We start from the raw sequence: 47,274 nt of genomic DNA, 5'->3' as shown, positions 1-47,274 counted from the left end.
TATTTATTTCCAGTCATGCGGTGGTTTCATGACCGGCGTGGTGGCTTGGTTTTGCCGCAGAAACAACCGAAAGCTTGTTTTTCGGGTTGCCCACGATCGGGATTGTATCCCCGGCCGGCATATTCTGAGTAGAGTGTATTGGCGTGATTCCATGATGTATCATTACGGGCTCCGCCGCGCGCATGTCATCGCTGCGCAAACTGAGACGCAAAAACGCCTTTTGAAGCGGCACTTCGGGTTAGCGAGCGAGGTCATCGACATGGCGGTGGAGCAGCCTGGCCGGCATCCGGCAGCGGAAAGAGATATCGATGTCCTATGGGTCAATAACATCCGTGCCTTCAAGCGGCCCGATGTAGCCTTGGAAGTTGCGCGACATTTGCAGCAATACAGGTTTGCGATGATCGGCGGGCCTGTGCCAGGTTCGGAGGACCTGTATGCGCACGTGCAGGAGCTGTGTGACAAGACCGAGAACGTCGTTTCATTGGGTCAAGTTCCCTATTCGAGAGTGAATAGCTACTTCTCCCGGGCAAAGATACTGATCAATACATCTGAATCCGAGGGGTTCCCGAATTCGTTTCTACAAGCCTGGATCCGTGGGGTTCCTGTGGTCTCGTTCTTCGATCCAAATGGCTTTATCGCCAAGCACGCGCTTGGCGTCGTGCCGGATGGTGTCGAATCGATGGTTCAGTCTCTCCGCACGCTGTTAGGGGATTCGGCACAACGGGAAACCCTTTCGGTCAATGCGACGGCCTACGCCCAGAAGAATTATTCAAGTCATCAGGTGGCTCAGCGGTATATTGAGTTGTTTGAGCGGATCTGACGTGGCGGGCGCGTTTATGGAAGCGCTGAGCCATTCAGCGCCCCCCGCCGGGCAGGACGGTCGGCGATTGCGGGTCGCTATCAGCGACTGAAAATGAAGGCAAGCGGACACGCCGTCCTCGCTTGTCGCGCTGACTATTGACATCCCGGGCGATCATCAGCGTCTTGGACTGTGGAGCGCCATGACGCGCGGCGCCATTGTTCGTCAGCACTTTCGGTCGATCAAGTTCGTGGTGTTGATTGGCTCGTATCGGTTCACGTCATAGACGCGGACATCGAAGCGGTCCAACATGCAAGCGATATCAGCAACTCTATCTTCACCAAGCTTTGAGCGGACGTCGATCAAGCCGATCCTGCCTTTGGTGAAGAGGCGCTCCCGGGTAGCCGCAGATGCCTGTTGAGAGGGGCGCGTCAAAGATGCGCGCGAAGGCACGCGTTCGAGCCCGAGACAACTGATGACACGGACCCATTCCGCCGCGGCCTCCTCTGAGGCCAAACACTCGTAGAATGTCGTGACCAGTCCGAGGTTCGGCGCCTGCCGCAGTGGTATGAGATTCTCAATACACCAAATGGCGGCGTGGGCTGCTGCGGCAGAGGATGCCGCGGCGCTGCGCACAGCGTCCCAATCCGCATCGAGGTCTGCCGTCAGACGTGGGTCCGAGAGATACGATTGGAGTGGCCCATTTGGGTCCCAATCCTGCTCCCATAGGCGCATTTTTGACTCGATGACAGCTAGAGGATGACGCAGTACGTGAAGGATCCGGCAGGGGAAGTTTGCCTTGATCCATCCCAGCATGAGGTTAGCCCGGATGAACTTCACGATCAGCGGCCGCCCACGCATCATCCGGAACCGACGGTGATGCTGAAGTACATACTGCCAACGCTTCACCCAGTGCTTTGCGGCTGAGACCGAAGAGACGACCTCGAGGGAGGGGTAGAGCCGTCTCGGGCGTTCGCGGTAGCGGGTCCAGAACCCGGGGTGCTGCCCGCGGAGAATCGAGCCGATGAAGCGGGCTAACTCGGGCTCGGAATCCGTCGCGACCAAATACCGGTTGCTGAAACGTTGGGCCGCTCCGCCGAGTATCGGGTGCAAAGGCTCGAATATGCAGTTCATTCCGTTCGCTTCGGCGATGGTATCGAGAACCCAGGTCGTGCCGCTTCGACCCGAACCGACGAGGACAACGGGAACCTGACCGAACGCGTCGTCGTTGGAGGGCATGGGCATCTTGGCCTTTGCTTGCGAACCCTGCTTGCCCGGGCGGGTCCGTAGGGGTCGCGTTGCGGAACATGTGCCGGCCGGCGAGTCCGCTTTCCCGGGGTGGCGAGACAAGGTGATGAGCGTCGAATCTCAGCCGGCGTCAAACGGCTGCCAGCCATGGCCCTGGATTCCGGCAATCCCTGCCGGAATGACGGCGTGACAGACCAGACTGCCTCGTCGCCCCGGCTGGGACTGCCGGGGCCCGGTGCCAGGGAGGGCACGCCGGGGACCAGCTGAGCTATGGTGCTACTCATCCGAGATCATCGGTCTCGTCCAATGTCATCGGCCGCCGGCCGTCCATGCTAGAGCAACATGTGCGCACAGAGCCATAGCATGCGTGATGGCCTTCGTGATCGGGTGGTGGGATGTGAAGGACTAATCGGGTGTGGACGATGTCCCGGCAGTCCGGTTTGCAAGCGCGCGCCGATGTGGAGCGAGCGTTCTGCGTCCGGCTGGGGCGGGTGAGGCCACGCCGGATGATCCTCGGCCACGACCGCCGCCGTCTGGGGAGTTGCCGGCTCCCGTCGCGGCATCAGTGGGCGCGGCGTAGAATAAGCGGCTCCTGCGCTTGCCGGAGCCTTCAACGCCATGCCGACTCGGATTCCTGCCGCACGCATGCTGCCCCAACGGGGCCGCGGGACCGCCCTGATCTCCTCGCTGTGTCTGCTCGTGCTCAGTGGCTGTGGGGAGAAGGCGGAGACGGGAGCGGGCGCCTCAGCGCCTCCCCCCACCGTGGTCGCGGCACCCGCCCTGGCCGAGTCTGTGGCGGACCAAGCCGAGTTTGTCGGGCGCGTGGTCGCGGTGGAGCGCGTCGACCTGCGGGCGCGGGTGGAGGGGTTTCTCAAGGAGCGCACGTTCGCGGAGGGTCAGCAGGTCGAGGTCGGCGATGTCCTGTTCCTGATCGAGCCGGAGCAGTACCAGGCGGTGGTGACTCAGCGGGAGGCGGATCTGGCCAAGGCTCTGGCCGATCAGGAGAATGCGTCCGCTCAGCTCAGGCGCGGCGAAGAGCTGCTCAAGGACAAGAACATCGCGCCGTCGAAGGTGGACGAGCTCAGGGCCGCCGAATCCATCGCGAAGGCCAGTGTAGCGCAGGCGCAGGCCGCCTTGGAGGCGGCCAAGCTCGACCTGGGCTACACACGGATCACTGCCCCGGTGGCCGGGCGCATCGGCCTTGCACGCTACAGCGTGGGCAACCTGGTCGGACCCGCCAGCGACAGCCTAGCCACCATCGTGAGTGCTGACCCGATCCAAGTCCAGTTCCCGGTCACGCAGCGGGAGCGGCTGCAGGCGCGCCGGGACATCGCGGCCCAGGGAGAGACCGCCCAGAGTATCGCAGCGCTGGCCCGGCTGCCGGATGGCTCCACCTATGCGCACAAGGGTCGGTTGGACTTCATCGACGTGACCACAGATTCCGGGACCGACAGCGTGACCGTGCGCGCGGTCTTCCCCAACCCGGACGGGGTCCTCGTGGACGGGCAGTACCTGGGTGTGCTGCTTGAGCAGGACACCCCGGCGCTGTCGATCACGGTGCCCCAATCGGCCCTGCAGATCGATCAGCAGGGGGTCTACGTGCTCGTGGTGGATGACGCGGGCAGGGCCCAGGTCCGCCGCATCCAGACCGGGGTCGCCAAAGGGGGCAAGATCGCGGTAACGCAGGGCCTCCAGGAGGGTCAGTTGGTGATCGTGGAGGGCTCACAGAAGGTGCGTCCGGGGCAGCCGGTGAGCGCCACGCCGCCTCAGCAGCCCAAGGGAGATGCGGCCCCGTGATCTCCGACATCTTCATCGACCGTCCGCGGCTCTCGATCGTCATCTCGGTCGTCATCACGCTCGCCGGCCTGATCGCCATCACCCAGATCCCGGTCGCCCAGTTCCCCGACATCGTCCCGCCCCAGGTCTCGGTGACCTCGGCCTATCCGGGGGCATCGGCTGCTGTGGTCGAGTCCACGGTGGCCCAGCCGCTCGAGTCCAAGGTCAACGGCGTCGACCGCATGCTGTACATGAAGTCCAGCAGCGCCAACGACGGCAGCTATGCACTCACTGTCACCTTCGATCTTGGAACGGATCCGGACATCAACACCGTCAACGTCCAGAACCGGGTCAACCAGGCCGCGGCCCAGCTCCCCGAGGAGGTGAAACGCCAGGGGCTAACGGTCAAGAAGAAGTCGACCGCCATGCTCCAGGTGGTGACCCTCTATTCCCCAAAGGGGTCCTATGACGCCCTGTTCCTGAGCAACTACGCCACGATCAATGTCCTGGATACCCTGGCGCGGGTGCCCGGCGTCGGTGAGGTCTTTCAGTTCGGCCCACTCGATTACAGCATGCGCATCTGGCTGAGCTCCGAGCGGCTCACAGCGCTCGGGCTTACCCCTTCGGACGTGATCGCGGCCGTCCAGGGCCAGAACACCCAGGCGGCGGTGGGCCGCATCGGCGCGCAGCCGATGACGCCGGACCAGCAGTTTCAGATTACCCTCCAGACCCAGGGCCGACTTACCGACACCGCGGAGTTCGCGTCCATCGTCGTCCGTGCCAACCCCGACGGATCGACCGTCCGGGTACGGGACCTGGGTCGGGTCGAGCTCGGCTCCAAGCAGCGCGACTCGCTGAGCCGCCTGAACGGAGGTGACACTGCCGCCCTGGCCATCTATCTGGCCCCCGGGGCGAACGCGGTAGCGGTGGCGGACGGGATCAAGGCCGCCATGGAGCGGCTCGCCGAGCGCTTTCCGGACGATCTCAGCTACGCGGTGATCTACGACACCACGGACTTCGTCAAGGCGAGCCTGGAGAAGGTGGTCCACACCCTGTTCGAGGCCTTCGCCCTGGTTATCCTGGTGGTTTTCCTGTTCCTCGGCAGTTGGCGGGCGACCCTGATCCCATTGATCGCGGTGCCGGTCGCCTTGATTGGCACCTTCGCCTTCCTGCTCCTGATCGGGTTCTCCGCCAATACCATCTCGCTGCTCGCGGTGGTGCTCGCCATCGGCATCGTGGTGGACGACGCCATCGTGGTGGTCGAGAACGTGGAACGTATTATGGAGGAGGAGAACCTGCCGCCGCGGGAGGCGGCCAAGAAGGCCATGGGCCAGATCACCGGTCCCATCCTTGCCATCACGCTGGTGCTGCTCTCGGTCTTTCTGCCAGTGGCCTTCATCCCCGGCATCACCGGCCAGCTCTTCCAGCAATTCGCGGCCGTGGTGGCCTTCTCGATGCTCATCTCCGCGATCAACGCACTGACCCTCTCCCCCGCGCTCTGCGCCATCCTGCTCAAACCCGGCAGTCACCGACGGGGACTCATGGGTCAGGTGATGCGCGGCATCGATGGGGTGCGGGACGGCTATGCCTATCTGGTTGCCCGGCTGGTGCGGGTCTCGGCGCTGGTGTTGGTCCTGGTGGTGGGGGTGGGGGTCGCCACCGGCTGGCTCTTCAAGGTCACCCCGACGGGCTTCCTGCCCCAGGAAGATCAGGGGGCTTTCATGGCGGAGATCCAGTTGCCGCAGGGGGCTTCGCTGAACCGCACGCTGGAGGTGGTGGAAGAGGTCGAACGCATCGCCCGGGGCGAGCCGGCCATGGAGTGGGTGCTCACCGTGCCCGGCTACAGCATCCTGGACGGCGCGGTGCAGTCCAACAGCGCCTTTCTGCTCGGGCGGCTCAAGCCGTTCGCCGAGCGCCCTACGCCCGACCTGAACGTCGAGGCGGTGATCGGGCGTTTCGCCGCCGCGACCGCCGCTATTCCCGCAGCCCGCGTCATGCCCTTCAACCTGCCCCCGATCATCGGACTCGGCACCGGCGGCGGCTTTGAGTATCAGCTCCAGGACCTGCAGGGGCGCCCGCCGGAAGAGCTGGCGGCGGTCATGCGCGCACTGGTCCTGGCTGCCAACCAGGATCCGGCGCTGTTCCGCGTGTTCTCGACTTGGGGCACCAACAACCCCCAGGTCTTTCTCGATATCGATCGGGAGAAGGCACAGACACTGGGTATCGCGGTCGACGATATCTTCACCACGCTACAAGCGACCTTGGGCGGTTATTACGTCAACGACTTCAACAAGTTCGGCCGGGTCTGGCAGGTCCAGGTCCAAGGCGAGGAGGGCGACCGCACTGCCTTCGACGACGTCTACCGCATCCACGTGGCCAACGCGCGGGGCGAGATGATCCCGCTGCGGGCCCTCATGGAGCCCCAGCTGATCCTGGGGCCGCAGTTGATCCAGCGCTACAACAACTACCGCAGCGTCACCATTCAAGGCAACCCCGCGCCCGGGCGCAGCTCCGGCGACGCGCTGACCGCCATGGAGGACCTTTCCGCGTCGACCCTGCCGGCGGGCTACGGCTACGAGTGGACCGGCACTGCCTTCCAGGAGCGGGAGGCCGGCGGCAAGACGCCTATCGTGCTTGGACTTGCCGTGCTATTCGCCTATCTGTTCCTGGTCGGACTCTACGAGAGCTGGTCCATGCCCGCGGCGGTGCTTCTCTCGGTCACGGTCGGCGTGCTAGGGGCCCTGGTGGCGCTCTGGGCCACCGGGCTGCCGAATGATCTCTATGCCCAAGTGGGGCTGGTGGTGCTGATCGGGCTGGCGAGCAAGAACGCCATCCTAATCGTTGAGTTTGCCATGGAGGAGCGACGGGCGGGCCGCCCGATCCGGGAGGCCGCGACCCGTGCCGCGCGGATGCGGATCCGCGCCGTCCTCATGACCAGCTTCGCCTTCATCCTCGGCCTGGTCCCACTGGTCATCGCCAGCGGGGCGGGGGAGGCCAGCCAGCGCGCGGTCGGCACCGCTGTCTTCGGCGGCATGCTCGCCGCCTCGCTGATCGGCATCTTCCTCGTCCCGATGCTCTATGTCGTCTTCCAGAGGTTGCGCGAGAGGCTGCGCGGTGGTGGCGTCCCGCGTGGAGCCGAGACCGAGGCGTCGCGGGGTCTGGAGGCGAGCTGATCGCCTCGCTCGCGCATGCGCGAGTCCGCGGCACGGGTGCCTCCGGAGTGCCTCGTCGAGATCAACAACCGATACGTGTGGCGTGGCGACTGGCGGCGCTTCTACGGGCCGTGTCGCGCGCGCTTCCGCTTCGTCATCAGCTCGGATGCCCACCAGCCGCAGTGGCTGAGCCAGACTGTGGCACGGTACGTGGCGGCGGATTTGGGCCTGCAATAAGCCCTGTCGTTCCCGATGGGATCCTTGGGTCGTCAACGAGCCCGGCCTTGGCTCGGCTGTGGGATCCATCTTGTGGAGTTGCTGCGGCCTTCTGCCAGTCCGTGCCATCTATTCACAGAGGCCGCTCCCTGTTCTGGATTCGATCGCGCTTGTCAAGAAGGCATCGACTGGATGTCGTGAAAATCTCCTAACAACCTGTTTGCTCTCGCCCGCCATGAGCTGGCAACAAACTGATCGTGCCAACAAAACCGTCATTGTCCTAGTCAGTTAGCGATTCGATCGTGATGTTTTCCACAGACTTATCCAGAAAATCTGTGGGTCATTCGCGCTTTTCAATTTATATCAGAAAGGTGCCAAGATCTTATGACAAGAAATACGGAAATACGCTCTAAGTCAACATATGAAATCACACCGTGGACCGGCTGGTCGCGACTTTCTTGACACAAATGATTCGAGCAAAAAAGAACCCGCTGGTGGTGTGAGACCAAGCGGGTCGTGCATGCCACGCAAAGGTGGATGGAGGACGGCGTCGATGGGCGGGGTGCGCCACCGCGGCAGTGCGTGCTGCCAGCAATCGTCAATCGACGTCGACAGCATTGAACCAGATGTTGCCCTTGCGGCGCGTTAACAATCATCAATGTCCTTTGCCGCTCCCGGGTATGTCGGCATCGGCCGTTGTCCGCCGGTCCCTTGTCTTTGCGTTGGCGCCCGTGGAGTGCCGAGGCTGCCATCGGAGCTGGTGTAGGCGTGATTGTCGACACAATTCGGAACGCCGCATTTTTTGGCCTCTGCGTCGGCCCCAACTCCATGGCATGGACCGAGAGCGCCTGAGCGAGCATAAGCTCAACAATTCCCTTCAATCCCTGCTCCTGGTCGCCACACTGGCCGGCTTGCTCGGCCTGCTGGCCTGGGTCATCGGCGGGACCGCTTTCGTCGTCTTCGCGTTGGCGACGGTGCTGCTGCTGTACTTTACCAACCCGGCGGCCTCGCCGCGGCTGGTCGCGATGCTCTATCCGGGGCGGGTGCTGCATCCGTCCGAGGCGCCGCGCCATTATGCGGTGCTCGCCGAGCTGGCGCGCCGCGCCGGTCTGCCGCGGACGCCGCGGCTCTACTATATCCCGTCGCGACTCATGAATGCCTTCGCGACCGGCAGGCCTGACGACGCCTTGGTCGCAGTCTCGGACGGCCTGCTGCGCCGGCTCGACCTGCGCGAGCTGGCGGGCGTGCTCGCCCACGAGATCAGCCACGTCGCCAACGGAGACCTGGCCGTGATGGCCTTTGCCGACCTGGTTAGCCGCATCGCGAGCCTGTTCAGCCTGGTCGGACAGCTGCTGCTGATCCTCAGCCTGCCCGCGCTCGCGCTCGCCGAGGTGGACGTCCCATGGCTCGCGATCCTGGTTCTGCTCTCGGCACCGACCCTGAGCGCCTTGACGCAGCTCGCCCTTTCACGCAATCGGGAGTACGAGGCAGACCGCGGCGCCGCCGAGCTGACCGGTGACCCGGCCGGTCTGGCCTCTGCGCTGGACAAGCTGGAGCGTTATCAAGGCCGCTTCTGGGAGCAGATCCTGATGCCCGGAGGTCATGTCCCAGACCCCTCGCTGCTGCGCACTCACCCGCAGACCGGCGAGCGGATCCAGCGTCTGTTGGACCTGGTGCCAAGGCGCCACGGCATGCCCTCGGTCCGCGATCCCCTGTCTGTGGACGGCGGCGCCCTGTTCGATGCGCTGCGCGACCCGAGCGCGTCGCGCTCAGTCCCTTCGCCGCGGCGGCACTTCACCGGGCTGTGGTACTGAGGTCGATGGCGAGGTGCCAATGCCGTCAGGCGGCTGCCAATCCAAGGTGGAGGGCGGCCCCTCGCCTGATACCCCCGGAGCGTGCCAGGGCGAGATCCCTCCCGGTGCGGTTGGTCACAGCCGACCCTCTCCCAGGCGCGGGTTGGCAATGGTTTCCGGCGCATTGTTTCGCACGGCTCACTGTGGCTGAATAGGACCGTGATGGGCGCTGTGACCAGCGTGCCATGGGTCCAATCGAGCCAAGCGCGTTTGCAGAAGATATTGTCCGTCATGTGTTTGTGAGGCATCTATGGTCGATCAATCCCCGAGACGTCAGCTCAGGATCAAGATCGGGGCGCCGACATCGCCACCGCAGCCGAAAACCGAGTACATCTACCATTGGGACCGCATCATCGGCGCACTCGCCGCCCTCGTTGTGGTGGTCGGACTGGCCGGTTACGCCGTCTATGCCTGGCTCGCCCCCTCCGTCCCCCCGACCAGCGTTGAGGCCGAAGAGGTCCTCCGGGGACAGGGCGAGACGCTCGAGGCAAGCGCGCAGCAATCGCCCGTTCAAGGCGAGGAACCGACGCCGCCAAGTGTCGCAGCAGCGGGCGACTCGCTCGCCTCCGAACGCATCGCTACTGAAACCGCATCGGATTCGATCGGCTCGCCGGTGCCATCCGAGCTGCCAGGCACAGCACCTCTGCCTGAGGCAGCAGGAGAAACACGGGGGACGGCGCCGCAGAGAGCCGACGAGGTCCCGACGCTGCCGCCGGCGGCCTTCGAGCGACCTGTTGCGCAGGCACCCGAGAGCGCGGCGATCGCTGCATCCCCCGAGTCCCGCTCAGCCGCCCGGGGCGACTCGGTCGTCGCATTCACCGAGGAGGTACCGACGCTGGAGGCGGACGATCTGGGACCGGGCGACACCGGACGTTTGTCGTCCAACGAGCCGGGCGCGGAGTCGAGTGCTGCGAGCGCCTCTGACGGGTTACCGACGGTGGGGGCTGAACCGGCGTCCGACGTCGAAACGGACGGGGCCGCCGCGGTTGCAGAACGCGACCAGCTGCATCGGCCGCCCGACGAGCCCTCGGCGGAATCGACCGCCGTGCCCGTCTCTGAGGCGTCCTCCGGCGGGGAGGCTGAACCGGCGCCGGATCGGCCGCCCGCGGCAGTGACCGAGACTGCAGTTGACGAGCAGAGCGACGGTCTGATTCGGTCCGCGAGCACCTCCATCTCTTCGCCTGCGGTGAAGCGGTTTGCGCTGGCGCAGGCGGTCATAGGCAACGAGCCGAGTGGCGATCTCAGGGACGTCAGGGTGAACGCCAGCGGCTTTGCCCCGGTCTCCTCGTTCAGCGAGGTGATCGGGCTGGAAGGGGAGGTCCTGCACTACCGCTGGCTTCACGAGGGCAAGGAGGTCCTCCAGATCCGCGTTCCTGTGCGCGCCAAACGATGGCGCAGCCACTCCACGAAAAGGATCTATCGAGGGATGAAAGGCTCTTGGCGAGCCGAGCTGCGTGATTCCGGTGGAACGCTTCTGGCGAGCATCGACTTCGTCTTCTAGCGCACCTCTGCGGTGCTGCCTTTGATCGGCCTCGCGGCCTCGGCCCGGCCACCGAGGTGCTTGGCAAGGAAGCGCTCGATCCGGGCGTTGGCATCGAGGCGGTTCTCAGGGCGCGCGAAGCCGTGGCCCTCGTCCGGGAAGACGATGTAGGTCACCGGCAGGTTCCGCTCACGCATCGCCGAGACCATCTGGTCGCTCTCGGCAATCTTCACCCGCGGGTCATTGGCGCCCTGCAGCACCATCAGCGGTGCCCGAACCTGCTCGGCGTGAAAGAAGGGCGAGATGCGCCGGTTCAGCTCGGCGTCGTTCTCGACGTCGCCGACGCGCAGCACCATCTCCTTCTTCGCCGGCGCCCAGTAGGGCGGAATCGACTCGAACAGTGTCTTGATATGCGACGGGCCGACGATGTCGACGCCGCAGGCATAGAGCTCGGGCGTGAAGGTGAGGCCCGCGAGCACCGCGTAGCCGCCATAGGAGCCACCGAGGATGCAGACCCGTTCCGGGTCGGCGATGCCCCGGTCCGCGGCCCATTTTATGGAGTCGGTGAGGTCGTGCTGCATGGCGCCGACGCCCCACTCGCCGTTGCCCGCATTCAGGAACGCCTTGCCGAACCCGGTCGAGCCGCGGAAGTTCACCTGCAGCACCGCATAACCGCGGTTCGCGAGCCACTGCGCCTGTGGGTCATAGCCCCAGTCGTCCCGAGCCCAGGGACCGCCGTGAACCAGCAGCACCATGGCGAGCGGCGACGCCGGCTTGTCCGCGTCAATGTGTGCGGGGAGGCTTAGATAGGCCGGCAGCGTCAGGCCGTCGCGGGCGGGTATCAGCACCGGGCGCATGGCCGCGAGCTCATACTCCTTCAGCTCGGGACGGGTCAAGAACAGGAGCTCCGCGCTTCGCGGCTCGCGCTGATAGAGGTAGTAGCTGGCGGGGCCGTCGTCCGGCTGGTAGGCGACGACCCAGCGGTCGTCGGCCAGCGTGCGGCTGGCGATGGACAGGGTGCCGTCGGCGGCGTCGCGCAGGTAGGCGAAGTCGTCGCGGATCGCCTCGTCGAGCACCGTCCACTCGGGCGTCAGATAGTTGAACTCGACCGCCTGGATGCGATGCTCGGTCGGATGCACCAGCGCGTCGTCGACGTCACTCTTCGGGCTCGCCGCGAGCTCCTCGAGCACCTGTCCGGTCCCGGCATCGACGGCGAGCAGCCGGGTCGTATCGCTACCGAGGGAGCTCGTGACGTGCAGGCGCCGGCCGCTGTCATCGAAGCCATAGGCGCTGCCGTTCTCGCCGAACGGGAAGCGCAGCAGCTCCCGCCAGGGCCGGTCTTCGGCGTCGCGTACACGGATGATGGTGTCGCCGTTGGCCGGATCCGCGGCCTCGGCGGCGCGGATGCGGAAGTCCGCGTCGGTGATCCAGCCGAGCACATCGCCGGGGTTCTCGGTATCGAGGGTCAGCTCGGCGCTCGCCAGATCGAGACGGAACATGTCGAACACGCTCGGATCGCGCTTGTTCAGGCCCACCAGCACCTCGTTTGGATGCTCGGGATCGGTAATCAGGTTTTCGGCACGGACGCCGTCGAACGGGGTCAGGTCCCGCGCCGCGCCGCCGTCGAGCCCAACCGCATACAGGTGCCAGTTCTCATCGCCGTCCCTGTCCTGGAGGTAGAACACCCGCTTGCCGTCCTGCGACCAACCGTGGAAGCGGATGCCGCGGACCTGGTCGTCGGTGATCTGCCGCGGCGGTGTCGAGCGGTCCGCAGGCTGTACCCAGACGTTCAGCACGTCATCGGCGGAGGGGGCCAGCCAGCTCAGGTGCTCGCCGTCCGGCGCAATTCGGGCCTGGGTGCGGCTCGGATTGCCGAACAGGACCTCCAACGGGATCAGCTCGGGTTCGTCGGGTATGGTGTCATCGGCGAGGATCGGTGAGACTGTCGTCATCAGTAAGATCGCTGTCAGTGTGTTGGCATACATGGAGTCGGATGTGCTCGCAATGGCTCTGGCGTGCGCTCCGGTCGGGGTCACACGCCGCGGCGTGTATCATCATTGCCGGCGCCGCACGGGAGGCGCTGAATTCTTCAGCGCTTTCATTCAGGCGGCTCGCGATCGGCTTTCGCTGCCGTTTCGCCTGTCCCCAGCCGGTGTGTGATCGAGCGCGCGCGCTCCCTCGCGGCGGTTCCAGGGAGCACCAACGGCCGGTGCAAGGGTAACACCGACCTCAATGTGTCCTCCCGCAGGGACGCCGGTTGGGCGGCGTAGCGCTCGGCCGGCATCAGATACTCGTGCGGATCGTTGGAATTGGCGGACACGGGCGCCGCCGTGGTGGCGATGCGCGTGCCGCTCTGGGTCCGGGACAGATCCCAGCGTCCAAACCGCGGCCGCACGCGCCCGCCGGTCAGCAGCCTGACAATCAGGAATACCGGCGACCAAAGGAGGTTGGCGATCGGCACCAGGGGATTGATGAAGTCGCGCGTGTTCGCCGCCGCGACGTGGAAGACGACATAGGATGCCAACAGCCGCTCGAACGACTCGAAACGCGACTCCTGCAGCTCGCGCGCCAGCGCCGACCAACGCCCGCGCAGCGCCCAGGGCAGCACCTCGGCTCGGCTGGGTGACGGACCCAACAGCGCGAAGCGATCCACCTTTTCGGCCGACGCGGGATTGTGGCCGGTGCCCAGCACGAAGGCGCCAGTGCCAAGGTTCTGCACGCCGCGCGCCTGGCTGGAGGTCATGCAGACCGCGGCCTCCGCACGTTCGCGGCCGGGCCAACGCCCATCCGGTAGGCCGAGATACAACACCAGACCGCGGGTCATGCGGTGACCATAGGTATGCAAGAGATCGCTGGAGCGGGTATCCGCCGCGTGGATGCCGACGAATCCTGTGAACTCGTAGGCCAGCGAAAACAGCTTACTGACGTATTGCGAGAGCAGACTCTTGACGTATGGCTCGTCACCCAGGACCAGCGTGCGGCCTACGAATACCCGGTCCCACAACGGCCGACCCTGTATCCAGCGCAGCAGCAGCGTGAAGGCGACGCCGGCGAACAGGAAATACGCGGTCTCGACGAGGACCTTCAGTAACTTGCCTTCGGCTGTGCCGGCATCGAAGAGCGTGAAATCGGTCGCGGCATTCAGCAGGTCCTGGGCGGCGACGACCGGGGTCCAGCCCAGCCAGAGCATCACGAACAGGTGGGTCGCGGTGACCAGGAACACCAGCGCCGGCTCGGTGATCAACCGGGCGAGATAGCGGCCGTGCCCGATCAGCCCGGCGCGCTCGTCGGTGACCACTGTCCACCCTTCGGCGGTGCAGCCCAACAGGGATTCGGCGCGGGATACGGACAGGCGGGCCAACGCCTCCACCTGGTCCAGATCGGCGCCGCGCGCCGTCAGTCCGAACGGCTGCTCGCCCCCCGTGTCGGCCGCTGCGCGCCCGTCGCGTGCCAGACGCAGCAAGAGCTGAGTCAGGCTCGCGTGCATCGCGGCTGTGCTGACGGTGGCCGGCTCCGCGGTGCGCCAGCCGGCGCAGGTGGCGAAGACACGCGCCTGCCAAGGGGCACGGACGTGCACGCCCTGCCCGACCGCCGCACCGATCAGGGTATCGACCTCGCCGGTCATCACAAACACGGGTCCCGCCTTGCCGAGCCCGTGCAAGCCCTGGAGGAACTTCACCGCGTCCAAGGTGTTGAACGTCTGCCCGGAATGGCTCAGCGCTAACGTGACGGTCTCCGCCCCAACCGCGAACCGTTGCGGGTCCTCGCAGTAGGAAACGGCGTCGACCGCCTCGACGTGCAAGTAGGGGAATACGCGGCTCAGGTCCTGTGTGAAGCGCTGGCCCGCATAGAGGCTGTTCTCGACGCCGAGCACCAGGAGGTCGAGCGTTGCATTGAGTGTTGGTCCCCGCTCGCTTCGCGCATGGGTTCTCCAGGCGCCTGAACTGTCCAAGAAGGCCGCTGAGAAGGCCTGCGCGGTGCGCCGATTGGGCGAATCCGGATCATCCCAGGCTGCCTGTACGCGCTCCAATACAGACGGGATCTCGGTCATCTCCGCCAGCACGCGGTCGCGTACACCCCTTCGCGAGGTGTCGGCCGAGCAAGGCTGCACGTAGCGGTTGTGATGGAGTGCGATCCAGCGCCTTGCCGAGGGTTCGGAGGCCAATGCGGTCGGCGCTGTGGCGCAGGCCGACGCGGCCAGCGCTTCGGGTGTGATTCGCTCCTCCACAGGCACCGTTTTCAGATACCGGTTCAGCACCGTCATGGTGTTGTCGGCGGTGTCTGCGTTCACCTGCAACCACACGACGTCGCCGTCACGCAGATCAAAACGATACGGGACCGGCGACGCGCTCCCGTCAGCCGACGGGGTGCCGGCCACCTTGAGCGCCGCCGCCTCGGAAGCGTAGACGAGAAGCCCGGCCTGCGGATCGGCACCGATGAACAGCGGCTGGCGATCCGCGGCCAGCGCGACGGCGCCGGGCTGCAGGCTTGTGGTCGTGACCAGCCCGAAGGTCCCCTCCGCCCGCTCCATGAACAACTGGGTCGCCTGGTAGAGGTCGTTGTGGAAAAAGGCGTGCACCGCGCGGTTGATGATCAGTCGGCCATGCTGCTGCCCGAGCTCGTCGAGCCACACCCGCGACAACGGCAGCGACGCTTGCCACAGCCCATCCACCAGTTCCTGCACCCGAGCCGCATTGGCCTCGAACACCTCCGCCAGAGACGCGCATCCGACGACGCACAACGTCGGTTTCCGCCGACCCTGCTCCTCTGCCCCGCTGTCTCGCTCCGCGCCGTCGATCTGGCCGGCCCAGCGCCGGAATACCTGCTCGGAGACTCGAGTCAGCTCCTTCAGATACCGCGCGGGCGGCGCGCTGCCGGTCTGCATGGCATAGGCAAGGCGGAGGGACGCCCCCCACTGCCCCTGGGTATTGAGCAGGTCCAACATCCCGGCAATCTTCGGGGAGTCACCCTGGGCGGGATTGTGCTCGTCAAGCACCTCGGCCAGCCAAGAACCCAGAGACGAGACGGGCTGGCGCGCCCAGGGTGCCCGCCAGGTATCGAAGTCCCCGTTGTGGGTGATCAGGTTCTCCACGATGCGCCGCCGCCGAACCAGCCGTCTTCCATCGACGGACCAGACGGGTCCCATTCGCGGTCGCTGCCATCGGTGCCAGTGCGTCTCCAGCACCGACGGACCGCTGGAGGTGCCATAGCGGTAATGCCCGACCAGGTGGAAGACATCACTTCTCGGCTTGCGGCCGCCGATCCGGCACAGTAGCGCTCGCCGGCGAAACGAGCCGATGAGGTCGCGCGTCAGATTGCCGCGTTTGTCGTTGACGATCTTTCGACCCACGAAGCGCCCGCTGGCGCTCATGACTGCGAGGCCACCCGCCTGTTGTCCGCGAATATCCGTCGTCTCCCCGAGGCGCTGCACGATGCTGCGGAAGCGTCTTGGCAAAAAGCCGTGCTCCTGGTGCATACGCTTGGCCAGGATGCCGAAGTTGCCGCAGTACAGGCGCGTCGCCTTTCCAGAGATCAGCGACGCGTAGTCGGTCCAGGAGGTTGCGATGACCCAGAGGTTGGACAGTGTCAGCAGCAACAGCAGGACCTGGGCCAGGCCAGCCATCCCGCTGGAAGGTTCAATCGCCGGAATCAACGCCGACACGAAGACGAGATTTGCCGCTGGCCCTGCGATTGCGGCCCAGCGCCGGCGCCGCTGTGACAGCACACCGACGCTGAGTTGCGGCGCGCGATCCGGATCACTGAAACCGGGGATGTAGATTGGCTGCATAGGCAGCAAGGCCCGCGGTGAGAACACCGCGGTGGGCGTGGGCAAGTGAGACAGCACAGCGGCCCCGCCAGCAAGGGCGTGCCCGAGCTCATGCACCGCCGCTGCGGCCTGCATTGCCGCGCGGATGAAGATCGGCAGCACAAGAGCCAGCCCAGGGTGGATATGGACGCCCGCGATGATCGCCGTCAGGGCGAGCGCCTCAGGCAGAAAACGCCCCCAGCGGTCCGAGCATCGCGGGGCGAGGCCGCGATTGGCCACTCTGGCCATCATGCGACGACTGTCTCGAGCCATTGTGAGGGCGCGACCATGCTTGGACGGTTCCATTGCCCACACCTCCCCTGACGCAGTCTGGGATTCGATTCGCGATTCGCGCCGTCAGCGTGAATCCGGCGCGATGTCTCAGCCGTCTCGCCGATGCGCAACCATGACTGATTTCCGACGATTTTGCTAGTGCATCTTCTTCACAGCCGTGTCCGAATGTCTGAAGCGGCGTCTCCTGGTGTCGGCCTACGCAGCATACGCCGCAGAGCGCTCAGGCGGATTTCCTCGGTGTCACTGAGGGCCTGGCTCACCTTCTGGAATAGGCTAGATTGACAATAGAGGCGCGCAGGATCCCTTCCGGGTCGATGACGAGGCGCCGTCCGCCACGCGGCCGCGCGCCGCTGTGACCGGCGGATTCCGGGGCTTCCCCGATGTCACCTTTGGCTGGGCGGACCTTGAGCCTGTCGTTCATTCGCATGACGGCATCGGCAACCGTCCCGCGTCGGCTTGCGGTCGCGCTCATCACCGCCCCAGCCGCAGATTCGCTATGCTGATGATGCATGAACGCCAATCGTGTCGAAGGGACCAATCACCGCATCGTCCGCTCGGGGAGGCTTTCGATAGTCCGGTGCTTTCCGCGTTGGGCGGGGTGCCTTGCCAGTTTCGGGCGCTTTAAGAACATCGAACTGAAGGAGCCGGGAGACCGCATCTTCCGGCGCCCTGCTGATCTTTGGCCAACATGACCAATAGGTCGGCATTTCCGGAGAGGCGCGACATGAGCAACCGGAAACCCGCCATCGAGCCGCAGCAGACGCCCCTTTGGTGGCGCTACCTGGTCTGGTTTCTCGTCTTTTTCACCTTCTCCTGGTACCTGTTCAACCTCGGCGGAGAGCAAGCAGAAGTCGCGCAGACACTCTCATACAGCACCTTCAAGGACAAGGTTCGCGGCGACGAAGTGGCCGAGATCACCTTTGAGGCTGACCGCGTTTCCGGACGGTTGCGCGTAGCCGATGCGCGGGCGGCCCCAGGCGAGGAACCTGCACCGCGGCGTTTCATCACCAGGCTGCCGCCGGTCGACGACCCCGACTTGATTGCGCTCCTGGAGCAGCACGAGGTCGAGGTGAACGCCGAATCGACGCAGGCCAGCTGGTGGATGCAGGCATTGATCGGCCTGCTCCCCTGGTTGTTGATCATCGGGCTGTTCTGGTACGCGAGCGGCAAGATGCAGGAACGCATCGCCGGGGCCGGCAAGGGGGGCATCTTCGGCTTTGCCCAGTCCAAGGCGAAGCGTTTCCAGAAAAGCGCGTCGGCCGTCACCTTCGAGGACGTCGCCGGCCTGGAGAACGCGAAGCGCGATCTGCGCGAAATTACCGGCTATCTTCGCGACCCCGGTCGCTTCCGCAAGCTTGGCGCCAAGATTCCCAACGGTATTCTCCTGATGGGCCCCCCGGGCACCGGCAAGACGCTGCTGGCCAAGGCGGTCGCGGGTGAGGCCGATGTCCCGTTCTTCAGTATCAGCGGCTCGGAGTTCATCGAGATGTTTGTCGGGGTGGGCGCCTCGCGGGTGCGGGATATGTTCGAGAGCGCCAAGCAGGAAGCCCCGGCGATCATCTTCATCGACGAGATCGACTCAGTCGGCCGAGCCCGCGGAACGGGGCTCGGCGGCGGTCATGACGAACGGGAGCAAACCCTGAATCAGATCCTCAGTGAGATGGATGGCTTTTCACCGCATGAGCCCGTCGTGGTGCTGGCCGCGACCAATCGGCCGGATGTCCTGGATCCGGCCCTCATGCGCCCCGGCCGCTTCGACCGCAAGGTCGTCCTCGACTTGCCCGACCGCAAGGCGCGTCGGGCCATTCTAGGCGTTCACTCCCGCGAGGTGCCGCTGGCAGACGACGTCGATCTGGACCGTCTGGCAGCGCTGACCGTGGGTTTCTCGGGAGCCGATCTGGAGAACCTCGTGAATGAGGCGGCGCTGCTCGCCGGCCGCGAAGGCAAGTCACAGGTCAACATGGACCTTCTGCTCGACGCGCACGACAAGATCGTGCTCGGCGGACAACGCGAGATGGTCCTCGGCGAGGAGGAAAAGAGACTGGTGGCCTATCACGAGGCGGGGCATGCCATTGCGGCAAGCATGCTGCCGCATGCCGATCCCCTGGACAAGGTGACCATCATTCCGCGTGGCCGCGCGCTGGGTGCCACGGAGCAGATACCCGTGGAGGACCGGCACAACCTGCGCGAAAGCTACCTGCGCGACCGCATCGGCGTCATGCTGGGTGGGCGCGCCTCGGAGCGGATGGTGTTCGGGGAAGTCAGCTCCGGCGCGGAGGAGGATCTCAAGCAGGCGACTCGCCTGGCACGTCACATGGTCACACACTGGGGCATGAGTGAGAAGCTCGGACCGGTGGCCTTCCGCAGGGGAGAGGAGCACATCTTCCTGGGTCGGGAAATGGCCCAGCAGCGTGATTTCAGCGAGCACACTGCGCAGATCATCGACGACGAGATCGGCCGTCTGGTCGGCGAGATCGAGAGCCGGGTGGTCGACCTTCTGAAGCAGCACCGTCCGCAGCTCGAGGCCGTGGCCGAGGCCCTCCTGGAAAGTGAAACGCTGGAGAGGGGCGAGATCGAGTCGCTCATCGAGCAAGCCGGAAAGGCCAACCCATGGAGGAGTCTGTGATGCGGCAACCACGCAACGTGCAACATCTGACCGGTTACGGCCTCCAGGCCCGGGACGGGTGAATCTCGGTCTGAAACAGCACTTCGTCGGACGAGCGCTTCGCCATCCTCGCCATGACCTGCCGGTTCATGAGCCAGGAGTTGATGCCGCCGCGGTGGCCGGATGCCAGTCGAACGAGCGCCTCCTCACTCAGATCGAGCGCATCCCGCCTGCGGGTATGCTCGTGGAGTCGAGGAAACATATTGGCGCTCCTGCCGGTCTCACTGGTACCTTATCGCGAGTCAGGCACAGGCATATGTCTCCCATCAACCGTTTCGTCTTCAGCATCTTGGTGATGTCCATGCCATTGCAGGCCGTGGCTGCTGCCGAGTCGATCGTGCTCGGCATGGGGTGCTTCTGGGGCGCCGAAAAGCGGATGTCCGAGATCCCGGGTGTCCTGGATGTCGAGTCCGGCTACGCGGGCGGCGATGCCGAGCAGGCGGGCTACCGGGACGTGCTGGCGCTGGAGAAGAGGATCCGGCGCGGCAAGACGGACCAACGCAACCACGCCGAAGTCATCAAGGTCAGCTTCGATCCCGAGCGGGTGAGCCTCGAGACGGTGTTGATCAAGTTCTGGGAGAACCACGATCCGACCCAGGGCGATCGCCAGGGCAACGATGTCGGCACCAACTACCGCAGCGCGATTTACACGGTCGACGACACGCAGCGGCAGACGGCGCTGAAGACGCGCGATACCTATCAGCGGGCGCTGAGCGCCGCGGGCTATGGCCCGATCACGACCGAGATTGCGCCGCTCCGCAACTACAATCGCGCCGAGGACTCTCATCAGGACTACCTGAAGAAGAATCCGAACGGCTACTGCGGGCTCGGTGGCACAAACGTGGCTTATCCGGGCGAGCCCCCGAAGGCGGCGGCGCCCCGACTGGCGGCCGACGCGCTCGATTTCGGGCGGCAGCTGATCGTCTTCGAGGCGGAAGACTGCCCTTACTGCAAGGCGTTCCGGGCCGAGGTGTTGGATGGCTGGGCATCGGAGGTGCCTGTCGTGACCACCTTCAATCGCGAGCCACCCGAGGGCTGGAAGCTGGAGAAGGCCTTGTTCGCCACGCCGACGATCGTCTTGTTCGAAAAGGGCAAGGAGGTCTCCCGCTACACCGGCTACAAGGGCGACGATGACCGCTTCTGGAAATGGCTCGGCTTCCAGATCCTGACGCCGGAGCAGCAGCAAATCGCCTTCAAGCAGGGCACCGAGCGGGCCTTCAGCGGATCGCACCTGGACGAGAAGCGCCCGGGCGTCTTCGTCGACCCCGTCACCGGCGCGCCCCTGTTCCGCAGCGACACCAAGTTCGACAGCGGGACCGGTTGGCCCAGCTTCTTCAACCCGATCGAGGGCGCGATCACCCTCCATGAGGACAACTCCCACGGCATGCGCCGAATCGAGGTCCGGAGTGCCAGCTCTGGCATCCACTTGGGACATGTCTTTGAGGACGGCCCGCCGCCGTCCGGCAGGCGCTACTGCATCAACGGCAACGTGCTGAGCTTCGTGCCGGACCCCGAGTGACGTCGGGTCGTTCCGGCCGTCCGTCGCGATCGAAGCGACGACGCGCCTCAAGACGTCATGCCGGCGTCTGGGTCAGCCAGGAGCCGGGCGGCCGCCGCCCCGACATCATTCTCGGTCGGTGGCACCTACCGACCACAGCCTTTGCACATCGGCACCCTCGCGGTAGCAGGCGACGAGGCAGTGGACGGGCATGCCCTGGTGTCGGGCATGGCGTGGGGGTGGGCAGCAGGCACCATCATTCAGGCGCAGATCATCCGGTGTGATCATGATGAGCGACGGCATTGAGTACATCGACCTTGGCACCGAAGATCCCGACGTCATCGGGCTCAAGGCGGTTGGGAGAACGACCGCACATGACATCGCCAGATTGGTGGCGGATCTAGAACGCATCCGGGCGTCGGGGCACAAGGCGCGTCTCTACCTGAACCTGCTGGGCTATGAAGGGTACGAATTGCCGGTTGTGAAAGAAAAGCTGGCCCACATGGCAACCCTTTGGAGCAGCATCGAGCGGTGCGCGTACGTGGTCGACAAGACCTGGATGTCGACACTGATCGGTTTGGTTGATGCCGTCACTCCGATGCATCTGCGTGCTTTCGGCAGCGATCAAGACGCGGAGGCACGAGCTTGGGTGATCTCGGGGGACGTGGCGGATCCTCGCTGATGCTGACCCCGCCGCGAAATGAAGGCGCGCCCTCAGAGCACCCTCAGTTGGTCCGGAGATTGATGATTCGCCTGTCCGGCACGCCGGCAGCGATGCTAGCGTCTGGCTGTCTTGCCCGACCGCTCCCTGAGAGCGGTGCTTCGAAAACCCGCGATCCTCTGGAGAAAGCCCCGTGAGCTACGCATTCGGCGTGGAGATTGACCTGCCCTTCGACGCGGCCCTGGAGCGCGTCATGTCCGCCCTGGCCTCAGAACATCTCGGCATTGTCAGCGACGTCAATGTCGCTGCCATCCTCAAAGCCAAGCTGAACGAGGACATCGGCGGCTATCGCATCCTGGGCGCCTGCGCTCCGGGGCTGGCCAAGCGCGTGATTGATGGCGAGCCGTCAGCCGGTGCCTTGCTGCCCTGCAATGTTGTGGTCCGCCACGTCTCCCCATCCCGGACCGCCGTGGATTTCATGGATCCGGTCACGGTGCTCGGTTTGGCTCACAACGAGGCTGCGGACCAGGTGGGCGCCGAGGCGCGAAGAATCCTTGAAAGGGTTGTCAACACTCTGAAGGGCTGAACCCTGCCGGGTCGGTGCTCGACTGGTTCGGATCAGGCAGCCCGGGTGACGCTGAAGATCCGACGCCTTGACGGCTCGGGCGATGCCGGCGGAAAGGCGGAATCCGGGGGAAGCGTCGCGAGCCTTATGCCAATCAGTATCTCAAGGATGTCAGAGCCTGCTCCACTCTGACCAGCCTTCCTTAGGCTGGCGGTTTGCGCTTCGAGCGCATTGCTGTCAGGCTTGGGATCGAGCAGCCGACAAGGCGAGACCTCGAAGCGAGGTCCTCACCAGGTCGGGCAAGTGGCGTTGAAGATGTCGAAACCTTCGCGAACATCATGAGCCAACGTGCGAACCCCTGTGATTGCGTTCACCGGATCGACAGCGACGGCCGGATCAGCTTCGTCAACGACGCCTGGTTGGTGTTCGCCGAACAGAACGGCTGGCCGGTGACGGCCGCACAGGTGATCGGCTCGCCCTTGATGCAGCAGATCGCTGATTTGGAAACCCGGCACATCTATCAGCTACTCATCGACAGCATCCGGGGAGGGGGGCGCCAGGCCCGTTTTCTCTACCGGTGTGATTCCCCGGATCGTCGACGTCTCATGGAGATGCGGGTCAGCGGCCGCGCGCCGGGGCAAGTGGAGTTCCGCAGCCGCGTGCTTCGCCTGGAGCCGCGCGAGCCCGTGGCGCTGCTCGACCCTCGTCACCAAAACCGCTCCAGCGACATCCTGACCGTCTGCAGCTGGTGCAAAGCGGTGCTGGCAGAACAGACCTGGGTCGAAGTGGAGCAGGCGGTGCGGCGACTCGCCATACTGACCGAACGCGCGCTGCCGCGGATCAGCCACGGGATCTGCCCTGGCTGCAGCGAGCGCATGAAGACGGCAGGTGAGCATCGATGAAGATCCTCGTTCTGGACGACAATCACGTCCTCGCGCAGGCACTGTCCGATCATTTGTCCGAGCATGGCCACCGTGTCGTCCCAGCGTACGAGGGACGACTCGGATCGATTCTCTGTGAACGGAAGGATTTCGATCTGATCGTGATCGACCTAATCTTGCCCGATGTAAACGGAATCGACGTGCTGGAGCAGCTGCAGAGGAAGGACCGGATGCCGAGGGCGATCGTGATGAGCGGCTTCGCGGAGCTGCTGAGCGAGGTGTCCCCCCGCATGGAGGCGTTGCATGTCGAAGGCGTGCTCCAGAAGCCATTCTCGTTCTCGGATCTCGATGACCTGCTCACACGAGTCCACTGACTCGAGCGATCCTCGATCAACCCGCCGGACCCTAGGAGCCTGTCTGACTAAGGATGAATCAACTACGGAAGCGGGACAGCGGTCCATGTCGCCCCGCTCTTTCGTTACATAGCCCCCACTATGCGCCTCAAAACCGGAACGCAATGGCCTCGCTCTCCCACTCCCTCGCTTCGATCTCCCTCAGTCCGACAGGTTCGTGCGCCGGCATGGTGATGGAAGCGAGATCGGTGGGCGAGGGCGCCGGCCGGCGGTTGACGGCAGGGCGCGGAGCCACGTGGGCGCAGATCGCAGCCGTTGGTGTAACCGCAGCGGACGTGGCCCGCGTGCGGGATTCTCCGGGCGAGCGGGTTGTCCCCGGTATAGGGACGGGAGTCGGCGCTTGTCTGTCCATGGTCCGCATCAGGACCATTTCATGAGGACGAATTGACTTGGCCCGATCCAGCATGCCCGGCGTCTCCACCTGGCGCACGGATCTGATCCTGTTTCAGAGGGGCAGGGGGATCCGGGCCGGGGCGCGGTCATTGCGAAGTCCCGTTTCCGGGGATGGGAGTGCACTGGCCAAGGCTGTGAGTCGACCATGCGATTCGAGTACGTGAGCTGGAGCCGCTTCGCGAGCCTGTGCGGGGTGCTGTACCGGCGGATTGATGCGGACGGGTACAAGCCTGATCTGATTGTAGCCGTCACGCGAGGCGGATACCCGGTCGCACGGGTGCTGGCCGATTATTTCGGGGTTCTGGATCTTGTGACCCTCAAGATCGAACACTATCGCGGCCCCGACAAGATGCGTTCCGCCGTGGTCCGTTACCCGCTGCCCCTCGACATCCCCGGGCGGCGGGTTCTTCTGGTCGACGATGTGTGCGATTCGGGCGACACCTTCGCCGTCGCCCTTCGGCATCTGGACGCAAAGGGCCCGCCCGCGGCGCTGCGAACCGCGGTTCTGCATCACAAGCAGACATCCGGCGTGACGCCCGACTACCATGCCCGGCGCGTGCTGAAATGGCGTTGGATCACATATCCCTGGGCCTTGGTGGAGGATCTGACCTCATTGGTCGCGCGGATGGAAGGTCGGCCCGAGACGGTCGAAGCGCTGGGCGAGCGGCTCGCCGCGGTGGAAGGTTTGGAGTTGCCTTCCGGGGTTCTCGAAGAGGTTGGTCCGATCGTGCTCGCACGGGCACGCGAGGCTGACATCAATCGCCTCTGATACGGCCGTCTTCGGCACTTGCGAACCATCACCCTGCTTGCTGTGCTGGGTCGGGCGGTCAGCCCTTGTCACCCCCAATCGGCGGTGACCCGACACAAACCTGGGCCGGGACTGAAGAGCAGCGCCGCGGCGGAGCGTCTGATGTGACGAGGTTTGCAGCGATCCTCAGGCACTGCGCAGTCGCGTGGCCTTAACCACGCCGATAGCGGCAAAGGGCAGCACGAGGCCGAGCGCCATGACGGTCAACAGCAGCCAGCCCAGCTCGGAGTAGTCTGCCGGGACCGTGACCATCGCATTGGCGCCGCCGCGGACCTCCCGCGTGACGGTGAAGACTTGATTGAGATACTTGGTGCCAAGCTGACCGGCCGAGAGGGCGAGGTTGGTGAACGAGGCCATGACCGCGAAGAAGGTGGCCTTGAGGTGGGCGGGGGCGGAATTCGCGATCCAGGCGAGCATCGGGATCATGGCGACCTGTCCCAACGGCGACTCCACGGCTGTGTCCACCAGGGCAATGAACCGGGCGTCCACCACGCCGGCGGTATGTGCGGCGGTCCAGTGATGGACACCGAAATACAGCCCGACGTTCGGCAGCGCGAGCAGGGTGGCCAGGATCGTGAGAACGCCGACGATGTAGGCAATGGAATAATCCGCCATGAAGCGGCGGAAGGCGAACATGGCCGCCAGCGCCATGCTGCTGCCGATCAGCGACAGTACGGAGAGGAAATGCTGATCGAATCCAAGGACGTCGATCATCCACCAGGTCTCTCCCGCCCCGGGGGTGGGGACGGCCCGGTAGACGAAGATGATGATCGCGGTGCCGAGCAGCAGGCGCCCGGCCTCGGGCGTGAGCTCCCGCAGCAGGCGCGTGATCAGGAAGATCACGATGGAGAGCGACCCGAGGAATACGATCTCCTCGTTGTAGGGGACATCGCCCAATCCCACCGCCAGCGTGAACACCACGAACACCAGGCTGCCGCCGAGGATCCAGGCGTTCGGTTTGGTCGGCTCGGCACGGCCACGGAGCAGGCGCTCGGCAGCGGGCCCATGGCCGAGCGCGCGCAGCCGGCGGACCTCGCGGCGCTTCGTCAGACCGCCCAGGATCACGCCTGAGACCGAGGCCGCCGGAATCAACAACGCGAGCGCATAAATGCGGACGTAGGTGGCGAGCTTGTCGGGCTCGTCCATGCCCTCCACGTCCCTGAACAACCAGACGTTCAGCAGCGCGACGACCACGCCGCCGCCGATGATGGCGACCCGTCCCAGGGTCTGCATCGTGGTGTGCATGAGGCGCCGGCGTTCGGGCGCAATGGGCCAGCCGTCCTCGTCCAACGTGGGGACCGCCTCGACGGTCATGGCGTCAGCCACCACGTCTTGAACCACATAGCCAAGCGGTGCGAGCAGGACGCTCAGGACGTACCATGTCTCCACCGGCATCAGCTCCGCCATCGACTGCGGTCGGGTCAGCAAGCCGAGCATGATCAGCAGACTCGTTGCGATGAGTCCGGCGCCGGCATAAACCAGCACGGCCTTGTAGCGCCAGATCAGGTCGACCAGATGACCCAGCGGCATCTTCAGGGCCCAGGGGATCATGGCCCAGAAGGCGAGGGCCGCGAGCAGCTCAGCGGAGAGCCCGAGGTAGTCCTTGACGAAGAAGGTCCCGACGATCGCCGTCAGGCCGGACACTCCGGCGGCGAGATACACCATCAGGGGTGGCAGGTAGGACAGCCGTACCTCCCGTCCCAGCTCCAGAACGGTGCGGTCGAGCCAGCGATATGCGCGCGTCCACATCGCCAGGCAGCATGCAGTCAGTCGATGGACGTTTCAACCTCGAGAAAGCCGCCCGGACGGAACAGTTTCGGCTGCGCGTAGAGGGGTCTGCGGGGGCGTCCACAGCGGGATGCTTGATCTCGACCTCCGTGTCGCCGGGGTTGGCCGCGAGGATCAATAGGGCGCCGTCGCCGAGCCGCGCATGGACTCGTATGCCCCGTCGCCCGATCAGCTCGAATTGGTCTTGGCCGCCTGTGGTTCCCGGCAGGGGGGGCGATCTCCCGCCGGCGAACGGTGAGCAGTTTCCGGCGGAACCGGTGCCAGTCCGCGTGCGGCTCGGTGCCGAGGCTGTCCCAGTCGATCGATGAACGCGTATGGCCATCGAAGGTGCTCCCGGCTGCCGCGGGACCCGCTCCGGAGCATCGGCGGCTCCAGGCGCAGCGGCTGGCCCCCAGGAGGATCGGCGCGTTCGCGCAGATCGTCAATCGGTGTCCTCCGCCTCGACGGGTCCACCTGTCCCGGGACGATCCTGTTCCTCGGCAGTCACAGGCGGGTCAGACTCACCGTCTGCCGGAAGCGGGCGAGGGCGATGGCGAAGGCCAACGCGCCCAGGCCCAGGGTCGCGGCCAGGTGGGGCCAGACCAGCTCGAGCCCGGCGCCGCGGAAGACCACCGATTGGACGAAAGCGACGAAGTGGGTAGTGGGTGAGATGAGCATCAGCCGCCGCAGCAGATCCGGCATGGCGTCGAGCGGGGTGTTGGCGCCCGAGAGCATGTACATGACCAGAAAGAGCGGGATGGAGAGCAGACCGAACTGGGGCATGGTGCGGGTGAGTGTGGCCAGCAGGATGCCGAAAGCGGTGAGCGCGAAGAGATAGACGCCTAGTCCGAGCACGAAGAGCCCGAGAGACCCCGCGTTGGGGACCCCGAGCAGCCCCTGGACGACCACCAACATGGCGAGGGTCGCGGCTACGACGATCACCAGGGCGTTGGCCCAGACCTTGGCGAGCATGATCTCCGCGGAGGTGAGCGGCATCACCAGCAGGTGCTCGATGGTTCCGTGCTCGCGCTCGCGGATCAGCGCCGCCCCGGTCAGGACGATGCCGAGCAGTGTAACCATGTTGACGATCTGCATCACCGCCAGGAACCATGTCGACTCGCCGTTCGGGTTGAAGGCGAGTCGGGTGACCGGCACCACCTGATCTGGCGCCTCCGCCTGGTCGCCGTGGAGGTAGCGCAGCGGCTCATCGGTGAGCACCCGCTCCAGATAGCGCGCGCCTGCGCCCGCCATCGCCATGGCGGTCGCGTCGACATTGACCTGCACCGCCGGGCTGCGGCCTTCCTCGGCATCGGCCTGGAACCGGGGCGGCAGGTCGATCACGAAGGTGTATTGGCCGGCATCCATCGTCGCGTCGATATCGGCCACCCCGATGTGGTCCGGCGACTGAAAGTACGGCAGGCGCAGGCTCTCGGCCATCCTGGCCGAGAGCGGGGAGCGGTCCTCGTCGACGATCGCGACCGAGGCGTTCTTGAGCTCGAGCTTGACGCCGCGCGCCGGGGCGATGATGGCAAAGGTGAAGGCGTAGAGTATGAGCAAGACGAGGACGGGATCGTAGCGCAGGCTGATGAGCTCCTTGAGCCCAAGGCGATAGACGTTGGTGAGCCGCATCTCAGCGCTCCTGGGTCCGCAGCAGGGCGAGCCCGAGCAGGAAGAAACCAAGTCCGAAAGCGGCGAGCACCAGGTCGTCCAGCCAAAGGCCACCCAGGGTCAGCCCCTTGGTGAAGGTCCCCACGCTCACATGGTTGAACCAGGCGCTTGGGAAGCCGTGGCCCATGAAACGCGCTGGACCCGTCAGCGCGGAGACCGGCACCAGCATGCCCGAGAACAGGATGGTCGGGATGGTGCTCGCGATGGCCGTGCCGAAGACCGCCGCGATCTGGGTTCGCATGAAGGTCGAGATCAGGAGCCCGAGCCCGGTGCTCGCGAAGACGAACAGGACCGCCCCCAAGGTGAGTGCGCCCAGACCCCCGGTCAGCGGCACCCGAAACAGGAAGAGCGCCATCATGAGCAGCATGACGTAGCTCAGGAGGGCCAGCCCCACGTAGGGGAGCTGCTTTCCGAGCAGGAACTCCACGCCGTTGCTCGGCGTCGCGTAGAGGTTGACGATTGAGCCCAGCTCCTTCTCTCGCACCACCCCGACCGCGGTCATCGTGGCCGGGATCATGATCAGCAGCAACATCAGGATCCCCGGCACCATTGCATAGACGCTTTTGAAATCCTGGTTGTAGCGAAAGCGGGTCTCGACGTCCACCAAGGCCGTGGACGGGGCGCCGCCGCGGGACTCCAGATAGTGTCGATGCACCCCTTCGACGTAGCCGCGGATGGTGTCGCTGCGGAACGGGATGGCCCCATCGATCAGGAAGCCGACCTCGGGCCGGGCGCCGCGCTTCAGGGCCCGCCCGAAGCCCGGCGGGATCTCGATCGCCAGGGTCAGCCGGCCGCTCGCGAGCCGCCGTTGCATGTCCGTGTCAGTGACGAGGGGGGGCTGCTCGGAGAACCAGGGCGAACCGGCGAAGTGCTCAAGGTACTCCCGGCTCGCCGGGCTGCGGTCGTGGTCGAGCCCGGCATAGGCGATCTCTTCGACGTCGAAGGAGATTCCGAATCCCATGGCGAACATCAGGAGCACCGGCCCGAGCAGGGCGAAGGCGAGACGGATCGGGTCGCGCCGCAGCTCGGTGGTCTCGCGCCTGACAAAGGCCCAGAGCCGGCGCAGGAAGAGTCGGCGCGGGCTGGGCGGCGGGCGCGGCCGGCCCGGGTGCGGGCGTGCCCCCCCCCACTCGGCGCGCGACTCCTCACCGCCCTGCGCGAGGCCCCGCTCCATGTAGGCGACGAAGGCGTCCTCCAGCGTCGCCGCGCCCCGCTCGGCCTTGAGTGCACCCGGGGTGCCCTCGGCGAGAACCCGTCCCGCGTGCATGAGCGAGATGCGGTCGCACCGCTCTGCCTCGTTCATGAAGTGGGTGGAGATGAAGAGGGTCACCCCCTGCTCACGGGAGAGGCCGAGCAGCTGCTCCCAGAAGCGGTCACGGGCGATCGGGTCGACCCCGGAGGTCGGCTCGTCCAGGATCAGGAGCTCCGGCTCGTGGATCACCGCGACCGCCAGCGAGAGGCGCTGGCGCACCCCAAGCGGCAGCTCCTCGGCCCGGGCGTCGAGATGCCGCGCGAGATCGAAGCGCTCGCTGACCTCCGCGATCCGCCGGGGTATGTGCTCGGGGGGCAGGTGATAGAGACGCGCGTGCAGGTCGAGGTTCTGCCGTACGGAGAGCTCCCCGTAGAGCGAGAAGGATTGGGACATGAACCCCAGGCGGCGGCGCAGGGCCGCGTCCTCCGCCTCCACCGGCTGACCGAACACGAAGGCCGAGCCCTCGGTGACCGGCAACAGGCCGGTGAGCATGCGCATGGTGGTGGTCTTGCCGCTGCCGTTGGAGCCGAGGAAGCCGAAGATCTCCCCCTTGCGGATCGATAGATCGACCCGATCGACGGCGGTGAAGTCACCGAAGCGGCGGGTCAGTCCCTCGGCCCGGATGGCGGGTGGGCCGCCCCCCGTGGGCGGACGGGTTCGGACCGCCAGGGGCCGATGGGCGCCCCGTCGCTCTGCGGGGAGCAGGGCAACAAACACCGCCTCCAAGTCGTGCTCGCCGGTTTGCGCGCGCAGCTCGGCCACGGTGCCCTGGGCGAGCACGCGCCCGGCGTCCATTGCCACCAGGGTGTCGAAGCGCTCGGCCTCTTCCATGTAGGCCGTGGACACCAGGATGCTGAGGTCCGGGCGCCGCAGACGCAGCCGCCCCATCAGGTCCCAGAAACGACGCCGGGAGAGCGGATCGACGCCGGTCGTCGGCTCGTCGAGGATCAGCAGGTCGGGCTCGTGGATCAGTGCGCAGCAGACCCCGAGCTTCTGCCTCATGCCGCCCGAGAGGTTGAGCGCGGGTCGGTCGATGAAGGGGGCGAGGCCGGTGGCCGCGGTGAGCTCGGCGATGCGCTCGGCCCGGGTGGCCCGGTCCTGCCCGAACAGGCGGCCGAAGAAATCCAGATTCTCCCGGACCGAAAGGGCCGGGTAAAGGTTCCGGCCGAGCCCCTGCGGCATATAGGCGATACGCCGGAGCACCGCTTCGCGCCCGCGGCGCAGCCGCAGGTCCCGCCCCAGCACCTCGACGCGTCCGGACTGGATCCGGCGCACACCCGCGACGATGCCGAGCAGCGTCGACTTGCCGACCCCGTCCGGGCCGATCAACCCGCTCATCCGCCCGGCGGGAAGCTCCAACCCCACCCCAGCGAGGGCAGTGGCCGAGCGGTAGGCGTGGCTCAGCCCGCTCAGTCGGACAACGGGGGGCGCGGTGTGCTCGGCCATGTCGGCAGCCTCGGGGCGAGATGCTCGGGCCAGGGGGTCTCCGGTCTGATCTGCACGTAGGCGACACCGGGGACTCCCGTCTTTACCCATGCCTCGTAGCGGGCGAGGAGCTCGGGGTCGATGCGCACCTTGACGCGGAAGGCGAGGTTTTCGCGAACGCTTTGGGTCTCTACCTGTTTGGGGGTGAACTGGGCGCGCGGGGCAACGAAGGAGACTTCAGCGGGGATCACGTACTGAGGGGCGGCATCGAGCAGGATCCGGGCCGGTGCGCCGAGGGCGGCCCATCCGGCCGCCGGCGCGGGCAGAAAGATGACCATGTAGACATCGGTCAGGTCAAGCAGGGTCAGGACCTTGCCGCCTGCCCCCAAGACTTCGCCGGGTTCCGCCAGGCGGTAGAGCACACGGCCGCCCCGCGGTGCCTTGAGGGTGCTGTCGGCGATATCGACCTCGATGCGCTCGATACTCGCCTGTGCCGCCTCGATCGCCGCATCGCTCGCGGTCACCTGGACCTGGGCGGCCCTCAGTGCCGCCTCGGCGGTGCGTGCATCGGTGCGGGCCCGGTCGACCTGCTCCTCCGAGACGAACTGGTCGGAGCGCGAGAGTCGCTGTAGACGCGCGAGCTCGCGGCGGGCGAGCTCGAGCTCGCTCACGCGCTGCTCCACCACGGCCAGCGCGTACTCGCGCTCCTGCTGGGCGCGCCGCCGCTCCGCGCGGGCCTGGCGCTGCTGGGCCGCAAGCGCATCCGTGTCGAGCACCGCGACCACCTGTCCGGCCTCCACCCGGTCGCCCTCGCGCACGCGCACCTCCGCCAGCCGCCCCGGCAGCTTGGTCGCCACGTCCACCTCGGTTGCCTCGAGGCGACCATTTCCCATCGCAAAGCCGTCGGGCAGCGCGGGCTCGCCCAGCAGGTCATCCAACATGTCGGGGAACGCCTTCAGATCGCCGCCGGCGACGAGAACCCACCCTGCTGTGGCGACCACGAGAAGGCTGAGAAGGATCGCCGCGACGACCAGCCAGCGGCGTCTGGAGCTCATGAATTGCGGCCTGGGTGGTCCGGGCGACAGCGCCCGTTGCGATTCTAGCGCCGCCGATCACGCCGCGAAAATGGGTTGGTAGACCGCAGGCGGGGATCCAAATCGCGGCTCGACGGCGACGCGATTGAGCCGCGGGAGCGCGGGACCCACTGGACCCGCCCATCCCAAAGAAGGCGGAGGCGCATCTCCCGCAGCGGATCAGCTTGGCCGGCGCGGAAAGAGCGCCGGCGTCCGTGCCTTGTAGGCTCGAAACGTGGGGTCGTCACCCCAGCGCTCTTCGGCTTTGGCCTCCAGCAAGGGGATGCCGCTGACTCGGGTGAGCAAGAGGAAGACGAATGCCGGCGAGAGCAGGGTCAGATACTGCCATCCGGAGAGCGCCGGCAGCGCGATCAGCGCGATTCCGACCCACAACGTGATCTCTCCGAAGTAGTTGGGGTGGCGCGACCAGGCCCACAGCCCGGTGGTGATGAAACGGCCGGCATTGGCCGGGTCCCGGCGGAAGCGGCGCTTCTGGTTGTCACTGATCGCCTCGGTTGCGAAACCGACGATCCAGATCCCGATACCGAGGAGCCCCACGAGCCCCAGCGGCACGGTCTTCGACGAGGTGATGGCGGCCAGCGCGGCGGCGAGCGTCAGGAAGATCCAGAGGCCTTGGAGCGTCCAGGCCATCAGAAAGCGGGCGAACGATGGCTTGATGGTGTCGAAGCGGTCGTCGCGACCGGCCTGCCTGACGCGCAGGAACAGAAAGCTGCCCAGGCGGAGCGCCCAGATGGAAACCAACCCGACGAGCAGGATGGATCGCGCATCGTACGCGCCGGCAAGGAGTAGGGTGCCGATCGCCACGGCCAGATAGGTGAGACTGCCCGTGAGGTCATAATAGTGCTCGGTCTGTGCCCGGTAGGATGGAACGAAAACGATCCACTGCACGATGAAGGCGAACGCCCCGGCCAGCGCGAGTACCGGCCACCCGGAGACGGTCACGCCGCCTTGACTGCCGGCCCAGGCCATCCCGGCGGCGATCGCCAGGGCCGCGAGGATCGCGAGGATGGGTACGATGACCTTGTCGTTCATGTCCGTCGGACCGATGGGCTGGAAGTAAAAAGATGGTCGGTTTCGAGTCGACCGGCAGCGACTCGGGCGACCCGAACGCCCCCGAGATTCGGAGATGATGGGAGCGAGCCCGAGATTCGACAAGGACGCTCGGATCCGGCTGCGGTGGATTCTCCTGTAGGCGTTGCCGTCGCTGGTGACCTCGGTCGCGGCGCTCCCCATGGCCCTCCTCGTGCCGGCCTTCTAAGCCGAGGAGCTCGGGGTGCCGCTCGCGGCCGTCGGTGCCGCGATCGGCGTATACTCCCGGTAGGAGCCGGGCGCCCGGAAGCCGAGTGCGCGGATGCGCTCGGCGGTGGGTCTCTTGTCGAGGGGAGACACTGGGGGTCTTTCGGTCATAGTGAAACATGTTTGATCAAATCATTTTGATCGCGAAGAGCGATCTGATCGGGAGGGTCCGTGCGGCGATGCCGCTCGGCGCCCGGCCGCACCGGCTGCGACCTCCTCAGCCAAGGGCCTGACCCTCATGCTGATCTTCGGACCCGTCCCTTCGCGGCGCCTCGGGCAAAGCCTCGGCATCAACAACATCCCGCCGAAGTCGTGCTCCTACTCCTGCGTCTACTGCCAGGTGGGACCCACGTCGCAAACGGAGATCGCGCCGCGGACCTTCTACGCGCCTGAGCGGGTCGTCCAAGAGGTCGAGCGGCATCTCGCACGGCTCAGGGCGCGCGGGGAGCGGGTGGACTATCTGACCTTTGTCCCGGACGGCGAGCCCACCCTCGACGCTCGCCTGGGTGACACCATCGAGCGCCTGCGCCCCTTGGGGATCCCGATCGCGGTGATCTCCAACGGGTCGCTCCTGTTCCGCGCGGCCGTCCGCGAAAGTCTGTGTAAGGCGGATTGGGTGTCGGTGAAGATCGACGCCATCGAGACGGACGTGTGGCGCCTGGTCAACCGGCCGCATCCCGACCTGGATCACGCCGAGATGCTGGAGGGCGTGCTGGCCTTCGCTGCCCGCTACCGAGGCACGCTTGCCACCGAGACCATGCTGGTGGCCGGCATCAATGACGGCGATGCCAACGCCGAGGCCGTTGGCCGCTTCATCGCGCGGCTTGCCCCGCCCTGTGCCTATCTGTCGGTGCCGATCCGACCACCGGCGGAACCCGGCGTGACGCCTCCCGATGCGGACAGGCTCAACCGCTTCTTTCAGATCGTCCGCGGCCACACCGAGCGGCTGGAGCTGCTGAGCGGGTACGAGGGGGACGCCTTTGCCTCCACCGGAAACCTGGCGGACGACCTGCTGGCAATTGCCGCCGTCCACCCCTTGCGCGAGAGCGCTGTGCAGGCGTTGGTCGAACGTTCGGGAGGCGCCTGGGCCGTGGTGGAGCGGCTGGTCGCAGATCGCCTGCTGGTCGCGACAGAGTTTGGCGGCCACCGCTTCTACGTGCGCGGCCTGCATCGGGATCCCGCCCCGGGTCGGGGAGCGCGGATCGGGCATGCGCAGGCCGACACGGATTGAGGGCGATCACCCCCGGGGATGGACAGTGGTGACAGATGTCCGGTGCGGCATCCTGCGCTGTGGGTTCGGACTGCTCGCTGGCCCGGCTCCGGGGAAGCGCCCGACGTCTCGATTGTAGGAGGCGGGTTCCGTCAGGGCGGGTACGGGTGGACGCCTCGCCGTCTTATGGCGCATCCTTTGGCAGTCGACGGGCTGGTGGGCGCCAGCGACGCTGGATGCGACATGCGAGGAAAGAAGCAACCGAAATCGCTGCTATACCGCTGGACCGTGGCGGCATTGGCTGCAAATCTGCTGCCCGGATGCAGTGTGGACGCGCCCGAGACCCCGGTACTGCGCTGGTACGTGTTCGACGAGCCATCCGGGGCCTTCGCCGAGGCGTCGCGACGCTGCGCCGAGGCGTCGGACGGCGCCTACCGCGTCGAGCTCAGGCCCTTGCCGGCAGATGCCGATCAGCAGCGCGAGCAGCTGGTGCGCCGTCTCGCCGCCCGCGACGACGACATCGACATCATCGGGATGGACGTGATCTGGACCGCCGAGCTCGCCGAGGCCCGTTGGATCCTGCCCTGGCCCGAGGATCAGGCGGAGGCTGCGCGGGAGGGCAGGATCCCGGCGGCGGTCGCGAGCGCGACCTATCAGGGGAGGCTCTGGGCGGCGCCCTTTACCACCAACACCCAGCTACTCTGGTACCGCACCGACCGCGTGTCACGGCCACCCCAGACCTGGGACGACATGATTGACATGGCCGAGTCACTGGGCGAGGAGGGCACCATCCAGGCCCAAGGGGCCCGCTACGAGGGGCTCACTGTCTTCTTCGTCTCTCTGCTCGCATCGGCGGGTGGCTCGGTGTTGGACGAGGCGGGTGCCGCTGCCCTGCAGCCGGGTCCCGTGCGTGAGGCCCTGCGTCTCATGCGACGCCTCGCCGGGTCACCTGCCTCAGACAGGGGGCTCGCGAGCGCCCGCGAGGATCAGGCTCGCCTGGCGTTCGAGTCCGGCGGCTCGAGCTTCATGCTCAACTACACCTATGTGTGGCCGAGCGCCCGCTCGAACGCCCCGGCGGTCGCCGAGCATATGGGCTGGGCGCGTTGGCCGGCGGTCGAGGCGGGCCGACCGAGCCGGGTGACGATCGGCGGAATCAATTTGGGGGTAGGGGCCTTTTCGCGGCACCCGGACCTGGCCCTGCGCGCCGCCGCCTGTATCGCCTCGCGCGACGGCCAGCGGCTCGCCGCAGAGCGCGGCGGTCTGCCGCCGACCACCGCCGCCCTCTACGACGACCGCCAGGTGCGCGCGACCTTTCCCTTCGCCGATCTGCTGCGCGAGACCTTGAACGACGCCGCCCAGCGGCCCAAGACCCCTCTCTACAACGACGTCTCGCTGGCGATCAGCCGGACATTGCACCCACTCGCCGAGATCGACCCGGACGGCGATGCGGAGCGCCTGCGGCAGGCGGTCGGACGCGCACTGCGCTCGGAGGGGCTCTTGTGAGTCCGCGGCGCGACGCGTCCGAGGAGCGTTTCGGGTGGCTGCTGTGCACACCGGCGGTGCTGGCCATGCTGCTGGTGACCGCCTACCCGATCCTCTATGCCCTGTGGCTGTCGCTCTTTCGCTACGACCTGCGTTTCCCGGACCAACGGGAGTACGTCGGGCTCGCCAACTATGCCAGCGTGCTGACCTCCGGAGTCTGGTGGGAGTCCCTCGCCAACACCCTGATCATTACAGTGGCGTCCGTCGCCATCGAGCTGGTGTTGGGCATGCTGCTTGCGCTGGTGATGCATCGGGTGCTCTTCCTGCGGCGCACCGTCCGGGCCTCCGTCCTGGTCCCCTATGCCATCATCACGGTGGTCGCGGCGCTGGCCTGGAAGTTCGCGTTCGATCCGGTGACCGGTTTCGTCAATCCCTGGCTCGGGCTGGAGCAGGCCTGGCTCACCGAGCGCTGGTCAGCCTTCCTCGTGATCATTCTCACCGAGGTGTGGAAGACGACGCCGTTCATGGCCCTGCTGCTGCTCGCGGGGCTGACACTCGTGCCCCAGGACCTGCTGGACGCGGCGCGGGTGGACGGTGCCAACGCGGCGCAGCGCTTCTTTCGCGTGACCCTGCCGCTGATGCGCTCCGCCATTCTGGTGGCCCTCTTGTTCCGCACCCTGGATGCCTTTCGCATCTTCGACACCGTCTTCGTTCAGACCCGCGGCGCCCAGGGCACGGAGACGGTCTCCATCGTCGGCTATCATGCCCTGGTGACCCGGCTGAACCTCGGGCTCGGCTCGGCGGTCTCGGTGCTGATCTTCATTTGCGTGATCGCCATTGCGGCGCTCTTCGTCAAGGGCTTCAGAGTCAGCTTCGCCGCGGGGGAGGAGTCATGAAGCCGGGGAGCAGCCTGCTCGACACCCTGTTCTGGCGCGCCGGCGGGCTGCTGGTGCTCGTCTATGCACTGCTGCCGGTGGCCTGGATCCTGTCCCTCTCGCTCAAGCCCGCCGCGGACCTCAACGACAAGCACTTCGTGCCCGGCGAGCTGAGCCTCGAGCACTACCAGGCCGTTTTCGTCGATGCCCAGTTCCCGGCCGCTGTTTGGAACTCCATCGGCATCGCCGCCATCTCAACCGCCCTCTCTGTGCTGCTCGCCATGTTCGCCGCCTACGCCATCGTCCGGCTGCGCTTCCGCGGACGCGCCCTGATCCTGGGGGCGGCCCTGTCGATCGCCATGTTTCCGCCGGTCGCGGTGATCGGACCCCTGTTCAATCTTTGGCGGACCCTCGGCCTCTACGACACCTGGCCCGGTCTGATCCTGCCCTACATGACCTTCACCCTCCCGCTGGCGATCTGGACCCTGTCCGCCTTTTTTCGTGAGATCCCCTGGGACCTGGACAAGGCGGCACGGGTGGACGGGGCCACACCACTGCAGGCCTTTCGTCACGTGATCGTCCCGCTGGCGGCGCCGGGGGTCTTCACTGCGGCGATCCTGGTGTTCATCTTCGCTTGGAACGACTTCCTGTTCGCCGCGGCGCTCACATCCACCAACGATGCCCGCACGGTGCCGGCCGCCATCGCCTTCTTCACCGGCAGCTCGCGCTTCGAGTTGCCGACGGGCTCGATCGCAGCGGCCTCGGTGGTCGTCACGGTGCCGGTGATCCTGGTCGTCCTCGTCTTTCAGCGGCGCATCGTGGCCGGGCTCACGGCCGGTGCGGTCAAGGGGTAGGCATGGCGGAGATTGTCCTCGACCGGATCGAGAAGCGCTTTGCGGACGGCACCCAAGCGGTCCGGCCAACCGATCTGACCATTCGCGACGGGGAGCTGTTCATCCTGGTGGGCCCGTCCGGGTGCGGCAAGTCGACCCTGCTCAAGATCATCGTCGGTCTGGAGCGGCCGACCGCCGGAGAGATCCGGGTCGCCGGCGAGGCGGTCACGGGTCGGGACCCCAAGGACCGCAACATGGCCATGGTGTTCCAGAGCTATGCCCTCTATCCGCACATGACGGTGCGCGAGAACATGGCCTTTCCCCTCAAACTCGCCAAGCTGAACCCGGCCGAGATCGCCGCGCGGGTCAAGGAGGCCGCAGAGATCCTGGAGCTCGGCGAGCTGCTCGAGCGCAAGCCCGCGGCGCTCTCCGGCGGTCAGCGCCAGCGCGTGGCCATGGGTCGGGCAATCGTCCGCCACCCGGCCGCTTTTCTGCTCGACGAGCCCCTGTCGAATCTGGACGCCAAGCTCAGGGTGCAGATGCGCACCGAGCTGGCGCGTCTGCAGCGACGCCTCGGCACCACCACCGTCTATGTCACCCACGACCAGACCGAGGCCATGACACTCGGCGACCGCATCGCGGTGCTGCGCAAGGGGGAGATCCAGCAGGTCGGCAGTCCGCGGGAGCTCTACCAGTGCCCCGCCAACATCTTCGTTGCGGGCTTCATCGGCTCGCCCGCCATGAACTTCGTCCCCGCGGAGATCGACGGGGACCGGCTCATCCTGCCGATGACCGAGATCCCGCTGCCCGACGCGTTGCGAGGGCGATTGTCGGCGAGAACGCGCGAGGTCATCGTCGGCATCCGCCCAGAGCGATTCACCGACGCCGCACGGTCAGGTGGGTGCGCGGGTGTCTTCAGTGCCGGCGTGGAGGTGGTCGAGTGGCTGGGGGCGGATCTCTACGTGCATTTCGACGTCCGGGCTCACACCGGGGGCAGGCTGGGTGCACTCCAGCAGGAGCTGGAGCTCGACGCCGGGCACGCCGGGCGCCTGCGTCTGGTGGCGCGCGTGGGCACGGACAGCCGCGTGCAGGAAGGGGGAGCGCTGGGTCTGTGCGTCGATCCCGGCGGCGTCCTCCTGTTCGATGCCGAGACCGGGGGGCGCCTCGACACCGGCAGCGCCTGATGCCTTCGTCTTACCACTGACCCTTCAGCGCCTGCCGCGCGGCGTCTTGAACGCTCTGGGGGTAGTGGGGCGCGAAGAACCAGACCCTGGGGCGCTCCGCCGGCTCGAGGCCGCGATGAGGCGGTTCGAGCTCTGTGCGCACCAGTAGGACGATGTCGCTGCTCGCCCAGGGGTGGCGGTACCAGTAGTGGTGTCCCTCGATATCGAAACCGCGCTCACCCTGCCCCCGCGACACGTCGATGATCTCGAGGTTCTCGAGATCATGTGATGTCGCAAAGGCTTCCTCTTCGTCCTCCGCCTCCAGGGTGCCCATGCGGGACTGCCCGCCCATGAGCGACTTGGCTGCCTCCAGTGCATCGTCGCCATCGGACACAGTGACGACCACCTGGTCAGACAGCTCGCTGATCGCGGGCAGCCGCTCGAGAAACCGGTCAACCGGCACGTCCGCCGCCGCGAAGATCACGGCACCGAGCCGGAACCGTTTTTTCAGCGCGTCGGCGTCCAGGGCGCCGTAAGCGCCCCGCAACTCATGCAACGCCTTCGAAGCCACCCTGCCGCCGGCGCTGTAGGCGATCAGGTTGATGTGCTCGGCCCGGGTGTGATCCGCCAGGAGCTCGATCAGGCGACGAAGCGAACCGGCCGAGCTGGTTGCCCGACGGACGTCCATGCCCAGGACGTAGGACAGGATGTTCTGATGTGACGGCCAGGCAAAGCCGACCCCGACGAGGTCCCGGCCGGTGAAATGGTCGATCTCGGCAGTCAGGGCACAGGCGTTGGCAAAGTCCACCTTGGTGCCGTGAACGTAGATCAGCAATTCCTTGTCCTTGGTCTTTTCGAGCTCTTTGTTGATGGCTGAGGCGACCGACTGTGCGTCGCCGACGAGGGCGTGCTCGCCGGGCTTGTCCGGCTCGATGGCCGCCAATTCCGTCGCTTCCTGCAGGGTGAGCGGAATCAAGGATTCGCGGTTAGGCGACACCGACGCCAGATAGAGATCCTCCCAGCGCGTGTTTTCATCGCCGAGTCGAACAGTGGCCCGACCGAGATGCAACAGGCCACTTGTCCCATTGCCGTAAGGCAACCCAGTCTTGAGATCCTGTGGTGCGCGGTTGGTCGCATAGAAGACTTGCGTCAGGGTGGTCTTGTCCTCCGGCCCGAGATGGGCGAAGGGGTCAACCGCCGCCTGATGGTAGAGCACCGGTGTTTCCATCAGGCCGAGCGACTTCGTAGACGCGCAGCCAAGCAGCAGCACCGATGCAGAAAGGCTGAAGACGAGCCGAGCTCGGTAGGTGCAGCTCACATCGAAGGAAGACACGTTCGGTTCGTCTTGCCTTGCTTGGCCTGCATTCTCGGCTGTGACAATCTGGTGCGACCGGGACAGGCTCATCCTCACCTCGGGGATCCTGCTAAACGTCAAGTGTAATGGACGCGCTGTTCGGGCACACCTCTGTCTGCGAAGGGTGGCGACACAGACGTAGGGCGTGCCATGGGGGCAAACAGCCGCGCGGGTCCGGCATGACAGCGCAGGCGCAGATCGAACCGGCACGCCCTATCGAATATCCGCATCCTCGATGACTCGGGTGGCGTGCCCGCCAGGCGGCCGATCGATTGGCGTCTCGACGGCGTGCCCGCGCCCGGCGCACACGTGCTGGGCGAAACCAGCCCCGGCCTCGGCGTACAGGTTGAAGACTTGGCTGACCCCGGCGGCGCGCAGGATCGTCTCGTCATCGGGGAACTTCGCGATCGCACCGATGGTTCCCTTGAAGCCCTCCTTGATCAGATGCTCCGCGGCAAAGATGTTTTCGGACACCTGCGGCATGGCCAGGAGCACCAGCTTGATATGGCCGTCGTCCAAGTGCAGCCGGTGCCAGAAGTCGGCGTCGGTGGCGCTGCCCTGCACCACGTTGCGGCCCATCTCCCGGTGGCGCGCCGCGGTGTCCGGATCGGCGTCGATGCCGACTGGCTTCAGGCCCTTGTCCAGCGTGAGGGTATCGTATGCGCCGGTGCCGACCCGCCCCATGCCGATGATCATTGCATCCGCATCGCCGGGGTCGATCTCGCGCTCGACCGGGAGCCGCACGGCGCGCTCCTGGCGCCGCAGCCGCTCGCTGAAGAGCTCGTAGAGGTCGTGGGAACGTGCATTGAGCCAAGAGGCGATCACCAATGCCCCCCCCACGGTGATGGCGACGATGGCCAGCCAATCGGACGACAGCCAACCGTTTTCCGTGGCGACATCCGCGACGATGAGCCCGAACTCGCTGAAGCTCGCGAGCGACAGGCTGCCCAGCAAGGCGGTGCGGGCGCGCAGCCCAAAGGCCAGGAAGAGCTGCTCGAACAAAAGCCCCTTTAGAGCCAGCAACAGGACCAGCACCAGCACCACGGGTGCCATGTCCAGACCGGGCGCGGCGGTCAACCCGATACTCAGGAAGAAGCCGACCAGGAAGAGATCCTTGAGTCCCAGCAGGGTCTTGGCCAACTCACCCGATTTCGCATGAGGCGCGATGAGCACCCCGAGCAGCAGGGCGCCCAGATCGCCTTTGACGTGAACCAGCTCGAAGAGCTGGGCACCGCCCAGACCGACGGTGATGCCGAACAACAGCAGCAGCTCGCCGTGTCCGGCCCGATGCAAGACCTGGCCGATGATGCCGCTAAGGGGGATGAGGGCCAGGAGCAGCAAGGCCCAGAGACTTGGGACCTTGCCCAGCGAGAACGCCAGAAAGAGCACCGCGGCGAGGTCCTGAACGATCAGGACGCCGATCGCGATGGTGCCGTAAAGAGAGCCCATCTCACCCTTCTCCTCCAGCACCTTGACCGCGAACACGGTGCTCGAGAAGCTGAGTGCGAAGGCCAGGATCAGCATGTTCCGGTGATCGAGCTCACGCAGATAGGGCAGCGCGAGCGCCCCCAACGCGAGCAGGACGGGAACGACCAGGGCGATGAAGGCGATCATATGAAGGCCGGCGACGCCCCATACCTGAGGCTGCGCCAGGCTTTTCAACTTGAGCTTGAGACCGATGGTGAAGAGCAGCAGGGTCACACCCAGATCCGACAGGGTATTGACCATGGGGGTCGCCTCTGCCCCAAAGGCGTGCAGCCCAAAACCCGCCACCAGATAACCCACCAGGGGCGGCAAGCCCATCTGTCGGGCCGCCAGGCCTGCGGCGAAGGCAATGGCCAACCAGCTAATCGTGTCGATCATCGGCCCGTGGTCCCCTCACACTGCGGCTCCCAATCCCGCCGCTCACTGACCGGCCGCGCGGCGGATACGATGCGGATGGTAACAGCTTAGGCAAAAAATCTGCCGCAACTGGGCGTCGCTGCCGCGCGATCAGGCGGCGGGTAGCGCTGCCCGGAGACGGCTGGAGCACCCTCTCCATCCAGATCCCGGGCGCCGACCATTTCTTCGACGGATGCGAAGAGCCTCTCGTCAGAGTCGGTGTTCAGTGGCTGGACGACATCGTGCAAGCTCCCTGAGATCCGGATCATGCCCGGTTTCGGGCACCCCTCTAGCGTGCGCCGACCGGTGAAGGGAAGGCCGCCCGTTGGTCGACTGCAAGCCGAGTGGATCCGGGCGATTCGCGCCCTTGTTGCAAGGTGTGCGGCATTGATAAACCGCATCGCCCCGGATTCTGGCTCACGCAGGGTGTTCAACACGTTTGCGCTCTTCAACCAGGCGTGCGAATAATCGCTGCGGCAAGGGTGGCCTTGTCCTGACCATGTGAGGTGTGCATATGGAAACCTTGATTCCGATTATCGTGCAGGCCGTGTCCGGGATGTTGGGCGGCGGGATCGTTGGTAGTCTTGTCAAGTCTGTGGGAATGAAGCTTCTGCCGAAGCTCGTGTCCGGCGTGGTGGGGGGGCTGGCCGGCGGGTCGGCCCTTGGCAGCTTGCTCGGCGGTGGCGTCGATCCCGGGACGGCGGCCTCCAGCGGCCTCGACATCGGTTCGCTGGTGACCCAGGCGGTGGGGGGTCTCGGCGGCGGCGGCATCCTGACCGGGATTGTCGGCGCGGTCATGGGTGCGCTGAAGAAGTGATGCACCGGGCCGCAGCGGATGCGGCTCGCCTCCCCGGCGTCATCCCGATGTCTGCTCAAGTGACCGGCTCCCTGGCGGGCCGCGCGGCGCCGTCCCGCTAAGAGATCGCGCGTTCCAGCTCAGCCTCTGCCATCAGGCTGTCGAGTGGGCGACGGATCGACGCAACCGCCAGCACGCGCCCGTTGCGTTTGTATCTCACCAGGCAGTCCTTCGCCGCGATATCGCCTTCGACGTCGAGCTCGTCCCAGCTCTCGGCGTGGCCGACGTAGCTGATCGGCATGTCATAGTGCTTGCTCCAGAAGAATGGTACCGCGTCGAAGACCTCGCCCAGCCCGAGCATGTTGCGCGCGGCCGTCTGTCCCTGGCGCTGGGCGACGACCCAGTGCTCGACGCGGATCGCGGTGCCGCTGTGCGGGTCCGGCCAGCGCGCGATGTCGCCGGCGGCGAAGATCCCGGGCGCGCTGGTCTGCAGATGCGCATCCACGAGGACCCCGTTGTCAAGCGCGAGTCCGGCCTGCTCGGCGAGTGACAGCCGCGGTCGCACGCCCACACCCGCGACCACCAGCTCGGCGGTGATCGAGTCCCCGCCCTTCAGTCGGACCTGCCGGGCATCGATCGAGTCGGCAGTCTCTTCGAGGTGAAAGATCACGCCGTGCTGCTCATGCAGGCCGCGCACGAGGTCGCCCATCTGGGCGCCGAGGATGCGCTCCATGGGGCGCTTCTCCGGTGCCACCACATGCACCTCGAGACCGCGCGCACGCAGGGCTGCCGCCACCTCGAGGCCGATGAAGCTCGCGCCCAGCACCACCGCGTGCCGCGCCGACTTGGCGCGCTCGATGATCGCTTGGCTGTCGGCCAACGAGCGCAGCGTATGGACGTGTGGCAGGTCCATGCCCGGCAGGGGGAGTCGCACGGGCTCGGCCCCGGTGGCAAGCAGGAGCCGATCGTAGGGCAGGGCGCCGCCGTCACCGAGCTGCACGGCGCCCGCGGCGACATCGATGCGCGCGACCTTGGCGCGCAGGCGCAGGTCGATGCCGTGCGCCGCGTAGAAGTCATCGGGCTGCAGCGGGATCCATGCCTCCGGTGCATTGCCCGCCAGATAATCTTTGGACAGGTTGGGTCGATCGACCGGCGGGGCGTCGTCGTCGCTCAGCATGGTGAGGCTGCCGTCGTAGCCCTCTCGTCGCAGCATCTCGGCGGCGGCAAATCCCGCTGCCCCACCGCCGACGATCACGATCCGACCGGGCGAGTCGGCGGCCGCCGCGACACGTCTCGGTCTCGGCAGCGGCTCTGCACGCTGCGTGCGCACGAAGACCTTGCCGTCGTGCTGCTCGACAACCCAGCATGCCACGGGGCTCAGGGCCGGTGCACGCAGCGCCTCGCCGGTGCGCAGACTGAAGCAGGCGTGATGCGCCGGGCAGCGAACCGTGTCGCCGACCATGAGCCCCTTGGCCAGCGGCACGCCGTAGTGGGTGCAGGCGGCGCCAATGGCAAAAAACGTATCACCCCGGCGCGCGAGCAACACGCCTTCTTCGCCAACGTGCCCCGCGAGCATCTCGCCGTCGGCGAGATCGCTGACCGCGATACCCGCCGTTAAATCTGGGCCCGTCACATTCGGCTGATCGGTGCTCATGGTTCTCTCCCCTTGGGTGTCCGTCTGGATTGCCGCAGATGATGCGCGTGCGGGGCACGCTAGAAAAGACCTCGGCGCGAGAAAATCCAAACCTGCCTGCAGACGAGGCGGGTGAGACGGGGTCGGGCCGGGCGCTTCCGTCGCGGTCAGGGACAAGCCGGATTCAGCCGCCGGTCTTGGAATTGCCGGAACCAGCCCGGGTTTCGCCCGGCAACGCCTCCAGCTCGAATAGCCCCCTCGTCTCGAGGCGCCGGGCTGGATCGCCGCCAGCGAGGCGGGGCCAGCGACCGCCATCAGCTGAGTAGACGACCATGTTGCCCCCGATGGGTCGGTGGGTGCCATGGTTCTTGACTCGGGCGAGGGGCAGGTCACGCCGGCGATCCGCTGGCTCGCGGTGCGGATCGGCATGTCCTTGTCGGCGTGCAGCTCAATCAAACCAGAAGCCGACATCGCAGCTGTGTCCATGGGCGTGACGAGGCGCAGCTCCAGCAGACCCCATTGGGCCGAGGTGATCGCCGGACTGAACAAGGTCCAGACCGCCAGATCACCGCCAACGAAGTCACTGGTGAGCGAGCCGCCGTGAGCCGAATGCCTGCCTGACAGCGCATGACAGTGTCGTGACATATGCACAGGGATAAGGTGCGTCGTCCGTCGCGTCATGGTCGCGACACGACCTGCGGGGGAGCCTCGGGAGATGGCCTATGTTTCAGACTTTTCGGATGAAGCCCCGTGGCGAGGACTTGACCAAATTGACGGACTGGTTTCATTTTCATGACTTAAGACACCGCCGAACGGTGTTTTCCACAATCTTTTCCACAGTTTTCCTGAATAACCGTGATTAAGTTCGCATTAATAGCGACCAGGCCCGTAATGAGAATAAGCTTAAGAAAGCAGTCGCAACATCTCAAATTGTGGCTCGGCGCCGTGATCCACTGCGCGTAAGGCCGAAGCGGCGCGCTCGCAGGCCGGCCAGGCCCTGGTAGTCGAGCAGCTGGAAGGGGCGGTTTCGGCTCTCCTACGATTGTCCTGGTTCTCCCTGAGAAAGGAAGAACCCGTCCGGGAGGTGCCACGGCGGTTGCCGGCGAAGCCCGATATCGCGCATGATCGGCTGCCAGAGCAGGCTATCCGGCCTCAGGGGGGCAGTGGTGGTCTTCCACAGTCTTCATGTGCGGCGGTACCGATGGGGAACAGTTCTTCCGCGATTGCTCTTTTCCGGAGTCATGTTGTCCGGGTTCGCCCTGCCAGCCGTTGCCTCCAAACCTGACGCGCGGGGACACAAGAGCCTGACAGTTTCTTCCAGCGCTCTTGAGCACGGTGATGAGATTCCAGGGCAATTCACCTGTGATGGCGCCAATTGGTCGGCACCGTTACTTTCACAAGCTGTATGCCCTAGATGCGACGCTGAAGCTAAGCGGTCCCTCTACCAGGACCGAAGTCGTCCAGGCCATGCAAGGGCATGTGCTGGCTAAGGCTGGGCTGATGGGAACCTATCAGCGCTGATCAACGAGTACCTCGCTTCGCCGAGCCTGACGAAACGTCAACCGGCCCGGGGTAGCCAAGTTCTGCCAGGAACGGACGCTCACCTGCGAAGCACAACCCGCCGCGACCAAGGTGTCGTCTGGTAGAAGCCGCGGTATTCTGTAGTCCGTAGAATCCCACAGTGTCGGCTCGGCCCAACGCAGAGTGGCGGATCACGCCGTGCCCAACGACGGACCTGCGAGCGCAGCCCCGACGTTGGCTATCGTGCCGAAAGGACGCTCGTCCCCGCGGATATGATACGAAATAAGTTCATGGTTTTAGCAACTTGAAAGCGTTCAAGGCGTGGCGAATCTCGAGAAAAACCTGGAGAGGTGACGTGAACAGATCGCATGGCTATCGAAGGACTCAACAGGACTCAATGTCCGCGCCACCCCGTGGCACTGCACATGGGAGCGGATTGACGCGCGGAGTGGCCCCTTCGTGCTCGATGCCCTGACCGCCACGACTGTGTACCCGCGGGCCCACATCCTATTGGCTTCAAGATGGGTCGCTGGCCCGCAGCCGACCAGAGGGTCATCCAGTGGCACGACGCGCGCCAGATGAAATCCCCGCGGCCCTGGCCGCCACTTGGCATGCCAGCATCGGGGATTTGCCGCCCGCGGCGCGCGCCTTGCTGGACCTGCTCGCCTGGCTCGCCCCGGCGCCGTTGCCGCGCTTCCTGTTCGACCATGCCGCGGCCCCGGAAGGCACCGCAACGCTGTTTGCCGACAGCGCACCCCCCGGGGTGATCCTGGCCGAGCTCTGCGCTGCCCGCCCTTCCCAAACGGACACCGAACCGGAGGACGCCATCGCTGCGCTGCGGGCGCTGTCGCTGCTGCAGCCCGCCACCGAGACCGAGTTCGCGAGCGAGGGGCGGGTGCACCGGATGCTTGCCCTGATCACCCGCGAGCGGCAGGACGAGGACACGCGCACCGCGGCCCTCACGGCCGCCCTCGCACTGGTGAACACCGCGGCGGTCGGAGAGCCAGACGACGTGCGGCATTGGACCATCTGGGAACCCCTGCAGCCCCACGTCGGCGTGCTGGTGGACCATGCCGAGGCGGCGGGCATCGGCGAGCCCACCGCGCGGCTATTGAACGCCCTTGGGCTGTTCCTGAAAGCCAAGGCCCAGTATGCTGAGGCGGAGCCCTTGATGCGCCGGGCGCTGGCTATCGACGAAGCGAGCTTCGGGCCCGAGCATCCCACGGTCGCCGTCGATCTCAACAACCTGGCAGGGCTTCTTCAGGACACCAATCGCCCTGATGAGGCGGAGCCCTTGATGCGCCGGGCGCTGGCCATCGACGAGGCGAGCTTTGGGCCCGGGCATCCCACGGTCGCCATCGACCTCAACAACCTGGCCACGATTCTTTACAGCACCAACCGCCTGAGGGAGGCTGAGTCACTGATGCTTCTGGCGCTGGCCATCGACGAGACAGGCTACGGGCCCGAGCATCCCAATGTCGCGATTCGTCTCAACAACCTCGCCGCGCTCCTTCAG

General features: G+C 66.0%; 33 protein-coding genes. 21 read left to right on the top strand and 12 right to left on the bottom strand.

The features are described 5' to 3' along the window. The coding region (locus LJE61_RS11270) for a glycosyltransferase family 4 protein (protein WP_296918429.1) at window positions 1-820 on the top strand (820 nt) is incomplete at its 5' end. Between the two features lie 204 nt (window positions 821-1,024). On the opposite strand, the gene LJE61_RS11265 is transcribed toward LJE61_RS11270, so the two are convergent. Next, the gene (locus LJE61_RS11265; protein ID WP_296918427.1) at window positions 1,025-2,038 is read right to left on the bottom strand and encodes a hypothetical protein; all 1,014 of its coding nucleotides are present in this window, start codon (window positions 2,036-2,038) and stop codon (window positions 1,025-1,027) included. Window positions 2,039-2,665: 627 nt separating this feature from the next. Between LJE61_RS11265 and LJE61_RS11260 the strand changes: the two genes are divergently transcribed. The 4 genes from LJE61_RS11260 to LJE61_RS11245 all read left to right on the top strand — a co-directional run bounded on the left by LJE61_RS11260 (window position 2,666) and on the right by LJE61_RS11245 (window position 10,545). Continuing rightward, entirely contained in the window at window positions 2,666-3,844 is a 1,179-nt protein-coding gene (locus LJE61_RS11260; RefSeq protein ID WP_296909835.1) for an efflux RND transporter periplasmic adaptor subunit, read from the top strand. After that, entirely contained in the window at window positions 3,841-6,996 is a 3,156-nt protein-coding gene (locus LJE61_RS11255) for an efflux RND transporter permease subunit (protein WP_296909834.1), read from the top strand. The genes LJE61_RS11260 and LJE61_RS11255 overlap by 4 nt, the downstream gene beginning before the upstream one ends. Window positions 6,997-8,024: 1,028 nt before the next feature. Continuing rightward, window positions 8,025-9,005, top strand: a complete 981-nt coding sequence (locus tag LJE61_RS11250; RefSeq protein WP_296918425.1) for a zinc metalloprotease HtpX — start codon at window positions 8,025-8,027, stop codon at window positions 9,003-9,005. A 289-nt stretch (window positions 9,006-9,294) separates the two neighbouring features. Then, the gene (locus LJE61_RS11245; RefSeq protein WP_296918423.1) at window positions 9,295-10,545 is read left to right on the top strand and encodes a DUF2914 domain-containing protein; all 1,251 of its coding nucleotides are present in this window, start codon (window positions 9,295-9,297) and stop codon (window positions 10,543-10,545) included. Here the strand turns inward: LJE61_RS11245 and LJE61_RS11240 are convergent. Together LJE61_RS11240 and LJE61_RS11235 are read right to left on the bottom strand one after the other, a co-directional pair. After that, window positions 10,542-12,476: an alpha/beta hydrolase family protein gene (locus tag LJE61_RS11240; protein ID WP_296909550.1), complete on the bottom strand. Its 1,935-nt coding sequence runs from the start codon at window positions 12,474-12,476 to the stop codon at window positions 10,542-10,544. The two genes, LJE61_RS11245 and LJE61_RS11240, sit on opposite strands and share 4 nt — an antisense overlap. Window positions 12,477-12,622: 146 nt before the next feature. Beyond that, entirely contained in the window at window positions 12,623-16,582 is a 3,960-nt protein-coding gene (locus LJE61_RS11235; RefSeq protein ID WP_296918420.1) for a hypothetical protein, read from the bottom strand. 766 nt (window positions 16,583-17,348) lie between these two features. Between LJE61_RS11235 and ftsH the strand changes: the two genes are divergently transcribed. Further along, window positions 17,349-19,250, top strand: coding sequence for an ATP-dependent zinc metalloprotease FtsH (gene ftsH / locus LJE61_RS11230; RefSeq protein ID WP_296918418.1), 1,902 nt, complete (start codon window positions 17,349-17,351; stop codon window positions 19,248-19,250). Between the two features lie 34 nt (window positions 19,251-19,284). On the opposite strand, the gene LJE61_RS11225 is transcribed toward ftsH, so the two are convergent. Then, a complete protein-coding gene (locus tag LJE61_RS11225) occupies window positions 19,285-19,491 on the bottom strand; it encodes a hypothetical protein (protein ID WP_296909546.1) in 207 nt (68 codons plus the stop codon). Window positions 19,492-19,545: 54 nt separating this feature from the next. Here LJE61_RS11225 and msrA point away from each other — a divergent pair, with 54 nt between their 5' ends. The 6 genes from msrA (at window position 19,546) to LJE61_RS11195 (ending at window position 24,469) form a co-directional block, all read left to right on the top strand. Beyond that, the gene (msrA, locus tag LJE61_RS11220; protein WP_296918416.1) at window positions 19,546-20,808 is read left to right on the top strand and encodes a peptide-methionine (S)-S-oxide reductase MsrA; all 1,263 of its coding nucleotides are present in this window, start codon (window positions 19,546-19,548) and stop codon (window positions 20,806-20,808) included. 265 nt (window positions 20,809-21,073) lie between these two features. Beyond that, the gene (locus LJE61_RS11215; protein WP_296909544.1) at window positions 21,074-21,469 is read left to right on the top strand and encodes a SpoIIAA family protein; all 396 of its coding nucleotides are present in this window, start codon (window positions 21,074-21,076) and stop codon (window positions 21,467-21,469) included. A gap of 172 nt (window positions 21,470-21,641) precedes the next feature. Then, window positions 21,642-22,034: a DUF302 domain-containing protein gene (locus LJE61_RS11210; protein ID WP_296909543.1), complete on the top strand. Its 393-nt coding sequence runs from the start codon at window positions 21,642-21,644 to the stop codon at window positions 22,032-22,034. Between the two features lie 317 nt (window positions 22,035-22,351). Further along, window positions 22,352-22,915, top strand: coding sequence for a PAS domain-containing protein (locus tag LJE61_RS11205; RefSeq protein ID WP_296909542.1), 564 nt, complete (start codon window positions 22,352-22,354; stop codon window positions 22,913-22,915). Further along, window positions 22,912-23,268, top strand: coding sequence for a response regulator (locus LJE61_RS11200; RefSeq protein ID WP_296909541.1), 357 nt, complete (start codon window positions 22,912-22,914; stop codon window positions 23,266-23,268). The genes LJE61_RS11205 and LJE61_RS11200 overlap by 4 nt, the downstream gene beginning before the upstream one ends. Before the next feature lie 577 nt (window positions 23,269-23,845). Further along, window positions 23,846-24,469, top strand: coding sequence for a phosphoribosyltransferase (locus tag LJE61_RS11195; protein ID WP_296909540.1), 624 nt, complete (start codon window positions 23,846-23,848; stop codon window positions 24,467-24,469). 165 nt (window positions 24,470-24,634) lie between these two features. On the opposite strand, the gene LJE61_RS11190 is transcribed toward LJE61_RS11195, so the two are convergent. From LJE61_RS11190 to LJE61_RS11170, 5 genes are all read right to left on the bottom strand, one after another. Next, window positions 24,635-26,257, bottom strand: a complete 1,623-nt coding sequence (locus LJE61_RS11190) for an MFS transporter (RefSeq protein ID WP_296909539.1) — start codon at window positions 26,255-26,257, stop codon at window positions 24,635-24,637. Window positions 26,258-26,779: 522 nt separating this feature from the next. Beyond that, window positions 26,780-27,904, bottom strand: coding sequence for an ABC transporter permease (locus LJE61_RS11185; protein ID WP_296909538.1), 1,125 nt, complete (start codon window positions 27,902-27,904; stop codon window positions 26,780-26,782). 1 nt (window position 27,905) lies between these two features. Continuing rightward, the gene (rbbA, locus tag LJE61_RS11180; protein WP_296918414.1) at window positions 27,906-30,641 is read right to left on the bottom strand and encodes a ribosome-associated ATPase/putative transporter RbbA; all 2,736 of its coding nucleotides are present in this window, start codon (window positions 30,639-30,641) and stop codon (window positions 27,906-27,908) included. Then, window positions 30,605-31,675, bottom strand: coding sequence for an HlyD family secretion protein (locus LJE61_RS11175; RefSeq protein ID WP_296909536.1), 1,071 nt, complete (start codon window positions 31,673-31,675; stop codon window positions 30,605-30,607). The genes rbbA and LJE61_RS11175 overlap by 37 nt, the downstream gene beginning before the upstream one ends. A 198-nt stretch (window positions 31,676-31,873) precedes the next feature. Beyond that, window positions 31,874-32,746, bottom strand: coding sequence for a DUF1295 domain-containing protein (locus tag LJE61_RS11170; protein ID WP_296909535.1), 873 nt, complete (start codon window positions 32,744-32,746; stop codon window positions 31,874-31,876). A 502-nt stretch (window positions 32,747-33,248) separates the two neighbouring features. Here LJE61_RS11170 and LJE61_RS11165 point away from each other — a divergent pair. The 5 genes from LJE61_RS11165 (at window position 33,249) to LJE61_RS11145 (ending at window position 38,594) form a co-directional block, all read left to right on the top strand. After that, window positions 33,249-34,241, top strand: a complete 993-nt coding sequence (locus LJE61_RS11165) for a radical SAM protein (protein ID WP_296909534.1) — start codon at window positions 33,249-33,251, stop codon at window positions 34,239-34,241. A 222-nt stretch (window positions 34,242-34,463) separates the two neighbouring features. After that, on the top strand, window positions 34,464-35,723 hold the full coding sequence (locus tag LJE61_RS11160) for an ABC transporter substrate-binding protein (RefSeq protein WP_296909533.1): 1,260 nt from the start codon (window positions 34,464-34,466) through the stop codon (window positions 35,721-35,723). Further along, window positions 35,720-36,598 carry a carbohydrate ABC transporter permease gene (locus tag LJE61_RS11155; RefSeq protein ID WP_296909532.1) on the top strand — a complete coding sequence of 293 codons (879 nt, stop codon included), beginning with the start codon at window positions 35,720-35,722 and terminating at the stop codon, window positions 36,596-36,598. Before LJE61_RS11160 ends, LJE61_RS11155 begins: the two co-directional genes overlap by 4 nt. Next, on the top strand, window positions 36,595-37,431 hold the full coding sequence (locus LJE61_RS11150; protein ID WP_296909531.1) for a carbohydrate ABC transporter permease: 837 nt from the start codon (window positions 36,595-36,597) through the stop codon (window positions 37,429-37,431). Before LJE61_RS11155 ends, LJE61_RS11150 begins: the two co-directional genes overlap by 4 nt. A gap of 2 nt (window positions 37,432-37,433) precedes the next feature. After that, window positions 37,434-38,594: an ABC transporter ATP-binding protein gene (locus LJE61_RS11145; protein WP_296909530.1), complete on the top strand. Its 1,161-nt coding sequence runs from the start codon at window positions 37,434-37,436 to the stop codon at window positions 38,592-38,594. A gap of 10 nt (window positions 38,595-38,604) precedes the next feature. On the opposite strand, the gene LJE61_RS11140 is transcribed toward LJE61_RS11145, so the two are convergent. Next, window positions 38,605-39,906, bottom strand: a complete 1,302-nt coding sequence (locus LJE61_RS11140) for an alpha/beta hydrolase (protein WP_296918412.1) — start codon at window positions 39,904-39,906, stop codon at window positions 38,605-38,607. A 234-nt stretch (window positions 39,907-40,140) separates the two neighbouring features. Then, a complete protein-coding gene (locus LJE61_RS11135; RefSeq protein WP_296918411.1) occupies window positions 40,141-41,790 on the bottom strand; it encodes a cation:proton antiporter family protein in 1,650 nt (549 codons plus the stop codon). Window positions 41,791-42,322: 532 nt separating this feature from the next. Here LJE61_RS11135 and LJE61_RS11130 point away from each other — a divergent pair. Next, window positions 42,323-42,625 (top strand): hypothetical protein, encoded by a 303-nt coding sequence (locus LJE61_RS11130; protein ID WP_296909527.1) that lies wholly within the window; start codon window positions 42,323-42,325, stop codon window positions 42,623-42,625. A 97-nt stretch (window positions 42,626-42,722) separates the two neighbouring features. Here LJE61_RS11130 and LJE61_RS11125 read toward each other — a convergent pair whose 3' ends face one another. Continuing rightward, complete coding sequence (locus tag LJE61_RS11125; protein WP_296909526.1) at window positions 42,723-44,258, bottom strand: FAD-dependent oxidoreductase; 1,536 nt, start codon at window positions 44,256-44,258, stop codon at window positions 42,723-42,725. Between the two features lie 340 nt (window positions 44,259-44,598). Here LJE61_RS11125 and LJE61_RS11120 point away from each other — a divergent pair, with 340 nt between their 5' ends. The 3 genes from LJE61_RS11120 to LJE61_RS11115 all read left to right on the top strand — a co-directional run. Next, on the top strand, window positions 44,599-44,841 hold the full coding sequence (locus tag LJE61_RS11120; protein ID WP_296909525.1) for a hypothetical protein: 243 nt from the start codon (window positions 44,599-44,601) through the stop codon (window positions 44,839-44,841). 734 nt (window positions 44,842-45,575) lie between these two features. Further along, on the top strand, window positions 45,576-45,758 hold the full coding sequence (locus LJE61_RS15345; RefSeq protein ID WP_363306060.1) for a YbhB/YbcL family Raf kinase inhibitor-like protein: 183 nt from the start codon (window positions 45,576-45,578) through the stop codon (window positions 45,756-45,758). 559 nt (window positions 45,759-46,317) lie between these two features. Continuing rightward, on the top strand, window positions 46,318-47,274 hold a 957-nt coding region (locus LJE61_RS11115), incomplete at its 3' end, for a tetratricopeptide repeat protein (RefSeq protein ID WP_296918409.1).

The sequence above is a fragment of the Thiocapsa sp. genome, from assembly GCF_022340925.1.
In the GTDB taxonomy this organism is placed as follows: Bacteria; Pseudomonadota; Gammaproteobacteria; order Chromatiales; family Chromatiaceae; genus Thiocapsa.
The sequence above is the reverse complement of the archived record's forward strand: the minus strand, read 5'-3'. Positions and strand labels throughout refer to the sequence as shown.

Coding starts and splice junctions, on each gene's coding strand:
- LJE61_RS15345 (WP_363306060.1), top strand. CDS start 45,576: ATGAGATTCCAGGGCAATTCACCTGTGATGGCGCCAATTGGTCGGCAC.
- LJE61_RS11260 (WP_296909835.1), top strand. CDS start 2,666: ATGCCGACTCGGATTCCTGCCGCACGCATGCTGCCCCAACGGGGCCGC.
- LJE61_RS11160 (WP_296909533.1), top strand. CDS start 34,464: ATGCGAGGAAAGAAGCAACCGAAATCGCTGCTATACCGCTGGACCGTG.
- LJE61_RS11265 (WP_296918427.1), bottom strand. CDS start 2,038: ATGCCCTCCAACGACGACGCGTTCGGTCAGGTTCCCGTTGTCCTCGTC.
- LJE61_RS11120 (WP_296909525.1), top strand. CDS start 44,599: ATGGTTCTTGACTCGGGCGAGGGGCAGGTCACGCCGGCGATCCGCTGG.
- LJE61_RS11175 (WP_296909536.1), bottom strand. CDS start 31,675: ATGAGCTCCAGACGCCGCTGGCTGGTCGTCGCGGCGATCCTTCTCAGC.
- LJE61_RS11205 (WP_296909542.1), top strand. CDS start 22,352: ATGAGCCAACGTGCGAACCCCTGTGATTGCGTTCACCGGATCGACAGC.
- LJE61_RS11240 (WP_296909550.1), bottom strand. CDS start 12,476: ATGACGACAGTCTCACCGATCCTCGCCGATGACACCATACCCGACGAA.
- LJE61_RS11145 (WP_296909530.1), top strand. CDS start 37,434: ATGGCGGAGATTGTCCTCGACCGGATCGAGAAGCGCTTTGCGGACGGC.
- LJE61_RS11225 (WP_296909546.1), bottom strand. CDS start 19,491: ATGTTTCCTCGACTCCACGAGCATACCCGCAGGCGGGATGCGCTCGAT.
- LJE61_RS11235 (WP_296918420.1), bottom strand. CDS start 16,582: ATGATGGCCAGAGTGGCCAATCGCGGCCTCGCCCCGCGATGCTCGGAC.
- LJE61_RS11215 (WP_296909544.1), top strand. CDS start 21,074: ATGATGAGCGACGGCATTGAGTACATCGACCTTGGCACCGAAGATCCC.
- LJE61_RS11190 (WP_296909539.1), bottom strand. CDS start 26,257: ATGTGGACGCGCGCATATCGCTGGCTCGACCGCACCGTTCTGGAGCTG.
- LJE61_RS11250 (WP_296918425.1), top strand. CDS start 8,025: ATGGACCGAGAGCGCCTGAGCGAGCATAAGCTCAACAATTCCCTTCAA.
- rbbA (WP_296918414.1), bottom strand. CDS start 30,641: ATGGCCGAGCACACCGCGCCCCCCGTTGTCCGACTGAGCGGGCTGAGC.
- LJE61_RS11185 (WP_296909538.1), bottom strand. CDS start 27,904: ATGCGGCTCACCAACGTCTATCGCCTTGGGCTCAAGGAGCTCATCAGC.
- LJE61_RS11245 (WP_296918423.1), top strand. CDS start 9,295: ATGGTCGATCAATCCCCGAGACGTCAGCTCAGGATCAAGATCGGGGCG.
- LJE61_RS11135 (WP_296918411.1), bottom strand. CDS start 41,790: ATGATCGACACGATTAGCTGGTTGGCCATTGCCTTCGCCGCAGGCCTG.
- LJE61_RS11130 (WP_296909527.1), top strand. CDS start 42,323: ATGGAAACCTTGATTCCGATTATCGTGCAGGCCGTGTCCGGGATGTTG.
- LJE61_RS11165 (WP_296909534.1), top strand. CDS start 33,249: ATGCTGATCTTCGGACCCGTCCCTTCGCGGCGCCTCGGGCAAAGCCTC.
- msrA (WP_296918416.1), top strand. CDS start 19,546: ATGTCTCCCATCAACCGTTTCGTCTTCAGCATCTTGGTGATGTCCATG.
- LJE61_RS11195 (WP_296909540.1), top strand. CDS start 23,846: ATGCGATTCGAGTACGTGAGCTGGAGCCGCTTCGCGAGCCTGTGCGGG.
- LJE61_RS11200 (WP_296909541.1), top strand. CDS start 22,912: ATGAAGATCCTCGTTCTGGACGACAATCACGTCCTCGCGCAGGCACTG.
- LJE61_RS11150 (WP_296909531.1), top strand. CDS start 36,595: ATGAAGCCGGGGAGCAGCCTGCTCGACACCCTGTTCTGGCGCGCCGGC.
- ftsH (WP_296918418.1), top strand. CDS start 17,349: ATGAGCAACCGGAAACCCGCCATCGAGCCGCAGCAGACGCCCCTTTGG.
- LJE61_RS11170 (WP_296909535.1), bottom strand. CDS start 32,746: ATGAACGACAAGGTCATCGTACCCATCCTCGCGATCCTCGCGGCCCTG.
- LJE61_RS11125 (WP_296909526.1), bottom strand. CDS start 44,258: ATGAGCACCGATCAGCCGAATGTGACGGGCCCAGATTTAACGGCGGGT.